The following is a 57,671-nucleotide window of genomic DNA, read 5'->3' as shown; positions in this document are numbered from 1 at the left end:
CGTGGTTTGTGCATCTCGTGATCGAGACACTGCGCGATCCAAGCCTCAACAATACATAACCACCGCTTATGCGATAGATTGACATTCATTCGTAGACGCGCTGTGATGTAGGCCATAGATTGATTGCATGACCAAAAATCTTATGTCACCAAAATTCGTTTCCTCCTCGCACCAGCGTAGAGGACTCGTCCGAGCTGTCACAGCGGGTTTGACCGGAAGCGTTCTCGCGTTGACACTGGCAGCGTGCAATGGTGATTCCAACGCCAACCAGGATGCAGAATCAACTCCAGAAGGCGAACTGCAAGAAGTCACCGTCGGCGCGATCGCAATCGCCGACGTCGCACCACTGCACCTTGCAGTACAAGAAGGATTCTTCGAAGAAGAAGGCCTCGACGTTGAGATCATCGAAACCACCGGTGGCGCGGTGTCCCTACCCGGGGTTGTCGCAGGTGATTACGACTTCGCCTTCCTCAATGTTGCCTCACTGATGATCGCGCGAGATCAGGGGCTTGACGTCGAATTTATTGCCAATGGCACGACCACCACCGGGGAACCTGGTGCCGATAATATTGGCATCGTCGTCGCCGAAGACTCAGAAGTCGAATCCACCGCTGATCTGACCCAATCCACCTCAAACCAATTGAATAACATCGGCGACATCGCCACCCGATTGGCTGTCGATAACGCTGGTGGCGATGGTGCCGATATCGAATTTCTCGAACTAGCATTCGGTGAAGCACAAGCGGCAGTCGAAAACGGCAATGTCGAAGCCGCGCTGCTGGCCGAGCCTTACCTCACCCAAGCTCAGGACGCCGGCTTGAAAGTCGTCTCTTCACCTTATGCAGAAGCCCACCCCGAACTCGATACCGGTGGCTACTTCACACGCTCCGAGACCGTTGAAGAAAGTCCAGAACTTGTCGTAAGCTTCCGCAATGCTATCAACCGCGCGCTGGAGTTTGCTGATGAAAACCCAGACGAGGTCCGCGAGATTGTAGCGACCTACACCGAAATCGACGAAGAAATCCTCCAGCGTATCCAGCTGCCCCGGTTCAAGCCAGAGTTCACCCGCGAAGGTCTTGAGGATCTCGGCCGATCCGCCAAAGAACACGGCTACCTCACCGAGGAACCAGATCTCGATGCACTGCTGCCTGAGCAGTAAATCACCATACACAACAGCACGAAAAGCACATATAAAAAAGGAAGTCATGAAAGTCAGTCAGGCAGTAGGCCAAACCATCGCCCGAATGGGGGCCGCCCACGTCTTCGGCGTCGTCGGCTCCGGAAATTTCCGGGCAACCAATGCGCTCTTAGAAGCCACCGGCCCCGATGGCCAACACCCACAATTCACCGCGACCCGCCACGAAATGGGCGCGGCGTGCATGGCCGACGCCTACGCGCGAGCCACCGGCAAACTCGCGGTGGTCACCGTGCATCAAGGCTGCGGTCTGTCGAATGCCCTCACCGGCATTGGCGAAGCTGTCAAAGCCCACACTCCGCTGCTGGTTATCTCGGGTGATACCCCGGGTGGCGAGTATGGCTCCAACTTCTGGATCGATCAAGACACCGTGATTGAAGGCATGGGTGCGATCGCCGAACGCCTGCACTCACCCACACGAGCCGTCACCGACACCATACGAGCCATCACTCGAGCCAAAATGAACCGAGTGCCCGTTGTGTTGTCGATGCCATTGGATATTCAGGAGTCTGAACTTTCCAAAGATCAGGAAGAACTTCTGACCAACATTGCACCGCCGCAACTACCGGCACCCGCGGTTGCGTCTCCCGATGCAGTCGCCTCAGTCACCCAGATGCTTGCCGATGCGCAGCGTCCCGTGATCCTGGCGGGACGTGGCAGTGCACAAGCGGTAGAACCGCTGCGCCAGGTCGCCGAATTGTCTGGAGCACTGCTGACCACATCGGCGGTCGGGCGCGGCTTATTCAACGAGGATCCGTGGCACATGGACGCCATGGGTGGGTTCGCCACAGACGGTGCCGCAGAGCTAGTACACGATGCCGATCTGCTGGTCGTCTTCGGTGCGGCTCTCAACCGCTGGACCACCCGTGACGGCACACTGCTACAGAACAAAACCGTTATTCAGATCGACGACGATGCCACCGCATTCGGCAAGCACTATCCGGTAAGCATCACGATTCTTGGCGACGCAGCACTGACAGCACACGCGATCCGCGACGAACTGGAACAATGCCTCGGCGGCACCCCACGAACCGGGTACCGCACCACAGAGGTCAAAGAGCGCATTGCCGCATCGCTCCACTGGCGTGACCAGGTATATGAGGATAATTCAGAACCTGCCGGCGAATCTCACCACGGGAAAATCGACCCGCGCACGCTGACGAATATTCTTGACGAGATGCTGCCTATGGAACGCGTGGTAGCCCCTGACGGCGGGAACTTCAACGCCTACCCGGCCATGCACTTCCGGGTGCCCGACAACCTCGGCTACAGCCTGTCACTGGGTTTCCAATCCATCGGGTTGGCACTCTCCACAGTGATCGGCGCAGCATTTGCACTGCCTGATCGTATCGCGATCGCCGGCGTCGGGGACGGCGGCTTCATGATGTCACATGTCGAACTCGATACGGCTGTCCGCCATAAGATCCCGCTGGTCGTGGTGGTATATAACGACGACGCCTATAGTGCCGAAGTCCATCACTTCATCCATGAAACCAGCAACCTGGATACAGTGGTTTTCCCAGAAACCGATATCGCTGCCGTCGCACGAGGCTATGGCTGCGAGGCCATCACAGTGCGTCAAGCTTCCGATTTGGATGCAGTACGGAACTGGGTCGATGGTCCACGAGATCGTCCGTTGGTCATCGATGCCAAAATTACGTCATTCCCGTCGTGGGTTCTGGCCCACAGTTTTACTGAAAATGAATAACCGATCAGCACTTTGGCGGCGACTCACAACCGTGGGTGGCCGCCAAAGTGTTGAATGCTGATGACGAGCCAAGGGGTATTAGACGAAAGCAGAGATCCCGGTGATCGCGCGGCCGACGATCAGGGCGTTGACCTCACGGGTGCCTTCAAAAGTATACAGTGACTCGGCGTCGGCGAAAAACCGCGCCAAGTTGTAGTCCAGGACAATACCGTTGCCGCCGCCAATTTCACGGCCGAGGGCGACGGTTTCCCGCATCCTGTCACAGACCCACATTTTCGCCAGCGCAGCGTCCTCATCCCGGCACTCGCCCCGCTCTTGGAGCTCAGTGATGCGTACCGCAACACTCAGGGAGGCTGCGGCGTTGCCAAGCATGCGAGTCAGTTTTTCTTGGATGAGTTGGAAGCTGGCGATTGGTTTGCCGAACTGCTCTCGCTGCTTCGCATATGCCAACGCGGCCTCGTACACGCCAGCTTGCAGGCCGGCAGCATTCCAGACGACGTCAGGGCGCAGGGTGCGGAAAATACGGTTAATATCGTCAAAGGAATTCACACGCTTCAGACGGTAGGCGTCAGGAACCGGAACGTCAGTCAGTTCGATGTTGGAGTTGTTGACCATCCGAACCGAAGTCTTGCCCGCAATTTTTGTCAGACGTACTCCTGGATCATCGGTTCTTGCCAAGAAGATTTTGGCTTGCCCGTCTGCCACGTCCTTTGCGACCACGGCCATGTACTCGGACAGCGCTGCGTTGCCGATCCAGCGCTTGGCACCGTTGAGCATCCAGGTGCCATTCTCAAAGCGTGCTGTGGTTTCCAAACCACGTGCGACGTCGGACCCGTGATCTGGTTCCGTCAGTGCAAAGCAGCCGGTCATCGAGAAATCCTTGATGGCTTCATCCCACTGCTCGACCTGCTCAGAGCTGCCACCATCGCAGACAACGGTGCGGAACATGCCCGCCTGACCGCCGAATAAAATGCCCAGTGAACTATCGGTTCGAGACAGCTCATAGTTGCGGAACCCTACGAAGAGGCCCCTCGGGGACTCCCCGGCAGCGCGCAATTCTGCAGGGTCGACAAGGTCAAGCCCGGCGAGACCCTCGCGGAGATGTAGCGGCGTTTCCCCACGCTCCCAGTAATCATTGATCACCGGGGCGGCTTCTTCTTCCAAAAACCTGCGCAGGCGTTGCAGAACTGTTCGTTCAGCATCGGTGAGCTGTTGTTCATAGCCCCAAAAATCTGCCGCATACAGTTTGGATTCAAGGTTGGTTTGCATTTTCAGCCTCACACGAGTTTCAGTAATCGGGCCGCATTGGTTTTGAAAATCTTCTGGCTGATCTCATCTGGCAGACCAAGCCCGGCATAATCGCGCATCCAGCGCTCCGGTTTGATAGCCGGATAATCTGATGCGAACAGGACTTTATCTTGCAGATATGTACGGGCGGCTTGGACCAGTTTGGGTTCAAAGTATTTTGGTGACCATCCCGATAAGTCAATCCACACGTTGGCTTTATGGGTGGCAATAGCGATCGCTTCGTCTTGCCACGGGACCGAAGGGTGCGCCATGATGATCGGCATATACGGGTGCCGGGCTGCCAGATCATCCAAAAACATTGGGTTGGACAGTGACAGCCGGATGCCGAAGCCACCCGGCATACCCGCGCCGATGCCCGTCTGGCCGGTATGGAAGACCACCGGCAGCCCGTATGCTTCGAGCTGGGTGAACAGCGGCAGGAATTGTTCGTCATTGGGGGCAAAGCCCTGGGTGCTTGGATGAAATTTGAATCCTCGCACCCCGAATTCCTCCACCAGGGTGCGCGCCTTGTGCACCGCCTTTTCCCCTTGCAGCGGGTCAACACTGGCAAACGGAATGAGCACATCGTTATTGCGTGCGGCACCCCGAGCAATTTCTTCACTACTATTCGGACGCGTCTTCATATTGGTTTCCGAATCGACGGTAAACACCACCGCCACCATGGACAATTCGCGGTAATACTCCGCGATCTGGTCGATGGTTGGTGATGGTCCGGTGCGTTTAAAATATGCGTCGGCGGCGTCGAGCAACGGTTGTGGCAGTGCTGCGTGCCCGCAGTCATCGGCTTCGATATGCACGTGCGTATCAATAGCAGTGACGGCATCAAGATCAATATTGGATTCGTACATACTGCACCGTTTCTACTTCGTCGAGGTGATACCGGATTTGATAGTGCGCATATCAAGTTTGCCCGTCGGGCCCCGATCGAGACTATCCCGTAAGAAAATCTGTCGCGGTTTCTTATACCCGGCCAGTCGTTGACCAACGAACTCCAACAGGACTTCTTCCGTGACGTCGTCGGCATCTTCCACGGCCACCATAGCCACGACGCGTTCTCCCCAGCGCTCGTCGGCAACACCAAAGACGACGGCGTCGGTCACGGCTGGATGGTCCAGAAGCACTTCTTCGACTTCGGCCGGAAAGACCTTTTCACCACCGGTGTTGACCACCGACGATCCACGACCTAGCAATTCGATATAGCGGTCTAATTCGACTTTGACGTGGTCGCCGGGCATAACGTACCTGGTCCCGTTGATGATCGGATAGGTCTCTTGGGTTTTCTTGTCGTCCTTGTAGTAACCGCGTGGCAGCGCACCTCGGTAGCCCAGAATGCCGTAAGCGCCGGGTTGGTCTTGAACCTCGTGCATTGCATCATCCAGCACCACCGCATCGGGGGTGAGTTGGAAACGCGTCGGCAAATCCTGCGCACTGCGGCTGATCCCCAGCGCATAGGGCCCGCCCTCGGTCGAGGCAAGGATATCTATGATGACGACGTTGCCAAGGTTATGAATCCTGGCCTTGGTTTCATCGCTGAAACGCATGCCGGAGCTCATCGCGGAGGTTAAACTCTCTGACTGCGGTGAGCTAGCATATTTGTCCCAGGCGTCCATCAAGGGGATGGCCACCGCATCGCCGGCAACGATGATACGAGTGACGTTTTCTTGCTCGATCGTTGCCACGGCCTGGCGGGTATCCAGACTTGGCGACGGCAACAGCACCACGGTTCCGCCAAGTAGGAAAGTGTTCATCGCAGTGAACAGTGCCGTGGCATGGATAAAGGGCGCGAGCGCAAACATGACCGTGGGTTCCAGGGAAGGGTCTTGGGCTATCGCCACGACTTCTGCTGGGCTTTGCGGGTCTGAGATGCCCAGCGCACCGTAGGTCGAGAACATTTGGATCTCTAGCAGATCTGGTTCATCCCAGACGACTGCTTTCGGAAGGCCCGTGGTCCCGCCAGTATAGACCATCAGCGTTCCACCGGAAGGTGGCGCTTCGACGTCCAGTGGCGCGAATTCTGCCAGTGAGTCGTATGCGATTGCACCGGCAACACCCAGTGGTTCGTCAGTCACTTCGATCAGGACCTTGGGCACCGAGGTGGCGTCGATTTGTTTGACTGTCTCTGCCAGCGACGATGGATAAATCAGCACTGCGGCCTCACAGTTATCCAACAGTGCGGTGACTTCGCCTTCGCGGTATCTGAAGTTGATCGATACCGGCACGGCACCGATTTTCAAGGCCCCATAGAATGCGGTGAGGTACTCGGCACGGTTATACATATAGAAAGCGATCGTATCGCCGGCACCAAGACCGTGATACCGCAGGAGAGCGGCGAAGCGTGCTGCTTGGTCCTCAAATTCTTGATAGCTCAGGCGTTGGTCGCCAGCGACAATTGCGGTACGTTCCGGCACCGCCGCTGCGACAAGTTTCCAAAGCTCTGCGTAACTTCCACGCATGATGACTCCTGGGTCTCCGTGGTTTATCGGGCAGTTTGGGTTTCAGGTGCCGGGCGTGGAATTGGGCCACTTGGCTGAGCCTGTGCTTCCATGCTCTGGGACCATGCTGCATTGATGCCAGAGGCTGACCAGCCGCCGTCCTGAATCTCATTAACGAGTTCGGTTGGGTGAGAGTAGAGCGTCAAGCGGTCCCCACCAATCCCGATGGCCTGGCCAGTCACGTTGGCTGAGGCATCCGAAACCAGCCACTCCAGCAGTGGGGCGACGTCTTCTGGGCTACCCAGTGCGTGTTCCTGGCGAGCCAACGGTGGCAGCTCCTGACCCTGTTCAAATTGCTCTGCCCAGTCCTTATACATCGGAATGGTTGCGGTCATTGCAGTCATCGCGGTTGGGATCACAGCATTTGCAGTGATGTTGTCCCGGGCCAGTTCCATGGACCATGTGCGGGCCATGGCCACCAGGCCTGCTTTGGCTGCCGCATAGTTGCTCTGACCAAAGCTGCCGAGCTGGCCCGCTGGGGAACCGATGACGATGAGTCGACCGCCCGTTCCTTGTTCACGCAGATGTTTGATAACTTCTCGACCGCACAGGAAGGTGCCGCGCAAATGTGTCTTGACGACGAGGTCGAAATCTTCGTCGCTCATTTTCCATGAAACCCGGTCTCGTAGCACCCCGGCGTTAGCGACCAGTGCGTCCAGTCGACCAAACTCGGAGACCGCGGCAGAAACGAGCTGCTCGGCAGCCTCAGTGTCACCCACGGGAGCCACAACTGCAGTTGCCTTACCACCGGACGCCAGAATTTCCTGGGTGGTGTCATGGGCACCTTGCTTGTCGAGATCATTCACCACGATCGAGGCGCTACGCTTGGCAAGCCACAAGGCATACGCCTTACCGAGTCCGCGGCCACTGCCGGTGACGATGACGACTTTTCCACTCAGGTCATAACCGTTTTCAATATTGCTCATTTGTAGTACCTCAAAACTAGTTCTGCCACGCACGCGGGCTTGGGATTATCTTCTACTTCAAAAACGACTTCGACGATGAGCTGATAGCCACCGGCAATTTCTTCTACTTTTTGGAGGGTTCCGCTCAGTCGGATACTGCTATCCACTGGCACCGGTGCGGGAAAACGCAGATGGTTGAGTCCGTAGTTCACCCCGGTTTTGAAACCCGTTACGGTGAAGACTTCTGCCATCAGTGGCACGACGCGACTCAACGTCAGATAGCCGTGGGCGATCGTCTGCCCGAAGGGGCTATCCGCCGCAGCTACCGGATCGACGTGAATGGGGTTGTGGTCACCGGAGACCTCCGCGTAGGCGCTGACATCTGATTGCGTCAGTTGTTGCCACGCCGATGGCCCAAAAGACTGGCCCTCATGGTTGGGCAAATCATCGATGGCGATGGAAAGCTGATTATCTATTGTTGACGAAGACATTTTCATCCTGTCTTTCAATTCATGTCAGGAAGTATCGCGCCTGTGTTTCAGGCTACCTGAAACCATACTGTGCGACAGGGCACACGTTGTCAAGTGATCAATTCAATTCTTGAAAAAGAAGACTGTCTTATTCGAGTCGTTCGACCATAATCCAGTAAAGATGGAGGCTAACGCGGCAGGTCGCGCAGCGCTCGCCTGACATTTCGTAGGTGTTTTGCAAATTCTTCGCGGTCTCGCGGAGTCAAAGCTACGAGTAATTTGGCTTCGAGATCGTCCATCGCGGAACGTGCAGAACTCAACGTGTCGTGGCCAGTGTCGGTGATATACAGGTGAAACCTGCGCATGTTCTCTGGATCTCGCTCACGCTGAATGAAACCAGACTCCAAAAGCACTGAAACATTCTCAGCCATCGTCTGGGCGCGCACAAACGACCTGCGGGCCAGTTCAGATGACGTAATGCCGGGCCAGCGCTCGAGCACGGCAAGGGCGGTGAATTGTGCCGTCGTCAGCCCGGCCTGTTGAGCGACTTCTTCCGTCGGGACACGCAAACCCAGCTCAATTTGCTTGATGGTGTAAATAAACCATCCTGAATCAAGATCCTGAAGTACATCAGCAGAGCTCGAAGATTCTGCTTCGAATGTCATGCGGCATCACTCCCCAGTCTTTCGTTAAGCGGTCCTTCAGCGTCGCCCAACGAGTGTGCAATGACAATACCTTACAGAGTCCCACTCCTAGATATCGACACTGGAGCGCTACCCAGCTGCCAACGATTGCACATTCCACCATACCGACGTCCAGAAGCCGTCAGATTACTGCACCGAGACCATCTCCTGGCGCTCTTCGGCAGCTGTGTCACGACCAGCAGCGCTTTGCGCTCGATAGTAGAGGCCTAAACCTGCGATGCTGAGCAGCATCAGCACGCTTGCGGTGACAACGTATAGGCCGATGGGCCAGGTCTGGCCCGTGGCCGCAAATAAAGTAGTGGCGATCATCGGTGCGAAACCGCCGCCGAGTATGGACCCGAACTGATAGGCCATCGATACGCCCGTGTACCGCATCCTGCTTGGGAATGCTTGGGTCAGAATCGGTGGAATGGCTGCAAAGGCAAAGGTTGTTGAGGCATGCGCAGCAACGGTTGCCATACCCGCCAATAGGAGATTGCCGGTCTCAAATAGCGGAAAGAACATAATTGCGGTAATCGACATCAGCACGGCGCCGACCCCTGCAAGGATCCTCGGGTTAGTCCGGTCAACCACAGTTGCCAAGTAGGGCATCATGATCAGCTGGATCACGCAGCATAAGATACCGATCCACAGCAGATGGTTGCGGTCATAACCCAACGAGGTGGTGCCATAGGATAGCGCCCAAGTCAGCACCAGGTAGGCGAGCACTGGTGGGACGGCGGCGATGATAATCGTAAAGCCCAGCGGGGCTTTGTATCCGCGCAGCACCTCCATCAGCGGCAGGGCTTTTGGCTCATTGGCAACTGAGGCCTCGAAGATAGGACTTTCAGTCAAGCGTCGGCGATACCAGATTGACAGCACAACGAGTAGGACGCTAAACAGAAACGCGATTCTCCAGCCCCATTCAATAAAGGCCGGACCGGTCAGTGCACCGAGCACGATCAGGACCAGACTGCTCAGCAATAATCCGGCAGGCAGTCCCATCATTGGGGCCGCACCGTAGAGCGCCTTGCGATTCGCTGGAGCATGCTCAACAGCCATGGTGACAGCGCCGCCCCATTCAGCACCTACCGCAAGTCCCTGTACGAGTCGCAGCACGACCAGCAAGACCGGAGCAGCGACACCGATTTGCTCATAGGACGGCAGGAGGCCGATGAAAGTCGACACGATCCCCATGACTGTCAGCGATAGGATCAGCATCTTTTTGCGGCCCACCCTGTCACCGAAGTGGCCAGCAAGGATCCCGCCGAGCGGTCGCGCAATAAACCCGAGAGCGAAGCTCGCAAATGCACCCAGTTGGGACGCCGTGGAGCTATCGGACGGGAAGAATTGTGGACCAAAGATCAGTGCGGCGCACGCGGCATAAAGATAAAAGTCGTACCACTCGATTGTGGTGCCCATAAATGTTGCGCGCACTGCGCGCCGGGCTTCGGCGCGTTGTTCGGCTCTACTCAACCCCGCGAGACTTGCGGCATGAGTAGTGGAGTCTTTCCTGGACATATCGTGGTCCTCTCTAAGGGTCCGCAACTACCGGTAGCTCTGCGCACGCAGCAACACCTTGAGATCATCAGGCCACCTGAAATATGTGGCGAGACGTTGCCTTTGAGCGGTCAAATTTTGGGGTGTCGCTACTAATAGAACTGCGCAGTGTGGAATCTTCGATTCCCCGCGGCGCCAAGGCACTGCCGACCTCGGCACCGCGGGGCACAGATCGTATGGTCGCGGTCGCGCATCCCGCAAAAGAGCTACTCTTCGAAGAAGAAGCCTTCTGATATTGGGTTTTCTTCTACGAAGTCGTATTTGACCATCAGGTCAGCCAGCTGTTGAATTGCTTCTGTTGGGATGGCAGCATCGTGGCTTTCCAAATCAGATGCGATCTCAGCGACTTCTGGCGGAACGTCCATGAACTCGACGACAGCTTCCATGGCACCCTCTTCATCAGCAGCAAAGGCGGTGAGCACGTCATCCATGGCTGCTTGATAGCGTCGCACAAGGTCGGGGTCCTCATCAACGAGCCCCCCGGTGACAAAGCTGACCACAGTTGGCATTCCGGACACAATTTGGTTCGGGTGACCTAGCAGTTTATAGTCGTCGCTCTCCAGGGCATTATGCATGAACGGTTCGGGCAACCAGACTGCGTCCACATTGCCACGCTCCAACTGAGATTCCATATCAGGGAAGTTCAGCTCGACGAAATTCACCTGCTCCGGGTCCCCGCCGTCTTGGTCAACAGATTCCATAATGGTCAGATCGCCTTGGCCCCGTAGTGCGTTGACTGCGACTTCAGCACCCTCAAGGTCAGCCCATGTCTCGATGCCCGAGTCGGCTCGCACGACGACGCCATTAACATCTTGTCCCTCTTGCAGTGAGTTCTGATAACCACTCACGACTCGCATATCGAGGCCCTGGTCTACTGCGAGCAAGAGGTTGGAGACGTTGCCGATAACGACATCCATGTCACCGGTTTGGAGCGCCGGAAGCATTTCGGCGCCACCCGAGCTTGCTTGTGCGGTGACATCGAGTCCGTGCTCCTCGAAGATGCCGTGGTCGACACCGTAGGGGATTGCCGCATAAGCGGCAATCGGAATGATACCCACAGTAAGTTCGTCCAGCTCGCCATCAGCCGCAGCATCGGGCTCATTATTGGAACATGCCGACAAGGACAGCGCTAAGAGGGCTGCCGACGTCAACGAAATCGTTTTCTTGAACTTCAATTCAAGCTCCTTAAGAGTTTTCCAAGCGCCACTCCAGCCATTGAAAGGCAGATGGCAGACGCCACGTGGGCTACCGGAACAGATGATCAGGACTCCCAATGGGTCGAGCCGCGAAAATGTAACGCGACTCACATCACAGTGTATATCGTTTCAGGCTACCTGATAATACGTGGGTTGTCGCAGTCGGCTATGCGACATTTGTCGTAGACACGTCCGCGGTCGGAGCTGGGGTTTATTCGAAGATGACGGTGCGGTCGCCGTCGAGGAGGACTCGGTGTTCGGTGTGCCATTGCACGGCCTGGGCCAGGGTGGCGCCTTCGACCGCGCGGCCGCGTTGGACGAAGTCTTGGGCGGTTAGGGCGTGGTTGACGCGTTGGACGCGTTGTTCGATGATCGGGCCCTCGTCCAGGTCAGCGGTGACGTAGTGGGCGGTGGCCCCGATGAGTTTGACCCCGCGGTCATGGGCCTGGTGATACGGCCGGGCGCCTTTGAAGGAAGGCAAAAACGAGTGGTGAATATTGATGGCTTTGCCATCGAGTTTGCGGGTGAGCTCATCGGACAGGATCTGCATGTACCGGGCCAAGACCACGAGTTCGATGTCGTACTGGTCGATGATCTGCATGAGCCGGGCTTCGGCCTCGGCCTTATTATCGGTGCCGTCGGCGTGTTTGATCAGCGGAATGTGCACGAAGGGCACATCGTAGAAATAGGCCATGGGTTGTAGATCCAGGTGATTGGACACAATCACGGGGACTTCCACCGGCAGGGTGCCGGCGTGTTGCTGGAACAACAGTTCATTCATGGTCCGGCCGTCTTTGGACACCATAATCAAGGTGCGGGTTTTCACCGCGGCATCATAGACCTCAGCATCCATATCGTATTGCTCCACGACATCGGCGATCGCTGTTTGAGTGTCTTGAACGGAACAATCCGTGGAAAATTGCACGCGCATGAAAAACGTTCCACTGTGCGGAGAGTCGAACTGTTTTGACTCTGCAATATCGGCATTGACTCTCAGCAATGCGCCGGTGATGGCATGCACAATCCCCGGCTGGTTCGGGCCGGACAGAGTGACGATCAGATTGTTGGAATCAGAAGTCATGTCTATTGGATCCTTTGAAGGGTATACCTCAACGTGGTGCGCGCCGTCGAGGTTTCTACATACCGCTGCCTGCGGCGTAGAAAAAGATTTCGTAATGACAATGCTGCTAGTCAAACACAGTTTCCTAGCAGCATGTATCGCTCTTGCGAAGAGTCAGCAAAGCTGCAGCGCCTGAAATAAGGAAACGGACGCCGCAGCTTGCTCAAGCGTTTAGCTGTGGGCGGCTACTTTCTTGCGCCATCCGCCATCGGTGTATTCACGACGGACAACCTCGGAATATGGGACCGGGCTGACGTCAACGCCAACTTCGTACTGGCGGTGCGGCATAACGGAAAGCTTTCCAGTTGCTTCCGGCTCGCCCCAGACCACCTTCAGCTGGGAACCGATTTCTACGTCTGGGTTGACGATGGCAAGCGACAAGCCGCGCTTTTCGTTCCAACTGTAGCCGGTGAACATCGAAACCCCGACGACGTTGCCGGCTTCGTCCACGATGGAGTCGAAGTTGGAGGCGCCGTAGTTGGCGTTTGGTAGGTCAAAAAACTTATATGGCAGTTCTTCGTTCTGGTACATCGAGGCATGGATGGTGGCCAGATCATCGCCGTCCCATGCCAGCGTGACCTTCTTGCGCTGTGCTGCAGGGTCCATCTGCTCAAGAGCATCGCGACCGATGAAGTCATGGTCGTATTTGATAAATGAACCATAGCCCAGTTCCCACGGGGTCGTGTAGTAGCCTTCGACGCTTTCTGGAACATAGGAACCGGCCACAGCCGAGTTGGCTTCGTAGCTATCGGCGCCCAACCACTTGCGGTAGTCGGCAAGTTTATCGCCTGTATAGATACCTGGCAGTGGGGATGGAATCCAGCCGGACTCTAGGGTATTGGAGGAGTATGCACGGGCACCGGCTGCTTCGAGGCCGAACTCAGCGCCGGCTTCAAGAATGGTTTCGCGGATGCGATCGTAGTCTTCATATGGTCCCCACAGTTCTAGACCTGGGGCTCCTGCCATACCGTGGCGCAGAGTGCGAACTTGGGTGTCACCTACGTTCATGTAGGACATGTTGAAGAATTTCAATTTCTCCAGTGGACCGCCATGCAGTTTTTCGATGACGTCCCAGGCGCGTGGTCCCTGAATCTGGAAGCGCCATTCTTCGCGTTCTACGGCTTTGCCCATTGGGCGGGATGGTGAGCGGCGGTCGATGACGATCTCGACGTTGTAGCCACCAGTTTCTGCATGGAACATCAGCCAGTTGGCGGCAGGTGAGCGGCCGACGTAAACAAATTCTTCTTCAGCTTCGCGGAACAGGATGCCATCACCAATGACGTGGCCGTACGGGGTGACTGGGACATACTGTTTGGCCTTGTTGACCGGGAAGTTTTCAACCGAGTTGATCGCGGTATCGGAGATCAGCTTCAACGCGTCGGGACCCTTGATGTACAGGTTGTCCATGTGGTGGGTCTGGTCGAACAACACTGCGGAATCCCGCCAGGCCTGGACTTCTTTGCGCCAGTTAGAGAATTCCGGTGCGACAACCGGGTAGACATAGATGCCGGCTGGAACGTTGCGTAGATGCTGGAGGGGGTTGGCAGATTTGTCCAGGATATCCTGCAAGTTTGGATTCGACATGGGTACAATCCTTTCGATGGATCGACTGATTATTCTGAAAAACTAGTGGGCGGTGTAGGAGAATTTTCTATCCCACGATCGTGACCCGTCTCACTCCACTGTAGTTTCAGATCCCTTGGCATTCTTGGGCCAAACTGTCGAAAGTAGCTACGTCATTTGACGTAGCTGGCGCCGCGTTCTTATGGAGCGATGAGCCCCGAGTTGACGGCCAGCAGCGCTGCTTGGGTCCGAGAGCTCAGATTGAGTTTGCCCAACATGTTGGATACGTGGGTCCGGGCGGTCCGCTCGCTAATGTGGAGTCGCTTCGCGATCTCCTGGTTGGAGCACCCCTCCCCCACAAGCATCAGCACGGTCCGCTCACGTTCGGTCAACGAGGAAATACCGCTGGCTGGTGAGCTCATCATTTGGGTGAGTTTCTTAGCCATCGACGTGGCAATAAATACTTCATCCTTCACCGCGGCGCGAATGGCTGAAGCGACTTCAAGTGGTCCGGCATCTTTTAACAGATAACCAGCCGCACCCAGGCGCATCACAGTGTTCATGCGCTCGACTTCGTCATAGCTGGTTAGAATGACCACTTGGACTTGCGGATATTTTTCACGCAGAATCTTCAGAGTGCTCACGCCGTCTAACCGTGGCATCAACAAATCCAGCAGCACGACATCCGGTAATTTATTGAATGCTGCGAATTCGGCCATTTGGTCAAGCGCATCTTGTCCGTCAATGGCCTCCCCGATGGTCTCCATATCGTCTAGGACGTCTAGGTATGCGGCGATCCCGCGACGAGCTATTGCGTGGTCGTCGACAACAAAAACCTTGAGCGTATCCTGTTGATCTGTGTCGGACGGCATATCAATTTCTTTCGGCATTATTCGTTCCCTCCAGGACCCAAAAGACTGTCTTCATCTAGGGACTGTCGTATCAGCACGGGCATCGTTGCCCGCACAACGGTACCCCGAGGGACACCAAAGTCTACAGAAAATTCTCCCTGCCACCGTTCCACACGTTCGCGCATGAAACTCAAACCGTTACCGGGTTTTGGAGGGTGATCGGCAGCTACGAGGTGGTGCGGTGAGAGTTGATTATTAGTCGAATTCCCGTTGTCTTGGACAGTCAGCATCAGTTGGTCATCAATGGCGATATCGATGTCGATCTCGCTGGCCGAGCTATGTTTGACCGCGTTATGCACTGCTTCTGCAATCACGTGATACAGGTCTTCGGCCAATTCTCGTTCCAGCATATCGACTACCGGATCCACGCGACTGGAAATCTCCAACCCGGTTTGCCGGTGAGTGGTGGATTGAAAGGTCTCCAACGCGCGCCGAAATTCTCCCTCGTCAATGACCGTGGGCTTCAGCTGTGCAACTAGCATCCGGAGATCTTTGAGCACCGATGATGTGATGTCTTCCAGATCGCGGGAGGTTTCCAAGATCCGTTCTAAAACGTTGACATCATTTTTCTGGGCCAAAATGCTCACGGTCTGCGACAACATACCCATCGAAAAGACCTGTTGAACAACGGAGTCATGCAGATTTCGGGCGAGTTGCTGCCGTTCTTGGCGCTGAGCAATCTGCCGTTCCTCGTCCAACAGTGACGCATAGTCAATGGCAAAAGCGGCCTGTTCGGCCATAGAACTCAAAAATGCGTAACTGCGAGTGTCAACCTTAAATCCGGGAGCTACAAAGGCATTCAGAATCCCCACGGTCTTCCCTCGCACAATGATCGGAAACGACGCGAAGTCTCCCCAGCGCGGTTCACGGTGGTATTCGTGCAGCGGTTCCCAGGACGGATCCGACATGACCTGCTCGTAGCGGTTTTCGATGACCACTGGTTTAGCGATGTGGAATGCTTTGAGCATTAACAGGTCTGCTCCAAGCTGCTCACATTGTTTGAGCTTGGCATAGAATGAGCTGCCCAGTGATGGCGGGAACCCTGCCATGCCCAACATGTGTAGCTTGCCGCTGGCATGCTCATTCGTCAGTACTTGGACACCGACTAGCTCATCGGCCTGCACAATCTCCTCGGCCATTGCCGTCAAGGTTAGGGGCAACGACCGTTCCGAGGCCAGGTTAGCGGTCGTGCGAGTCACCGCCGTCAAATATTGTTCTTGACGGCGAGCGTCGGCAAGCTGTTGCTGAAGATCTTGGATTTGGGCGTCACGAGCAGCTATGTCTGCAGCATTGAAATCTGGTGTGCCCATGGAAAGATTCATCCTTCAAACGGTGGGAAATTCACGGTTATCGCATCAATCCGCCGCCATCGCAGACCACGGTTTGTCCCGTCATCATAGTCCCATCCGGGGACGCGAGGAATGCAACGGTGCCAGCGACGTCATCGCCGCTGACGAACTCACGAATCGCCTGACGGCTCATGGTTGAAGCAAAGGATTCATCGGAGGTGTATCGGCGTGTTCCGGGGCTGGCAATCTGGGATGGCAACACGGCATTCACGGTGACGCCGTACTGTCCAAGCTCATGTGCCATGACCCTTGTCAGGCCCAGTAGCGCGCCTTTCGACGCGACATAGGCCGGCTGCCTGGAGCTGCCTGTGAAGAAGGTGCGCGAGGCGATATTAATGACTCTGCCCCGCCACTTACTAGCGATGAGCGCATCGTAGGCGGCTTGGACCATCAGCATCGGACCAACGGCATTGGTATCGAAGTACTTATGCAATTGTTCGGAAGTGACGTCGCGCAGTGAGCGCGCCTGTTCTAATAATCCAGCGTTATTGACCAGAATGTCCACGCCACCGTGCTCGTCGAGCACTTTGGCTACGACATCTTGTACCTGGTGGGCATCCGTGACATCACAGAAGTGAAATTCTTGACCCTGGACCACCGGTGCTGCCATTTCTTGGATATCCAGGCACACGACAATACTGCCTTCGGCGGCCAGCCTGTCGGCGATGGCCCGGCCAATACCCTGTGCTGCGCCGGTGACGATGGCGCACGTACCGGACAGCCGTTGTGCGATGGCTCGCGGCTGTCCGGTGTCGTGATCGTGTGTTTTTGTCACGAAACTACTGCTCCTGCGGGTGGGTTGCCAAGGTTTCGACCTCAACGTCCATCCATGGGAACTGCGGCAGTGATGCCAGGGCTTCGTGAAGCTCAGTGGCTGAGGTGGCTTGCCACAGCCCAACGGTTGCCCGTCGTCCTGGGACCCGCCACAGCCTTTTCAAAATGCCGGCTTCACGCAGTTCTATGGCACGCTGCCGTTCAGCAGTTTTCAGGGCTTTGACTGCCTCCTGATTCATGGACTCTGGCAAGAAGGTTTCAAAACGAACCAAGAATTCCATGCTCATGCGTTATCCTTTTCAACAATGGTCAGCAAGGTGTCTGCCAGTTCGCCCGGCGCCGTGACCATCGCTTCGTGTCCGGTGTTCAGTGTGTAGGTTTCCCAGCCAGATTCTTCGGCGATCTCGGCATATTTTTGGAAGACACGCATCCAGTCGACACTTTCAATGAACACGCCGGTGACCTTCTCATGGTTACCCCTTAGCGACAATGCATCGGTATAGGTCTTCCACGGATGCGGGGTTAGCCGCGGGGTCAGCCACTCCAGGTCCAGGGACTCGGTGACGCCCAGCTTCTCCAGGGGACGCAGTGGAATGAGCCAGTCGAAGCCCTGTTCTGTTACGGAATGTCGGTAGTGCCCGGCAGGACCATCTGGCAGCAGCTCAATAGCTGGGCGGCCGTCACCGATAAAACCGTCTAAGTGAACCCGACGAGCCAGACGATCTGGAATGCGATCCGCGACACCGGTGATGACCTGGCCACCGTAGCTGTGACCGACCAGGGTTACCTCGCTGAGATCGTATGCCTCGATGTAGCTGACGATGTCTTCGATATGGGTATCCAGACCTACCGCCGGCGACAACAAATGGGCCTTATTCGATAGCCCCGTCAGTGTGGGTGTGTGGACTTCGTGGCCAGCACGCTCCAGCAATGGAGCGGTCCGCTGCCAGCACCATCCACCGTGCCAAGCACCGTGGACCAGTACAAATGTACTCATTTTTCTCCCCTCAATACCTGGTGGATTTTCTCCCACCGCCTCTTCGTTTCGAGTCCTAAACTGCCGCGAGTTCGTTATTCTTGGCGTTGACGGCTTCCGTGGCAAATAAGGCCAGGGCAGCTGCTGTGTTGGACGCCGGGACATGATAGGTGTCGTGGATTCTGGTGATGTCGTCGCCCAACGCCCCGCGCATGATCAGCCACATGATCATCTCAATGCCTTCCGAGCCGGCTTGTTCAATGTATTCACCACGAGAAATTGCGGCCAGAGACTGTGGATCTGTTTCGATTTTTTCCAAGAAGTTCCGGTCGAATTCTTCGTTGATCAGCCCGGCACGTTCACCGGACAGCTGGTGCGACATGCCACCGGTGCCGAAGACGGCAACTTTGATGTCTTTTGGATAGGACCGAATGGCTCGTCCCAGTGCTTCACCCAGCGCGAGGCAGCGAGCTGCCGTTGGCTGTGGGTACTGCAGAACATTGACCAGCATGGGCACCACACGGCATGGCCAGGCATCACCCGGATCTGGAGTATAGACCGACAGCGGCACGGTGCAGCCGTGATCAACATCCAGTTCCTGCAGGGCGGTCATGTCGAAGCCTTCGTCAACCAGGTTGACCAGCAGGTGTTCAGATAGATCCAAGTCGCCTTCGATATTTGGCACGGAGCGTGGGCCGTACCCTTCATCAGCGACGTTGTAGCGTTCGGCAGTACCGATAGAGAATGTCGGGATCATTTCCAGCCCGAGGGCGTTGGCATGATCGTTGTACACAACAATGGCGACGTCGGGCTTATGTTCGGCCATCCATGCGCGAGCTGGGCCGTAGCCGTCAAACAGTGGCTTCCAGTATTCGTCTTCGGTCTTGTTGTGGTCCATCGCAGCACCAATGGATGGTACGTGCGAGGTTGCCAGACCCCAAATGATTTCAGCCAAACTTCCGTCCTCCTGCGCGCAACTCTGCAACGAATTCATCAGTAGTCATCCCGGTGAAAATGCCCCCGAGATCCTGCATGGATTTGCGGTCAATTGCCGCTAATTTGATGATGTAGAAAATCGAAGCGCCACCTTTTTCGATCATGCTGATCCAGTCACGATCCAAGACGGCCTGCTTTTGTTCTTCGGTGAGGTTATACGCGTTGCAGTATGCTACTTCGTCCGCCTGGAATTTCTCGCGGTTCTCGGCATCTTTCAGAGAGAAGCACATTCTGTTGAGATTACGACCTTGGTTGCTCAGCTTGGTGTCGTAAACGTATGCGCCCTCGACGACGGGGGTAAGCGTAGACATCGTTTCCTCCACTCCTTACTATCCTTGTGATTGGTCTCACTAACAGGTTAGGAATGCCGCGCAAAGTTCTGCAGTGGCTAGTGACCTACCTCGACTACGACAAATGTCGCGGACCTACTTAGTCGACCGATGCGCGGTATTTGCCAACTTTCAGCACAGCCATGGCAATAAAGCTGACGGCGGCGAGAATGAACATGTAGGTCGCAATCGGCCACGAGTCATTGAATGCTGCATACAGGCTGGTAGCAATCAGTGGCATGAACCCGCCTCCCAGAATCGACCCGATTTGATAAGCGACCGAGGCACCCGAGTACCGTACTTCGGCAGGGAAAAGTTCAGCCACGAGTGCCGCTTGTGGTCCGGCCATCAGCGACTGGGCCAACAGCATCAGGGCGAAGGCTATGGCGATGTTATACCAAGCACCGGTATCCACGAGCCAGAAGAATGGGAAAGCAAAGACGGCCAGTAAGCCTGCGCCCCACAAGAAGATGCGTTTCTGGGTGAACTTATCGGCTAGCACCGCACCCAGTGCGACGGTTATCAGGTGGCATACTGCACCCCAGATGATCAGTGCGAGCATGAGGTTCTGTGAGATACCGTCGGTGCCCAGGTTTTCGCGATGCGACAGCATCCACACCGAGTACAGATAGCCCAGTGCAGGCGAAGCGATGCAAATGGTGCCGGCCAGCAACACGGTCCCCAGGTGATTTTTCAATAGGTCGACCAGTGGCGCTTTGGCGACTTCGTCCTTGGACTGGACTTTCTTAAACGCCGGGGAGTCTTCAACTCGCAACCGGATCCAAAGCGCGATACCAACAAGCACGGCACTAAAGAGGAATGGGATGCGCCAGCCCCAAGCCTGAAACATTTCTGGAGCCATGATGTTGGTGACGACGATGAAGACCATGTTGGATGCGATGATCCCAATGGGCAGACCCATCTGCGGGAAGGCCCCGTACAGGGCTCGTTTATTGGACGGGGAGTACTCCACGGCCATCAACACCGCACCACCCCATTCGCCGCCCACACCGACGCCTTGCAACAGACGCAGGAGGACCAGCAGGATTGGTGCCCACACGCCGATCGCAGCATAGTTTGGCAGCAGTCCAATCCCTACTGTAGCGATCCCCATGAGCATCATAGAGAACATGAGCATGGATTTTCGACCAATGCGGTCGCCGTAGTGTCCCATAATGACGCCGCCAAGCGGGCGGGCAATGAATCCCACCGCAAATGTAGCAAATGCCGCGAGGGTACCGGCTAGCGGATCCTCAGTTGGGAAGAATTGCGGACCGAAAATTAGCGCAGCAGCTGAGCCATAGATGAAGAAGTCGTACCACTCGACAGCAGTTCCGAGCAATGATGCGCCTAAGACCCTGCGCCGCTCTTTCGCGGTTGGTGCGCTGGCTGTTTGGCTATCCAGATTTGCTTCTGCAACAGCAGAAACACTTGAAGAGAGCCTGGTCGAGTCACTCATGGATCATACCCCTTGTCCCATTGTGCAGTGATACACCGCTCTGACTATAGTGAACTATCTCACTCAGGGTATAGAGAAATGGCCAAACACGGATGCGCAAGGTGTCCTAGACAGAACCGAGACAAATGTCCTGACTCCCCGTGGCATTCTATTGCATCTAAAATGTGCTTGAAGCGACGCACTACAGCGCATCTGATAAAACCGGCGGTATTGGAAACCTGAGACCGGGGACATCCCTCGACAATATGAAGGGAAGGGTGAAGTCGGAACCTCCGGGTTCAAAGGTTTCGTGGGTTGCCCAGTGTGTTGCACTCTTCGCTTCCGCTGAAACCGGTATCGGTCGTACCAGCATATGTCCGTTGGGAGGTTCCGGCAGGCAGGCCTGGACGTGCAGAGGCAGCATCAGGCGCCGATCCGAGTGCTGTCTATGGGCAACCCGAAACATGCTTCGCGTAACGTCCGATCCTAGACCAGGGATGCTCCGGTTCGAATCCGTCGAACGTCTGACAGATATGTCACGCATATCAGTCAGGCAGGTTTGGGGGCCGTTTATCAGCTCGTCCGTTTTGAGGCTGGTTATTTATTCTTCGATCGTGCCTGGGCACGTGACCGTTCTGCGTGAGGGAACACGTCGTGCACCGTCCGTGCTCGGCAACATGCGGACTTCTAGCCTTGGCGAGATCTGCCGACAACGCCCGGCTCAGCTCTTGATAGTGCAGCTGTCTGGTCATCTCTTCGTGCTGGACATGGTCTTGGTGCAAGCCCCGCCACGTCGCCACGCACATCAACAGCAAGAGCACACTAAAGGGCAATGCAGTGGCCAATGCTCCGGCCTGTAATGCTTGAAGTCCTCCGGCGAGTAACAGACCTACCGCGAGAGCGCCTTCCAGCAGTGAAAACAGTACCCGCGACCAGGTCGGTGGGTTGGGATGCCCTCCCGATGCGAGCATGTCGATCACCAGTGAACCGGAATCTGAGGAGGTGATGAAGAACAGCGCTACCAAAATGATAGCTAACACTGACAGCACAGTTCCCCACGGCAGTGAATCGAGAACATCAAATAGCGCCCGTTCTGCTACCACTCCATCATCTGCATCAACCAAGTTTGCATCACCAAAAAACTGACGATGAATCCCGGTACCGCCAAGCACCGCGAACCAGACGATTCCCACGAACGCTGGCACCAACAAGACCCCGGTCACAAACTGTCGAACCGTGCGGCCACGGGAGATCCGCGCGATGAAGATACCAACGAAGGGTGCCCAGGAAATCCACCAGCCCCAATAAAACAGGGTCCACGCCGAAGACCAAGTACGGCCTTGCTCACCCGTGTATGTGCCCACGTCGAATGTCATATTCATCCAGTTGGCCAGGTAGGCGCCAAGCGATTCAACCAAATTCTGAAACAAGAACACTGTGGGCCCCAACAGGAGCACGGAAATCAGCAGCACTGCAGCTAAAGACAGGTTGATATTCGATAACCATTTCATGCCACGTCCGACGCCGGAGACCACCGAAGCCGTGGCGATGAACGTGATCACAACGATCAGCACCACCAACAGCACGTTATCTGTGCCTTCGACGATGCCGATGGCTTGCATCCCAGAGGCGATCTGTTGCACTCCTAGCCCCAAGGACGTGGCTACACCAAAGATCGTGCCGAAGATTGCCAGGATGTCAATAACATCCCCGATCCATCCTTTGACCCTGCTCCCGAGGATCGGTTCGACCACCCAGCGAATAGAGACCGGACGCCCACGTCGATGGATGCTATGCGCTACAGCTAAACCGATCACCGCGTAGATCGCCCACGGATGCAAGCCCCAGTGCACGAACGTCTGTGCCATCGCCAACTTGGCCAGCTGATTCTCTTGGCCTTCCCACCCGGGCTTGGGATCAACGGTGGCATAGGTTAGTGGTTCACCCACGCCATAGAACACCAACCCGATGCCCATTCCAGCGGCAAATAGCATACAAAACCACGTTAGGAGACCGAATTCTGGCTGGTCGCCATCCCGGCCTAGCGTAATCTTGCCGTATTTCGAGAAGCAGATCCCCAAAGAAAACAGGATGAACACGGCCACGACGAGGACGTAATACCAGCCCAGAGTCTCAACAATCCAGTTCTGAATCGTTTGCAGTACCGCCTCGGTGAACGCCGGTGCAGCAATGGCCGTGAGGGTGACAGCTACGATGATCAGCAAGGCCGGCCAAAACACCCGAGGTGCGATCAGCCCTGCACCCAGGTGGATACCCTGCAGCCTCAGTTTGGCAGCGATGCGGGCATCACTATCAGTGTCTTCTAATAACAGATGTTCAGCGGGACCCTGCGGAGGCTGGTCTCCCAGGAAACTACAGTTTCTTTCGTTGGCTGCCTCGGACTCGCGGTTCTCAAGCTCGGTCATCTCATCTCCGTCACGTATTCGGTTGTGGTTTGCTGAGCCACGGCTTACTTCAAGACAACCGTCTTGGCTCCGGCAAGGAATACACGGCTTTCAGCGTGCCAACGCACTGCCTCCGATAGAGCTTTGCATTCCGTTTCCCGACCGACTGCCGCGAGGGCTTCGGGACTATAGGCGTGATCGACCTCGGTGACTCGCTGAGCAATAATTGGGCCTTCATCGAGTTCAGAGTTTACATAGTGCGCGGTGGCACCAATCGTCTTGACGCCGCGCTCAAACGCTTGATGATAGGGCTTTGCCCCTTTGAAACTTGGTAAGAAAGAATGATGAATATTGATCACCCTTCCCTGCCAACGGGTAGACAGTTCATCACTGAGTACCTGCATGTACCGAGCAAGCACGACCAGTTCCACGTCCATCCGCTCCGCTAATTCGATCAGCTGCGCTTCGGCTTCGGGTTTGGTCTCTGGAGTTACCGGGATGTGAAAGAACGGGATGCCATGCCACTCGACGAGACGTTGATGATCTGAGTGATTCGATACCACCGCGGCGATATCTATTGGTAGCTCGCCTTTTGCGGTGCGAAAGAGCAGGTCGTTAAGACAGTGTTCGAATTTCGAAACCATGACCACAGTACGGGTCCGAGTGGTTGCGTCACGCAGTTGCCAGGTCATACCGAACTGTGCAGCGAGGTCCTGGAATCCTCGTGCTATTTCAGACTTTGGCGAGGCCGTCTCGAGTCCTGGTTCGGCATGGATACGCAAATAGAAGCGTTCATCGCGGATGTCGTTGAACTGGTGAAGTTCCATAATGTTGTAGCCGTGTTCCAGCAACACTCCGCTCACCGCATGGACCACTCCGAGCGTGGAGCGACATTCTACGGTGACCACTAACCCGTGATCCGTGGGTAGTAGAGCTGTTGCTGAGGATGAGGAAACTGGCAGAGCAATGGTTGTAGACATGGTGGAGCCTTTCGAAGGGGACAGGAATGACGACGGGAGGCGACCGCCGCAGTGCAGTCGCCTCCCGTCGGATCGAACTCATTGGTCAGTTGTGACGGAGCCACCAGAAGTGGTCATCGGGCTTTCAGTAGCGCCAGCCCGCTGATATCCCATCGTCTCGTTCCACCACTGATGGAACTCTTCAATGTGGTGTTCACTCGGAACCAGAGCCCCACCACGGTTGTAGGCTTTGGACGACATGGAGGGTTGGGTCAACTCGCACGCCTCGAAATCTTGCTGATTGACACGATGGAATAACTCCACCGACTTGGAAATATCCATGCCCTGTTCGACAACTTCGGGCAAAAATAGCCAATCGCAGATCACGGTGGTCCGGGATTCAGACTGTGGAAACATTCGATGAATAATCACATGGTCCGGCACAGTGTTGATAAAGACTTGTGGCTTGACGGTGATCGCGTAGTACTTGCGATCCTGGCTGGGTGCGATGGCGGGCAGTGCTGTTACGCCACTGGAACCGTCTACGGTGAACCCTTCGATATCACTACCAAAACTTGCACCATGAATCTCACCGTTTTTGCGTTGGGAGGCTAGCCCGTCGGCGAATTCTGGAATGACCTCGGTCAGTTCCGGGTGAATCGTTGCGCAGTGATAGCATTCCATGAAGTTCTCGATGATCAGCTTCCAGTTCGCCTCGACCTCATAGGTTTTAGATTCTCCGAGCTTGAGGTTCTCGATACCGTAGTTATCGATGGATTGGACTTCACCAAACCGGGTGCGCACCTCCCCGAGCACGGTGTCTTCAAACGACGGCGGCTCGTCAGCCAAGCACACCCAAATGTAGCCCAACCATTCGCGCACTTGTACTGGTTTGAGACCATATTCTTGCCGGTCTACATCCGGCATGGAGGTCAGATTCGGTGCCGCAACGAGGTCTCCTTCGAGCGCATAGGTCCACGCGTGGTAACCGCACTGCAGGGTTTTATTTTTACCTTCACTAGTGGTGCAAACTCTCATGCCACGGTGACGGCACACGTTGTAATACGCCTGAATTCCGGCTTTCCTCGTGCGGACCACGATAATCTCTTCGCGGCCCACCGTCACGGTCTTCCATTCCCCAGCACTGGCCAAGGAATCGACACGTAGCACGCAGTTCCACATGGTTTCGAAAATATTTTGTTGTTCAAGTCGGAAAATTTCGGGGTCGGTGTAGACATCTCCGGCAGGTGTCGGCAACAAGGAGGAGCCCGGCGCTGGAGCGTCAAGGGAGTCAATGATCATGGAGCAGCCTTTCTCATAAGTTTTTGGGCGTGGCTAATAGGCACCCTGAGGTGCAAAAGAATGACCTGGGAAAAAGTTACGGTTGGATTGGTTATGCAGTGGCCAATGCGCGCGCCGTCCGCATTTTTCGCCAGCGTTTGACTTCACGCATTCGGTTCATGCCAAGGATGCCAATCTCTTCGCCGTCCAACCGGTAACTCACTAAGAGATCGCCGTCTTCGATGGAACCGTCGAGCACGTGCACTTCATTAGATTGCGCGATGCGTCCAGCACCCTGGATCATCACGTCATACTGTTCGGACCAAAAATACGGCTCTTGGAACGGCACCGGTGGTGCACCCATGATCGCTGCGGCAACGATGCCTGCTTGTTCCACGGCCTCTTGCCATTGGCCAATGGGTCGTAGTCCAGCGGCTTGCGAGGTCCATTGCGAGCAGTCGCCGGCTGCCCAGACGCCCGGGATGCCGGTAAACCCGAAATCATCACACAATATGGCACCGGACGGATCTAACGCCAGATCCCCGTCGCGCAGCCAGCGAGTCGCCGGAGTAGCACCGATCGCGCACACAATGATGTCCGCTTGGACGGTGTCTCCATTCGTCAGGTTCAGCACCTGACTGCCATCTTCGATGTCGGTCACGGAATGCGCAAAGACGGACGGTCCAAAGGCCACCCCGCGCTTTTCGTGTAGTCCTCGAATCGCTTGTGCTACGGATGTTCCCAACCGCGCTTCGCCGGGAAACTGTTCATTGGCAATGATCGTAATTTCGGCGGCACCTCGATCAATGAAGGTACTGACGGCTTCCAGTGCTAAGAACCCGCCACCAACCATGGCAATGCGCTGGCCTTCAATCATGCGCTCCCGCAAAGCTAACGCGTCTTCGACGTTCCGCAATACAAATGCACCGCCACTGCGCCCAAAGGACGGGAGCCGCTGAGCCTCTGCACCAGTCACGATGACGACGTTGTCGCCAGCGTGGAAAGTACCATCTGCGGTGAGCACACCGAGGGGCTCGGTCGACAGTTCAACCGCACCAGACCCACTGTGCCAGGTCACCTCGAGTGGATTAGCTGGGTCATCAAGATGCAAGTCTTCGAAGTTCACGGTTCCATTGAGGAATGCCTTACTCAAAGCGGGACGATCGTAAGCGGGTCGAGGCTCGTCGCCGATGATACTGATGGCTCCGGTGTGACCTTGTTGTCGAGCTTGCCGTGCTACGTGATAACCGGCCAACCCTGCCCCAACGATGATCAGCGTGCCCTGTGACGAAAGATTAGCTGCTGGGGCATTCATGGCACAGTCACTCCTGGTGGCAGATTCGGGGCTTCTTTGGATAATTCGACCACTACGTCGTCGCCGTGAATTTCAACGGTATGAACACGGACTGGCTGTTTGGCGGGCGGTTGATCCACTTGGCCCGTGAGTAGGCAAAACGAGCTTTCGTGTAACGGACATTCAACCTTGCAGTCTTCGACCCAGCCTGCAGCTAAGGATGCGTCCTGATGTGTGCAGGTGTCATCAATTGCATGCACCGTTCCCTCATCCGTGAGGAACACGGCAATGGGCGGACTCACCGACTCAATCCGAAGCCCCTCACCTGGGGTCAGTTCACTGAGACGACAAACTTTCAAACTCATGGGTTACCACCACCGCTAGCTCGTATTGTTGCACTATGCGCAACAAGATGTGTGACGATCATCTCATTAAGTTGTGTGTCGGTGTCAAGGGCCATTGGCAATTCGTCGAACAATTCGTCACCGGTGACTGCGGTCCGAATCCAGGAGCGTGCATGAACCAACGGCCGCCTGAAATGTCTTTGGAAAATAACCCGCATCGGGCACCATACCTGCACAGCCGTGTTGCGTTGAGCTGGCATGCGACAAGACAACGCTGACCATCACGCCGTCGATATTAACTGCTCAATGCCACCCGGAGCTCAGCGGCCATCTCTGCTATGGCTTGCGATGCTGCACTGCTCATATGCGGAAACGAGATAAATCCGTGCGGCTGTCCTACATACGTAGTTAGGCGCACGGGCACACCACTTGCTTGCAACGCAGCCGCATAGCGGGTCCCATCATCGCGCAGGGGATCGTATTCGGCGACTTGAATCAAAGCTGGCGGGAGATCACTATGGCTGTTTGCGCGGAGGGGCGAGACATACGGGTCGGATGCGTCAGCACCGTTGAGGTAGTGATCCACCACTGCGATGACATCTGCCTTCGTCAAGATTGGTGCATCGTCATGAGCGTCAATTGACGGTGACTCAAGCATCAGATCGGTAGCGGGGTACATCAACCCCTGAAAGGAAATTTTGGGTCCTTTGCGATGTCGAGCCATCAGAGCTATCACTGCGGCCAGGTTACCGCCGGAGCTATCGCCAACAACAGCAACTCGCGAACTATCTGCCCCAAATGCATCGGCTCGTTGCACCACATCGATCATTCCCGCATAAGCATTCTCGGCAGCGGCGGGCCAGGGATGGTCGGGCGCTAGTCGATAAGCTAGAGATATCACAATACTTTTGGACTGCCGAGCAAGGCTGCTTGCCAGCCAATCATGACTGACAAATTTACCTGATACCCAACCGCCCCCGTGCAGGAAAATGACCAGCGGTAGACGATCACCCGTGGTGCAATCAGCGCGGTAGATTCTCATCTCGATCGGCCCAGCTGCACCTTTAACCCAGCCGTCGCGCGTCGTCACGCCTTCCACGACATTACCAATCAACAAGTCGACAAAAAAGCTGTGGCTTATTCCTCTTTGCTGGTCGCGTAGAAGCTGTTCTCTCGTCTTCCTCGCCAGAGAGAACCTTCGCAGCAGAGGACTAAGAAGACGGAATGAAAAATCAAGCTTTGCCAAGACGAAAACCCTTTCATCGACTGAAATAGATGAAGCGGTAGCCCAGCAGCCCGGACAGATCCCAACTGTCAGAACAACTTCTTTGTCTTCAGCATATAGAAAAGCTCGGAGCAACGATCTACCGACCGTCACTCCGAGCTTTGAGCCTGTCTATCTTGAACTACGCGCCAAAGAAATCATCAGTGGTGGCATTGGGGTGTTTGGCCAACGGTGTGACCTTGACGTTCATGTAGGCAAACATCGGGAAGCCCGACAGAATCTCATGCAGCTCATCGTGGCCGTCGACATCAAAGATTGAGTAGTTGGCATATTCCCCAACAACTCGCCAGATGCCTTTCATGATGCCCTGCTGCTGCAGGTTGCCCGAGTATTCTTTCTCCCGAACCTGGAAATCGGCCTTGGTGGCGGCGTCCATGGATTCCGGGAAGACGACGTCCATGCGTGCAAGAAATAACATGCGGTGTCCTTTCAACGATGAGAGCTAACCAATTACAGGCTAACGCCAAAAACAAATGGCACCAGGGTGTACATGACCAGCATGATCAGACCGATGGAAATCACGTTCAACCAGAAACCTGCACGTACCATCTGCTTGATGGTGATTTCACCAGACCCGAAGGCCACGGCATTCGACGGGGTTGCAACCGGCAGCATATACGCGGAGCAGACAGCCAAGGTAACGGCAATGGTCATGAACAGTGGATCGATCCCCACACCCAGCGCCACAGCGCCAAAGATTGGGAAGAAGGCTGCAGCCGTTGCTGTGTTGGAAGTCAGTTCGGTTAACACCAAGCTCACCACGATGACTGCCACGATGATCATCCAGGACTGCAGCGAGCTCAGCCCCGAGACTTGTCCACCAACCCATTCACTGAACCCAGTTTGAGTGAACATGGCGGACAAGGACAGACCGCCACCGAACAACAGCAACAAGCCCCAAGGAATTTCTTTGGCTGCAGACCAACGAAGCAGCGGCATTCCCATCTTGTCGTCCTTGGCACGGTTTGCGGGCACCACGAAGCATGCAATAGCAGCAGCCATGGCCACCTGAGCGTCGTCAATCCTAGACAAAAATGGCAGGTTCTCTGCAACCCAACCTATGGGTGCAATGAATGGTACGGCGATCCAGAAGAAGATGGCACCAGCGAAGATCCAGGCGACCCGACGTTCTGGAGTCGACATTTTACCGAGCTTTGCGATTTCCTCCTGAATGAGTTCTTTACCACCTGGTAGCGAATCAATTTCTGGACGGAACACGACTTTGGTTAAAACAAGCCACGCAATCAACAGCATGACGATAGCCCACGGCACACCGATAAGCATCCAGGTTCCAAAGGCCATATCGATCCCATGGGAGTCCAACAGATAGCCCTTCATGAGAGCCATCGGTGGCTGGCCAATAAGTGTGGCCGTGGAACCGATGGTGACGCCGTATGCAACGCCCAATAGCATCGAGGCCGCAAATTTCTTACCGGCAGCGTCTGGATCGATGGTGCGCACCAAATTCAGAATTGAAACGGCGATCGGAACCATGATCACGGCGGTGGCAGTATTCGAGACCCATGCGGAAATAAAGGCTGAGGCAATCATCAGCCCAAGCACGATCTGCGACGGCTTTGTACCCACCAATCGGATCGTAAAGAGCGCGACACGCATGTGGAGATTGGATTTTTCAGTCGCGAGGCCAAGGATGACGCCGCCCATGACAAGAAAAACGACGGTGTTGGCGTATGGTGCTGCGACTTCGGACATGGTGCCAATACCGAATATCGGAAATAGCGCAAGGGGCAGTAATGAAGTTACTGGGATTGGCGCGGCTTCAGTCATCCACCAGAGCGCCATCCACAACGCGATCCCGGCCACTGCCTTACCTTCAAAGCTCAGCGAGTCGGGCAGAATCAAGCCGAGAACTAGTGCTGCAAGTGGACCTAGCGCAACCAGCCACCAGTTTCGCTTCGTTGCGCGATCAAGCGCATCCTGGGTGCCATCTTGCGAACCGGTGGTAGGCGCGTCCACCGTTACTTCGTGATGTTTTGTGGCAGTCACGGTTCCTCTTCGATAGATGTAGTGAGTTTTTTCGCGGCCCCTTATTCAAGACCGCAGTGCTTATGCATACAGTCACCTCACGCGATGACCTGACTCACCATAGACCGTTTGATCTAGATATAGAAGTACGAGAATGGCCTGCATTGATATGCTAAGCATATGAATTATATCGAAATAGGTCTTTCACTTGTCATGGGTGGCCGGCGTAGCCTGATGTCATCGCAATCACAGCTAACTTCACCGGCTAACGGATCGTAGAGGAGGGAAACCATGGTCGAATTACGTCACCTGCGGTACTTCCTCGCCGTTGCCGAAGAAAAGCACTTCGGCCGCGCAGCCGATCGCCTGCATATGGCTCAGCCCCCATTGTCCAGCCAGATCAAACAACTCGAAGCCGAGCTCGACACTTTGTTGTTAGAACGCACGACGAGAAAAGTTGAACTCACCGAGGCAGGCGCCTTGTTGATGGAACGCGCTCGACAGATTCTGGCCGAAGTCGAGGCAACCAAACACGACGTCGCCGAGGTAGGCCGCGGCGCGGCAGGTATTCTTCGCGTGGGCTTCGCAGGCACCGCAACTTATCGGCTCATGCCAGAGATCGTGCGTGTTGCCCGCGAGCGCATGCCACTGGTCCGGCTCCAGGTTGCTGGAGAAAAGCTCACACCACAGATGGAAGAGGCATTATTAGAAAACCGGCTAGACGTCGCTATTCTGCGGCCACCGGTGCAATCCTCTGAGATCAGTATTGATGAAATCCAGCAGACCCGCCTGGTCGCCGTCCTGCCGCAACAGCACGAGCTGGCCCAGGAAGCCGGGCCGGTCAGCATTAAAGCATTTGCTAAAGATGACATCGTGGGATACCCCCGCAGTTCCTCGGTATTCTCGGTGATTTCGGAGATGGCCCGCCAGGCCGGGTTCCGGCCGCGCATCGTTCAAGAAGCCACCGAAACCTCCACACTCATTGCGCTGGTCAGTGCTGGGTTGGGCGTGAGTTTTGTCCCCGGTTCCCAATCATTCCCACTGAACTCGTCGATCGCGGTACGACCACTTGAAGAAGAGGTCACCGTGGGGCTGGGCACCGCGTGGAAAACCGGCAACGACAGTCCGCTGCTGTCCTCGTTTATCGAATTGGCCCGTGAGGCCACCAGAAATTTAGAAAACCACAGCATTCAATCTGCATAAGAACTATGGAGCAAACATGAAGATCACTGCCGTCGAAGCAATTCCGTATGCGATTCCCTATACGCATCCACTGAAATTTGCCTCCGGTGAAGTCACTACCGCCGACCACATTCTGGTGCGTATCCACACCGATGCTGGGATCACCGGTATCGCCGATGCCCCGCCACGGCCATACACCTACGGTGAGACACAGACTTCGATCAAAGTGATCATTGAGGATGTTTTCGGACCCGACATCGTCGGGCTGGACCCCTTCGACCGCGAAAAAGTCCACGCCGTGCTGCACCGGACCATCAACAATCAGGTGGCCAAAGGTGCCGTCGATATTGCCCTGTGGGACCTGATGGGCAAAGCCTTGCAGACCCCGGTGCACAAATTACTGGGCGGCTACACCGACTCGATGCGCGTTAGCCACATGCTGGGCTTCAAACCGGCCGAAGAACTACTCGAAGAGGCTCAGCGCTTCGGCGAGCAGTACGGCATCACCACCTTCAAACTCAAGGTCGGACGCCGTCCACTCTCGCTGGACATCGAGGCCTGCCATGTATTGCGAAAAGGACTGGGCGACGACGTCGAAATTTACCTTGACGCCAACCGCGGCTGGACGGCCAATGAAGCGATGGAAGTACTGCGCCGTACGGCTGATTTGGGCCTGACGATGTTGGAGGAACCCTGCGACGCGAAAGAGGCCATGAGCCGTCGTCGTCTGGTGGACCACTCCCCGATTCCGATTGTTGCCGATGAGTCGGTTCCGACCGCCGGGGATGCATCGCGTGAATTGCTCTCCGGTGGGGCCAATGCCATTTGCATCAAGACTGCGCGCTCCGGTTTCACCGAGGCCACCGAGATTCTTGGCCTGTGCACGGGGCTCGGTGTTGATGTGACCATGGGCAACCAGATTGACACCCAGGTGGGATCGCTAGCGACCGTAACCTTTGGTGCAGCCCACCGCGCAACCTCGGCCCGCGCCGGGGAACTGTCGAACTTCTTAGATATGTTGGATGACCTGCTGGCTGAGCCAATTCAGATCGTGGATGGTCGCATCTCGGTTCGCGACCTGCCGGGGGTTGGCGCCGAGATCGATGCAGACAAGCTGGAACACTACCGCACCGATAAACAGCAGGTGCTTGTCACCAGCGGCGCATAACGCTAAGAGCTCATCCTGCGGCCTGAAGCAATCACGGCTACGATATCCACCATGACGAATAATGCGCATTCCGCTTCGAATGATCAGTCCATCAAGCGGGGAAATTTTGGCCCCCATGATCATCCGATACTTGGCACTGATAAAGCAGCCGACTGGTTGGGCATCACGATCTCCGAATACGCCGAGGGATATGCCAAAGGGCACATGACCATTCGGCCCGAAATGCTCAACGGCTTCGACATCGCCCACGGCGGGATGTTATTTGCTTTTGCGGACACGTTATTCGCGTGGGCCTGCAATAACCCCGACGGCGATGGCTCCACCATCTCCGTCACCCAGGGTTCAGATATTCATTTCATCGCTTCCGCGCCCGTCGATACACCGCTGATCGCTGTTGGACGCCGTCACAACACCTCGGGACGTTCGGGGTTGTGCGATGTCACGATCACCGATGATCAAGGAAAGCTCATCGCAGAGTTCCGCGGCCGGTTCCGAACCATCCCACGAGCTCAGCGCTCCTAACGCAGCGCACCAAGTCCATACTGCAGTAGAAATCCTGGCAGGCCTTGTAGCCGCCAGGATTTCTGCTTTCCTCAATACACTTCGACGAAAACACGCGAAGTTTGTGATTGTGCTCACACCTGTGTCATAATGTCTTTCCAGACCGATCGTTCAGTGAGTTAACGGTTGGCGATAGCGCCCCTGGCGGGCCATCACTCACACACCAATGCATCATTTTCCTATTGTCACTGGGGAGAACATGACCACGACCACGCCTCGCGCGCGCACTCGATCTGAACAGCGCCGCGTTCTTGCAGGAACACTCGTCGGCACCACCATCGAATGGTACGACTTCTTCATCTACGCCCAGGCCGCAGCATTCGTCCTGGCACCCCTGTTCTTTGAACCACTTGCCGCCGACAGCCCTGGCCTAGCACAGATTGTTTCGTGGGCCTCCGTCGGCATTTCCTTCCTCTTCCGCCCACTGGGCGCCATCGTTGCCGGGCACCTCGGTGATAAATACGGGCGCAAGCTCATGCTCGTCATCACCTTGATGGGTATGGGTGTCGCCACTGCGGCAATCGGCCTGCTGCCAACCTATGCCACCATCGGGGTCGCTGCTCCAATCCTGCTGATCCTGATGCGCATTTTACAAGGCTTCTCTGCAGGTGGTGAATGGGGCGGAGCGGCATTAATGTCCGTCGAACATGCCCCAACCAATAAGCGCTCCTTCTTCGGCTCCTACCCGCAAATTGGCGTACCGCTCGGCATGATCTTGGCCACGCTGTTCATGTTCGGCCTGACCAGCTTCCTGAGCGAAGAACAATTCCTGGCCTGGGGCTGGCGTGTGCCATTCCTGTCGTCGGTCGTACTGATCCTGGTCGGCTACCTCATTCGCCGCGCCGTGGCCGAATCACCGGTATTTACCGAAATGCAGCAACGCCGCAAAGAATCCTCCGCACCGCTGGGCGAATTGATGCGCAACCACAAACGCCCCGTCGTGTTGGCCGCACTGATCTTCGCCGCTAATAACGCCGCCGGCTACCTGGTCATCGCCTTCTTCGCTTCCTACGGCGCCAACGTGTTGGGCATGCCACGCTCGGCAACCCTGGTGGCCTCGATTATCGGCGGTCTGGGCTGGTTAGCCTTCACCATGTTTGGTGGCTGGATCGGCGACAAGATTGGCAAACGCAAAACCTTCATCATCGGTTACGCCTGGATCATTATTTGGGCCATCCCGATGTGGTTCCTGATCGATACCGCTTCCCTGGCGCTGTTCACCCTGGCAATCTTTATGTTGACCGTTGGGCTGGGGCCCTCTTATGGACCACAGTCTGCACTGTATGCCGAGATGTTCCCAGCAGCTGTTCGCTACTCGGGCGTATCCATCGGCTATGCATTCGGTTCGATCATCGGTGGCGCGTTTGCCCCGATGATCTCCGAAATGATCCTCAATGCCACCGGTCAGTCGTGGATGATCGGTGTCTACATCGCGGTACTGGCTACGACCTCACTCATCGCCGTAATTCTCGTGCCAAAATCCGTCGAAGGCCGTGATCTCAGTGACGACGGCGCCGCGCTGAGCGCCGAGCAGGCAACAGCAGTTGCTGACGTTAAGGCCTAACCTGGTTATAACTACAAAGCACCTCGCTTCGGCGCCGGAAACCGTTTCATCACGGTTTCCGGCGCCGTCGGCCGTTGAACTACACCACACGAAAGGAAACACTCATGTCGACACTATTTGACGATCTGAAAACTCTCACCGCGGATTTCCAGGCACTTGAAGTGCGGCTCGACGAGGAGAAACCAGACCGGGTGGTCGCGGCAATGAACCGCCCCAACGTGCTCAATGCGATTGACCAGACCATGGTCAACGAGTTCCATACCCTGTGCCAGTGGCTGGAAGATCACCCACACATCCTGATCATCACCGGCACCGAAACCCCGCACCCCAAAGACCCAACTCGCACCCGCGGAATCTTTGCTTCGGGCGCTGACATTGCCCAGCTCCGCGAGCGCCGTCGGCACGACGCCTTGCGGGGCGTGAACTCGAAAATCTTCAACCGCATCAACGAACTGCCCATGCCAGTCATCGCAGCGATCGACGGTTTTGCCCTGGGCGGTGGCGCCGAATTGGCCTGGGCGGCAGACTTCCGAGTGGCCACCACCAAGGTGCGTTTCAGTCAGCCCGAAACCGGCCTGGGCATCTCCCCTGCCGCCGGTGCGATGTGGCGCATCAAGGAACTAGCCGGTGAGAGCATCGCCTTGGAAATACTACTCACCGGGCGGATGCTCGACGCCGAAGAAGCCCTGCAGTACCGGCTGATCAACTCAATTCATGAACCCGAAGACCTCATGGACGCCGCTCACGCCCTGGCCGACAAGATTGCCGAACAAGACCCGCTAGCAGTTCAGGTCACCAAACGGGTCTTCAAACTGCCGCGCGAAGCCCACCCGTGGGCCGATGACCTCGGCCAGGCCATCTTGTTTGAGTCAGAGGCCAAGTTCGATCGCATGCAGGCATTCCTCGACCGACGCAAGAAATAACCCAGCACGCACGTGACGTGCGTCGCAATACTCGGTGGCTGCAAAATGTTATCTACGCTATACTGGCCGCAATAACCGAACGAACGTTCAGACTGTAATAAGGAGTCTTCACCCCATGACAATCAACGCACCAGCGCAAACTGTCCTGTCGTCGTATGCACAGGGAAAGTGGCAAGCTCCTGACGCTCCAGAAAATATCGCCCAAGTACTCGATGCGAATACCGGGGAACTGATTACCCAGGTTTCCTCCGACGGCATCGACACAGCCGGCATGGTGGACTATGCCCGCACAGTTGGCCAGCGTTCGCTCGGCGAGTTGACCACCCACGAGCGCGCGCTCAAACTCAAAGAGCTGGCACAGTACCTGAACGGCCGCAAGGAGGAACTCTACAAAGTCTCCTTCCGCACCGGTGCAACCCAGCGCGACCACTACATCGATACCGACGGCGGAATTTCCACACTGTTTGTGTTCTCGTCCAAGGGTCGCCGCGAAATGCCCAACAGCAACGTCATCATCGACGGCAAAACCGAGGTCCTATCGCGCGATGGCTCATTCTTGGGCACCCACATCTACCAGCGCATCCCCGGCGTTGCCGTACAGATCAACGCGTTCAACTTCCCGGTCTGGGGTTTCTTAGAGAAATTCTCCCCATCGTTTATTGCCGGGGTCCCCACCATTGTGAAACCAGCGACGTCGACCGGGTACGTTACCGAGGCCGTGGTGCGTATGATGCTGGAATCGGGCATTCTGCCGGAGGGTTCCCTGCAGCTGCTGTCGGGTTCGGCGCGTGATCTGCTGGATCATCTGGACTACCGCGACCATGTGGCCTTCACCGGTTCCCTGTCCACCGCCAACACCTTGCGCAGTCACGACAGCGTCCTGAACGGCGGAGTGCGTTTCACCGCAGAAGCCGACTCCCTGAACGCCGCAATCCTGGGCCCGGATGCCACCGAAGGCACCGAAGAATTCGACGCATTCGTCAAGGCTGTATTCGTTGAGATGACCACCAAGACCGGGCAGAAATGTACCGCGATCCGCCGCGTCATCGTCCCAGAGTCCATCAAGGAACCCTTCATCACCGCGCTATCCACACGCCTGACCGATAAGGTCTCCGTGGGCGCCTCGGATGCCGAGGGCTCCACCATGGGCCCACTGGCCTCCAAGGAACAGCAGCAAGACGTTGCCAAAGCCACACGTCAATTGATCGACGCCGGCGGCAAACTTCGCCTGGGTGGTCCAGATCAGATCGACCAATACGATGCTTCTGGCGCATTCTTCCCGGCCACGATCTTGGAATTCGACGACGCCGATACCCACGCCGTCCACAATGTTGAGGCCTTCGGCCCGGTCACCTCGGTCATCGGCTACGACGGCACCCCGGCGGAAGCAGTGCGCCTAGCCGCACTGGGTGGCGGTTCCCTGGTGGCAACCGTAGCTTCTGACGACGAGGCCTACGTTGCCGAAACCACCCTGGGCATCTCGGCTCACCACGGCCGACTGCACGTGCTGAACCGTGACACCGCCAAGACCTCAACCGGCCATGGTTCACCCATGCCGCACCTGGTCCACGGTGGTCCGGGCCGCGCAGGTGGTGGCGAAGAGCTCGGTGGCGTGCGCGCCGTCAAACATTACATGCAGCGCTCCTCGCTGCAGGGGTCCCCCGATATGCTCACCGCCATCACCGGTGTGTGGCACCAGGGCGCCAAAGCTAATACTGTGACCCGTCAGATGGTCGACGACGGCGCCGGCGAACACCCATTCCGCAAGTCGCTAGAAACCCTGCGCATCGGCGATCAGTTCGCCTCCGAACTGCGCACCGTGACCCTAGACGACATTCTAGATTTCGCCGAAGAAACCGGCGACAAATTCTATGCGCACACTGACGAAGAAGCCGCCATGGCCAACCCGTTCTTCCCGCGTCGTGTCGCACACGGTTACCTATTGGTCTCCTGGGCCGCCGGACTGTTTGTTGACGCCGCACCAGGGCCGGTCCTGGCGAACTACGGCCTGGAGAACCTGTCGTTCATCACCCCGGTTACCTACGACGACGCCATTCGCGTCACTCTGACCGCAAAACAGATCACTCCTCGCGTAACCGACGAATACGGTGAGGTCCGCTGGGATGCTGTACTGCATAATCAGAACGACGAGATCGTGGCAACCTACGACGTCCTGACCCTGGTCACTAAGACCTGGCCGGAGCAGTACGCGAAGTAACTACGCTTCCATCTCACACCTTCCACTCGGGGCCGGGATGATTCCACACGGAGTCATCCCGGCCCCGGACCTTTAAGCTGCGAAAATATCAGTGCCCAGCTCACGTAGCTGGGCCTCTTCGATGTTACCTGTTCGGACGCACCCGGTTTTGACGCAGTGGACTTAGCGTCCAAGGCTCGTCTCAACTGGTACTTCGAATCGGTAGAACACTGGTGCTCCATGACTCAAACCGATAAAGACGGGTCTACCCCCGGTGTCCATCCTCGGTTCCACACTTCGCTCGTCACTTCTGTTTCCAGCTCGCCGTGTCGTTTACCTCGCTGGTAGAGCGCCAGAATGCGATCCGCTTCGATTTGATTCGTTGCTTCAATTTCTATCGCGATATTTTGCATAGTCCAATACTAGGCAACCGGCATATCGCCGTGTACGTCGCAGCGTGTTCCGTCGTTGCAAAGTGTAGGGAGAGCGCGTGACTGCGCAAAGTACTATCGTGAGAACAAGAGTGACTGAGGAGCTCCGGGACAGTTTGGGCAAGTCAGCTTACCCCGAGTCAGAGACTCCGGCGGATAGGAGAGTTGTGATCAGCAACCCACAGGTGCAATGGAGCACAGCAGTGCACGAAGCCGACTGGATTGCCGCCCGTTTGGCACCGTTTGACCAGGGCACAGTACGTTCCGTCATCCCGGAGGGCTTTGAAGCTTATACTCGACTGCTCCACCCCGTTCAAAAAGGTGAAGATCCCGTCAGATGGTCACAGGTCGCCGCGTGGAGTCAGACGCCCGTTACCAACGACGTACAGTTCCATGACATCGCACTGCCACCCCACCGCCCAGCAGCTCCGGTTCCATGGGATAGTTCTGGGCCGGCCGAAGGCACACTGGATGCCTCGGAAGCTGCGCACTTGGTGTCCGTCCTCCGGAATCACACCACGACTCCCGAACATTGTTGGTTCGCACTGTGGAATGGGTACGGCTGGGACGGCGCCGCCCGCTTCGAACTCATCGGCGAAGGGGAACCAGCACACCAGTTGGAGCCACCCATTGACCCGGTGCCCTCCGAAGTGCGCGATGGACCCCTGGTCGAGCTGCCGGAACGCACCTACCTGCTCTTCACCGGCCCAGTCGAGGCTGCGTTGTCCTTTATTCAGGAGTATCAGCAGACGCCAAATCTGTGGTGGCCGGCAGACCGCAGCTGGTGTGTCGCTTCCGAAATAGACCTTGCCTGGACCTATCTGTCGGGGTCGGCTTCACTCGTGGACCAGGTGCTCGCTGATCCTGCGCTTGAAGCGCTGCCTGCTAAGCCCCAGGATCGGGCGACCCTTCGTTTCACCGGTTGGCTAGATGACGCCGTGAAAGCAGCAGCCACCGAGCTTTTAGAACTCGGCCACACTCAGATTCGCACCGCGCATCGGACGCTGCATGCATCCTTGCAGCGTCCGAGACTATGGCGAAACGGCCAGCTAGGTATCACTTCACACACCGACGGGGGCAGCAGTACAGCTGGTAGCCAGGTCCTTTTCTGGAAGTCGGGCAGGGCAACTCATCAGGAGCTGTGGCGGAATCTCTCGCTAGCTGTCGCTGAGCTTGCGACCCTCTAACCGCGTGCATGCGGTACGAGCGTAGGCACGACGAACTATTCCTCGGCGGTCAGTACCAGCGGCGGGGTGGAGGTAGCAATGAATTGCGTGAAGTATTGTCTGGCCAGCCGAGCAAACTCAGCCGCCCGCGGGTGTGGTGTCTGTTGACTCCAGGCCAGCAAGACTTCTACGGCGGGTGCGTCATCAATGGGCAGGTAGTTGACGTCGCTGCTGCGATGGCTATGAAGCGTGGCTGCAGCGGTAATACCAACGGCCTCCCCCATGGCGATATGGGTCAACCATTCCTCGGTATTGGCCACAGTCACCGTTCGTGGAGCCGGATCGACAAAGGACCACAACTGGGTTGTAACGGTGGGAGCCGTGGCACACATCGCCACGACGTCGTGACTAAAATCTGCCAGTTGCACGGTTGCGTACTGTGCGCGCGGATCATTGGCGGGGATAACTGCAACCAGTTCTTCGGTGAACAGTGTCTGGGTAGTTATACCGTCCAGTAGCGTATCGGTCGGTGGTGACCGTCGGATCAGGGCCACATCAATATCGCCATTGAGCAGTGCTTGCAGCGGATCATCAGGCCGAGACATGTACACACTGTGACCATGGTGATCTTTCCACTGCGTCAACAGTGGCACCGTATGTTTGCCGAAGCCAGCCCAGGCCCATCCGAGCCGCAAGGGCGTATCAGCCGGTGATCCAAGCGCCTGGATTGCCGCATCCAATTGCTGCAGCATTGTCTGTGCGGTTTCGGCAAATTGTGCCCCGGCAGCCGTGAGGCCCATATGCCTGGTAGTGCGTTGCACCAACTGTGCGCCGGTGAGCTCTTCGAGCTGTGCAATCGTGCGCGACAAGGTGGGTTGCGTGGTGCCCAGCATAGCTGCTGCAGTCGTGTAGGTGTCCGCCTGACTCAGCGCTACCAGCGCTCGAAGGTGCCGAATTTCTACAGTCATACGCCCAGTGTATAACAGGATATTCAGTGACGTATTTCACTTAGTGCTTGGAATAAGTTTCACTAAGGAGCATGAAGATATTAAGTATTGGAGCACATGGAACAGCTGGCCGCGCGATTACCGAGCATTTGGCATCGCGAGGCCACGATATGATCACCGTCGGAAGAACACGCGGCGATATCCAAGCCGATGTTTCCGACCTCAACCAGCTGCAAGACATGTGGCAGCAAGCTGGCACCGTAGACGCTGTGGTCTATGCAGCCGGGGAGGTCCGCTACGCCGAATTCCAGGCCTTAAGCTCCGCGGATTTTGAGTCCGCTTGGCAGCAAAAGGCACTGGCACAAATCAACCTGGTGCGCACCGGGCTTGACCACATCGCACCGAGGGGATCATTTACTTTGATGAGTGGCATCCCATCACGCGACCCAGTGGTTTCAGGTGTCGCCGCAGCCACCGTCAATGGCGCCGTCGATGCGTTCGTCAGAGCAGCAGCCATTGAGATGGCACCGATTCGGATCAACGCGGTCAGTCCATCGGTCTTTACCGAAAGCTTGGATACCTTCGGAGATTTCTTCCCAGGGTTTATTCCGGTAGATCTGGCCGATGTGGCTCGCGGTTTCCAAAAAAGTGTCGAAGGCGCCGCCACGGGACAAACCATTCTGCCATGAACCACATCTCGAAGCCTGCGATCGCTGCCTATATCGCGCTAGGAGTGGTGTGGGGTACGGCCTTCATGTTCATGCAGATGGCCGAACCTTACATCACCGCCGGGCAAACGACCTTGGTGCGCCTGGTTTTCGGCATCATTCCGGTGCTGATCTTCGGCCTGGTCACCAAGGCCATCCGCGCCGAACATGTACGCTATCTCCACCATTTCGCGGTTCAAGGTGTTCTTGCTGCTGGGTTCTACTATTACGCGTATGCAGCAGGCACCTACCGTTTGGAAAGTTCAGTCGCCGGGGTATTATCGGGATCGATTCCGATCTTTGCCTCTATCGCTGCTCTACTGGTCTTTCGCACGGAACGCTTCACAGCACGAAAGCTCACCGGTGTAGTAGTGGGTGCCGCCGGTGTGGTCATGTTAGCCCAACCCTGGTCAGCCACCGAGATTGATTTAACTGGTGTGCTGTGGATGCTGCTGGGTTCGGCAAGCCTGGGACTGTCCTTTGGCTATGCTCGCCGGTTTATCACCCCATTGGGTATACCGGCTGCGGCAACGGCCACCTATCAAATGGTCCTGGCTGCAGCAGGACTGGCAATATTCATTGACCTTGAGGGGATTACCGCGATTGCCGAACATCCGGGTGTACTGCTCAGTGTTGGCCTTGGCCTTGGCATGTTGGGGACCGGCTTTGCCTTCGTGTTCTATTATGTAGCTGTCAACGGCCTTGGCTCGCTCACCGCGTCTACGGCAACCTACATTGCACCCGTTGTCGCGCTGGTCATCGGTGTCGGGCTGCTCAGTGAACCCATCACTCCCATCACAATCATTGCCACGGTATTGATCCTGGCCGGTGCCGTGGTATTACAGCTACCCGACAGGAAGCCGGCTGAATTAGCCGCCAGATGAACTGTCACCGGCCGAGAAATCGCCCGATAGTCAGCCACCGTGATATGTGGCTGTCCCGCGAGCATTACTTCACCAAAACGCGCAGGTATCTGCGCGAGACCATCCAAGAGCGTCCCTGGCCGAGCAGCCAGTTGAAGGATCACGCTGCTAGTGCGCATTCATTTGATTGGAGTGGTCTTTTGTCCAGAGCCCGGCTCGGTTACCTATCGCTGTAACCCTGCTCAAATTCCTGCCATCAGTCACTGCCGTTGCCAACCGAACTGCAAAAGTAGTTAGCGGGAGTTAATAGTGACAAGGGGCCTGAATTTTACAGCACTCATCTCTCGACTTAGTCGGCGTGCAGAAAGATACACCGGCTCAGGTGCTTTCTTCCAAGGTGATGGCGAGCTATGCGTATTGTTTCTGTCGGTGTGACTCGCATCTTTCGTCGCGACTTTTCGCAATTTTATGCGGTCGTGTCGTTTGCTGAGCTGGTGAGGTTCTGTGCTGCTCGGTTTGCGTGCTTAAAGCCGACAAGAAGCAGCCACAGGTATGCAACATAGCTGAGGCATACTGTAACGCCCCAGAGTGCAGTGCCTGGGTTGGTTTCGGTAAAGGGTAAAACACCTAAGGAAACCAATGACCCAACGAGTAGCAAAACAGATCCCTGCTTTACTTTCGGACAAGCAGCTCTATGTCCGGCATTCCATGCGGCATCGGATTTCATCGTCGTAGAGGAACGCATACCTACCGCCGCGTTTCTCCCGAGACGCTGCATACGCGTGGGGTTGGCTTGCCACAGCGTATAGATCGAGACGCCTACAGATAAGGCGGTCACCAAGAATGCGATGGCCAGCACCTCCTCCACTAGTTCAGTTTGGGTTCTTCACAGGTGCTGATGCATTTCGGGATTGTTGTCGTCGGGCAAAAATCCATCGGGCAGCCCCGGCTGCTGTGCTGCCCGTCAGTAGCGCAAAGAATGTTCGCCACGAGTCGCTGGGCCAGCCGAAAAAGATCAGTACGACGACGGTCAGCACGCTGGTAACGCAGAATACAGCAGTGGGCACTGATATAGACAGGGCCATGCTTCGCCAATCATCGGCGCGGATTAACTCAGCGAAGAAACCCATAGACCAATTTCCTACACACTTACCTGCTCGGGGCATTAACTACGATACCTGCTTGTGGCTGACGCGGATCACATGTGACTGTTAACTTCGTTTGGCGGTTTTTCGCAGGTTCGATTGGCGGTGTCCGATGCCGATAACCAAAGTGGAGCGGGCGGCTCGTCGACGTCGTCGGTGATGGTGTTCAGTTCGTTGATTTTCATGAGGCGTTCCATTTGGGTGAACAGCCGGTCCACGAGCCGGAAGTTGCCATGGGTGATCCGGGCAATCGCGGTCAGGGCTTGGGCGTCGGTGAAGTCCTCGGGGCCGAGTTTGCGCCATCGGCGTTCTAGGACAAAGCGCAGTTCTCGACTGCAAAACCCCTAAAACGCTGACACGAGTTTGCAGACGACCTCTGAAAATGACAGGGGTCGCGTCCCCCTATGACTCTGCCATCATCGACTCGCTTGTTATGTGATGGCAGCTCTACAGGACTGTGGTTTGTCGAAGACAGCCTCGGGTGGGAGCGAGCAGACAGCATGGAGCTGGACGTGCCGGAGGGTGTGTCTGTGTTCGAGATCGAAGATGCTGCAGACTGGGCAGCACTGTACGCGCGGTTTCTCCTGGATGTCACCGCGCAAAAGCGCCACGATTAGTATCGCACGACCGGACGGACAGGCCGTTGGGTGCAGGTCGCAGAGCATTATGATGCAGTTCATCTTCAGGTGAGCGCATACCTGGCCGCAGCATGTGTCGCGATTTCCGTCAATGACAGGCCCCAGCTTCTGCCAGCGTGATCGTCGGCTGGGACCGATGAGACCTATTGGTTCTCCTCGGATATCGCCTACGACCAGAAGTCCACCCGATGGATGTTGGAAGACGAGGGTACCGACATGATGCGAAAACCAGACTTGACTGACACTCAACAGCTCGGCGCTCACGATCTGTGAAGCACCCTCAGGTTTCGCGCTCACCTTGAGGTGAGACACCCCGGGCTCCTGAAACTCCCGTTACATTCCTATTTTGAACCACACGACACTCATTAATCACGGGTACTGATGCTCTGATCTCTTGTCATACCTGCAATATTCTTTGCTGCGTTATGGATAAAACATAGCGTGAACAAGAGTGCTGCCAACAGCACGTGGAGCAACGTTCCTGTAGCCGGAATCAGACCGACACCGATACTGCCGTCTTCACTGATAAGCACCATGACCTCGCCGAGCACTGTCGCGAGGGACGCAGCGAATACCACCATCAGCGCGATGCGCCTGAGCCACGTCATCGTCACGACTGTAGTCAAGACCCAGACACTCACGAAGAGCGCCGTGATGGAAAGACTGATCACGCAGATGCTCAATACCGGCGGCAGCGTGTTAGCAAATAATCCCAGGAAGTCCCAAGCCAGGACAGACACACTGAAGTTTAACAAACTAGCCAGGCCCAGGTAGAGCACACTTCGACGGCGGATGCTCATAATCTATTTTCCGTTCCATCGTGACGTAGTGTAAGCTACCGCTGCATAATAACCCCCGCTTGCAGCGAAGCACGACGCTTTACTTCCTGCCTGCTTGAGCGTATAGAAACCATTGCGACAATTCTGTTGAAGATTCGCTCTGAACTGCAAGTCACCCTGACGCCGCTGGGTCTTCTTCGTCGAGAGTGAGATCTTTTTCTTGGCGATGTTAGCAATCATCATATCGTGGCGTGCACATGGTCCGCGGAAATCAGCGATTCCTCGTGTCGTCCCCCAGTAGTTCACTGCTGGCGAGGTGCAATAATCGTGTCGAGCCTTGGGTTTACAGGTATTGGGGCAGTAGCGATAATTACTCGGAATAGTCACCTTACGGGGCCGACTAGTCGATGCTGGCACGACAGTAATACTTGCTTTAGGCAGAGTCTGAACAGGGGTGCCCGGGATGATGTAGGCGACTGCACTGACCGCTGGTTGAGCCTCGGGAAGCTGGAGGGCATCTTTATCCTCGGTATAACTCTTGGCTTCGGCTTCTTCGTTGAGCTGGAGTTCTTCTGCATCCAGCTCCTCCTGAGACAGGCCCGGCCCTTGGTCCTCTGAAATCATCCAGGCCAATGTTTCTTCTGCAGTATCCAGCAGTTCGGGTGACTGTGATTCAGCGAGGTAGATTGTAAAGACCAAGGGAAAAGCGAGGTCGCCATTGATCGGGGAGGTGAGAAATATTTCCTCGAGATCAGCGCTGATCTCGACGGGAATAAACTCCCCATTGCTGTCGATCACTGTGGAAGACAAATCAACTGGCCCAGTCGAGCATGCCAAAGACGCTTCCTTTATGGACGGACTACAGTCATTCGGGACGGGGAAGACGGCAGTGGCTTCATCAACAAGGCCGTTCTCGCCCGGCAAGGGCCCCTCAAGTATGCGTGGTTCGTACACCGTCAACATTGGCAGTTCCGGATCAGCATCGAGTACTTCGATGATTTCACCGACCTCTGCAGCTTCGATGTCAGGATCAACTCCGTCATTCTCAAGCAAAATCTCTTCGGTAGCCTCTGGGCGTGACTCTTCTGATGAATCGACTACTGCACCTTGTAGCGTCTGCACCCCCATCGGTTGCAAAGCCGAATATCAAAACCGCAGTGGTGATGGCCAGTAAGCTTGCAGGAAGTGAGCTCATAGTTCTTTACTCTTTTCAATATGAAGGAAGAGGATAAATGATGACTATTGTGCATCTCTGGGAAATAATATGCTTGTATTCGGTTTTTGTATAGTTCGAATCGTTCTGTATTTCGTTCTGCCCGTATTTGAGAGGATGGCAGTCGTTTAAGATCTGACTATTTGGCGGTATTTCGCAGCGTCCTTTACGGTTTCAAATGCCGAGGACCAGTGTTGATCGTGCCGCGTCCACGACGACGTGGCGGTAGATGGTCCGTCGCCACATCGAGGATGAGGAACCGTTCACCCATATCGTCAAAGACACAAGCACCTCCTTGCACGGGGCGGCTCACTTGGTGCTCTTCGGGGTTTACGGGATCACCGTGTTCTAGTAGCACCCCGGTGGATCACTGTGTGACTGTTAACTTCGTTTGGCGGTGTCCCCCGCGATTTTGTACGAATACTGCGCACCATTTGGATGAGAGATGTTCGATGTATACCTGAGAAATCGGTAGGCGGCGGTGTGCTATTCAGGTCTGGTTGCGGTTCAAGGTGTTGTACACCGTTTGGCGAGAGACCTGGAACTGTCGAGCGATCTCGGTTTTACTCGTGCCTTGTTCCAGCAAGATATGAATCTGTTCCAGATCGGTTTCGTTTAGCTTGGGCTGTTGGGTGTATTTGCCCTTGGCTTTGGCGAGGGCGATGCTTTCGACTTGTCGTTCTTTGATTTTGGCGCGTTCCAAGTCCGCGATGACCGCCAGGAATTGCAAGAGCAGTTGCTGGGTGGGTTGGGTGTCGTCGCGCGAAATAGTGAAGCCTTCGGAGAGCAGTTTGACGGTGGCACCTTTGCGCGTCAGCTCGTCCAGAATTCGGTACAGATCTAAGGTGTCGTGGCCTAAGCGATCCATCGACGGCACCATCACCACATCCCCATGGCGCACATATTGTATGACGTTGTGGAGCCCCGCTCGGGCTTCGCGCGACTTCCCGCTACCAGTGTCCTGAAAAATCTTCTGACACGTCCTCAGCTGCTCAAGCTGTGGTGCTGGATCTTGATCCACTGTGTTTATTCGAAGATAGCCGACGATTTGTCCAACCACTTTCACAGCCTTCCTAGAGAAGATGTCAATGTACGATACGCCAGTTGGTGACCGATCCTTTCGTTTGGCGCTGTTCGCAAGTTTCGATGGTGGTGTCAGATGCCGATGACCAGGGTGGAGCGGGCGGCCTCGACGACGTCGTCGGTGATGGTGTGCAGTTCGTTGATTTTCATGATGCGTTCCATCTGGGTGAACAACCGGTCTACAAGCCGGAAGTTACCGTGAGTGATCCGGGCAATAGCGGCCAGGGCTTGGGCGTCGGTGAAATCGTCGGGGTCGAGGCTGTGGCCAAGTTTGCGCCATCGCCGTGTGAGGACAAAGCGCAGTTCGTCCTCGGCTAGCGGGCGGTATTCGTGGGCGAAGCCTACCCGGCTGTAGAGCTGCGGGTAGCGGCTGAATTGTTTTTCGATCCCGGGCATACCGATCAGGATCAGGCCCATGTTGGTGCGATCGTGTTGGTCGCGCAGATATTCCAACGCGTTGGGGCTGAGACGTTCGGATTCATCCACGATGAGCAGTTCAATGTTTTTGAGTCGCATTCCGGGTGGTCCGGTGAGCTTGCCCAGGGTCTCGAAATGCTGATCAATACAAATCGAGACCCGGGCGGTCAGCTCGGCGAGGTCTTGTTGGAATTGTCTGGGAGTTGTGAGCACGCCGGGGGTGAAAAACACGGTGCGTTTTCTAGCCAGTGCGGCATAGACCTGGAAATCTGAGCCCTCGCGTGGGCCCCATTCTTCCAGCAGGGTTTGGGCTTTGTGCCAGTTAGCATAGCGCTTGGCAGATAGGGTCTTGCCAACACCGGCTTGGCCGTAGCAGATGCCAATAGTGTGGTGCCTGCGCACGGCATCGGCGAACTCGACGAATCGACGGTGCTCTTTGGTCGCTACAAATCGTTGCTGGGCCACTAGTCATCCTCAAAGTAGGTGCGCAGTTTTGGTTTCTTGGGCGGTTTGGCAACAGGTTTCGCCAGGGTTGCGGCAGCAAGGCTGCGTTGGTCGGCCACCACGGCAATGCGCTGGTTGATTTGACCGCGCAGTTCGCGTCGGCGTGCAGCCCGGGCTGTTTGAATCTCTTTGAGACTCACCGTGGCGGCCGCATGGCCAGGATCAACGGCTTTGCACAGGAACTGGTCATTGTAAAAGACCCAGATCTCGGAGATATCCCGCGGGTCATAGCGAATCACCACGGGTTCTTTCACATAGGCTGCCAGCAGCGGGGAGACGTAGCGCAATCCCTGGAAGTGAATCCCATCGCGGCGCACAATGCGGTGTTTGGCCACGCGAAGCAAAAGTAAATTCAGCTCGTCGACTGACTCGGGCAGACGCGGAAGCCATCCGTCCCCGAGCCACGCCTGCTGCGGAGTTTCGCCAAGCTCTGGGTGTGGGCGGTCATGGTAGTTATCAGCGATGAAGTCCCCGATGGCGACATCCAGGTCAGCCAGCGTCAGGACCGGGTCTGGTTGACGCTGCCCATCGGTGAGATACCCCGGAAGCTCGGCGAGCAATTCGGTGTTGAGGGTGCCGAAGAAGCGTTCGATTTTGCCTCGGCCTTGTGGTCTGGCGATCGTGGAGTAGATGATTTCGAAATGCAGATCCCGGGCGGTTTGGGCTAGACGCCCACTGGTAAAGTCCGGGCCGTGATCCACATAGAGCACCTCAGGGATCCCACACATCGGCCAGTTAGGGTGGTATTTTGGCCAGATGCCCTGGCGCAGGGCTAGCGCTGTGTTTAGTGCGGACGGCGCGCCAAGAAACACCATGTACCCGCAGACTGCCCGGGAGTGGTCATCCAAGATCACAGTCAACCAGGGCCGGACGGGCTGGAAATTCGTATCCAGGATGACAATGTCGAGTTGGGTGTGGTCGGCCTGCCAGGTGGCGTTGGGACGTTCGGCTCGGTGTCGCCATACCAGCTCAAACTGATCCCGATAAGCCACCGGCCCGTGGTGGGCGAGCATGACCATCCCCGGATCCAGTGCCCGAATAATAGACCGAACCGTGGTGTATGACACTGCTGGCCAGCCCTGCTGGGCGGCTTTCATCTGGGCTGTGCGAGCAATAGCGGCGATGGACCGTCGTGGCTTACTCAAAGCCAGACCCTCGATCAATCGTTGGAGCTCTGGGTGGGTGCGACGGCCACGCTTCATCGGCTCTGCCGGGGCCAGCCCGGCCAAGCCGTTCCGCCGGTAGGCGGCGTGCCACCGTTGCACAGTGCGTAAGGAAACCCCGGCGTCTTTGGCGATCTGAGTTAAGGGTTGGCCATCTTCAACATGGCGACGAATCACATCCCAGCGTGTGGCAGCAGTGTTCGTGCGTGCAGCGGCACCATCCGAATCAAGTGGATGTGTGCCCCCGGCCATGACTACACCGTCTTAGTGGACCCGCGGCGCGACGAGGGGGCAGCCTCCGGGTCACGACGTAACGCCCGATATATCGTGGTCCGGCTCACCCCTAAGACCTCGCCAATTTGGGCGACCGTCATATCTTGTTGGGCATACAGCTTCCGAGCCGTCGATAATTTATCAGCAGTCAACAATGGCGGCCGACCCCCAGTGCGACCCCGTGCCCGCGCCGCCGCCAGTCCGGCATTGGTACGTTCACGGATCAGGTCGCGTTCAAACTCCGCTAGCGAGGCAAAAATATGGAACACCAATCGACCGCCAGGCGAGGAGGTGTCAATATTTTCTTGCAGCGACCGAAACTCAATCCCCCGCTCTTGGAGCTCGGTGAATTGATCAATGAGATGTCGTATCGAACGACCCAGCCGATCCAGTCGCCACACCACTAGAGTGTCGCCGGGGCGTAACTGATCCATGAGCTTGTCGAGTTCGGGACGGCTCTGTAGCGAGCCGGACGCGGTGTCAGTGAAAATCCGATAACACCCGGCAGCGGTTAACGCATCAAGTTGTAAGCGTGCATCTTGGTCTCCAGTGGAGACTCGGGCGTAGCTGTCATTTTCAGAAGTCGACTGCACTTCGATGCCAGTCGTGGCGCGGGTTGTGCAGCTAGCTTCTGAAAGGTAATTGTCAGGAGGCCCCTGCACAGCCTGTCATTAGGTTCAATAGTCGCCTTCACGAAAACATCGGTCAAGCGCGCTGTCATTGTGACAGTCGTCGATTCTCAGCCGGGGGTCTCTCGCTGCAAGATTTTGTGCGTCTGGCTCTCTTCTTACAGGAGGTGGAGCATGTGTTTAAAGCTCGTCTTTCTTATCTGAAACGTGTACCGCAATACACCAGGCTACGAGGCACGTGACCAACGCAAATACGAGATATCCGGGAGTTATGTGTGACAACGTTAGGGAAATCACCAGTGGGAGCCCAGCTAATAGTGCCGTGTCTATGCCGTGGGTTAGGTATCGGATAACCGTGGTAAATAGTCGACCGGCTTGGAGTGTTTGCAGAACTGAGCCCCATTCCACAGGTGGTCGTGTCGAGGTTCGAACTGTGCTGGCCGCAAGGGCGGTTGCGGAGAATACAGCAACAATTACAGTAAGCAACCAGGAGATAGGGTTTTCTGGTCCGTGGACTGCCCATCCGGACACGACTCCTACGATGAGCCCCCAGGGCAGTAGGAAGGCGGTTGGTGCAATAGTGTGGGTTATCCAGGCTCTCTGGTGCCCTAACGGCAGCAGTCTCTGTAACCCGGGTTGGTCAGCAATTTGATCAGTAGCACTGGTTAAGCCACGCATGGCAATGACCGTGCTCAAAGATATCGTGAAAGTCAGAAGTGTGACACTTTGTCCAACTTCGCTGAGGATTACGAATACTACGACAACTATGCTTGTGAGCGTTGCTCGTCGTGCTGTTGGGTCACGCAACAAAACCCAAAAACCTGCCATGGCCCACACGTGTGCCGGATGCCGTGGACCTCCACCGCGACGTTTGGGTGTCAGTCTTTTTGTCGGATGGTCCTTGCGTCCAAGAACCGCTGTATTAACGTGGCGAGATTCCAGCAGCGTCAGCACCCCGCTCAGATGAGCACTAGATTCACCGGCGCGTATGAGGTCGGCATGCGGTATCCTCTCAATGCGAGTTAAAGTTCGCCAGGTGACGAGTCCGGCGATAACGGTGAGCACCGCTGGGATCGTAACCGATACGACCCCGCCCTGTTGAACCAATGAAAATATTCCAACCGGGGATACAAACCATAACGGTAGTAAGCCCGGGGGCAACGTGGCGCTAGCCGAAATGATGGCTTCAACAGCTAGCACAGCCAGTACCACACCAGGAATCAGCGACCACAGCTTCCGCAGTTTCAGATGCCAGCCCCACGTCTGGGCTAGAGCACTTATCGCGAACACCAATAAGACGAGCAGACCGCTGCTCAGTGCCGCAGATAGCACACCACCGAAGCCTCCGGCAAGCTGTTGCTGGGAGGCCTCAAGAGCACCCCAGGCGATGAATAGCCAACCGACAAACCCCAAGAATGTTGCAGTGACAAGCTGCCAGATCAGCCGTCGACGCAGATATGGTCCGGTGCTCACGGGAAGAGTCAACCACCAGGTGGCCTGAGCTTTATCTACGGCTACGGGGCCTAGGACCGTTGCGAACCGACCAAGCCACGAAGCCCCGACCAGACTGAAACCGGCTAACAAGCTTTCAGTCTGGATGATCGCCAAGCTGCTACGGATAGCTGGCGCTTCCACCTCAACAACGCTGCTTCCTAAGAAGTTCACGATCCCCGTGACAAAAGCCCCCAGTATAGCCATGTAGAGCAACGCGATGTAGAGATCATTGATCCGTTCCCAGCGTCTTCCAACCATCTTGTTTCGGCCAGCTTGGGCCACGTGTTGATCTGGGCGATACGGCTCTGGCACCGAGGAAGGCGTCCATCCGTTCATACGTTGGTGATCTTCTTGTAAGACTGATTTCAGTCGTTCGCGCGAGCTGGGTTTCCTGTCATACTGTGTTCGCTCCGGTCGACTGGCTGAGCCTAGTGGTTTTTGGTGATCCACTGGGCTCCTTCCTGCGGGGTAACCTCCCGGACTAATCCGTCGGCAATCACAAGGCACCGGCTTGCACTAGCCAGTAGTACATCCGCATCGTGTGTAGCAATCAGGGCGGCAGCGCCTGGTCCTCCACGTAGCTTGCCCAAACGCGTACCAAGGATCTGACGCATCCCAGTGTCGAGCCGTTGCTCGGGCTCATCTAAGACCAGCAGTTGAAAGGGTCGAATAAACGCAGCTGCCAGCAGGAGCCTTCTGCGTTGACCAGAAGACAAGTGGCGTGGTAAAGAATCAGCAGCATCGAACAGGTCAAAAAATGAGAGTTCAGCATCCACACTGGAACCGACGTTTTTCACACCATGACCAGCAGCCACCATGGTCAGATGTTCCTGAACCGTCAGGCTAGAAAAGAACGCGTCTGCATCAGTCACAGTGCTCAGCAGCCGCCGGAACGCTACAGCCTCAGGATTCGGGACCAAGGTGTTGATGCGAATCTCTCCGCTAACCGAACGTTGGTCACCTACGATTGTACGCAATAGGGTAGATTTCCCTGCGGCGTTATTGCCCACGACCGCTACAACCTCACAAGAACCCATCGCGAAATCAAACGGTCCACAGACAACAGAATCGTTGTATCCACAGGCTAAACCGTGGGCATTCAACGTAACGGTACCGACGGCACATCCCCTTCTTCTACATATCGGTTAGGCACAATAACCCTACCTTTCTATTGACCAAAACTGAGTCACGCCACCTTGGTAGCCGTACGATAGAAAAATTGTCACACTACGCCCCCTAGTTCCCGAGTTTTTGGCAGGGTGTGCTGTCGGCTTCTGAAGTGTGGTTGTTCAGTCGTCTTGTGCGCTAGCGTCGCTTTAATGCAAGGGTCTTGTTTTCAAAGCAAGGAGGCAGGGATGAACGATAAACCAGGCCGCGTTGTTTCGACGGGGCATCTGACGATGTCTGAGACAGAGTGGGAACAAGCGTTTTTGCGAGCAGAGGTGATTGGCAAGCTTGCGGAGCGCAGCCCAGTGGGAGTGATTGCTGCCGATAGAGCTGCAGTGGAGCTGGGAATTTCTCGTCGACAGGTGTACGTGTTGTTGGAGCGTTACCGACAGGGAACAGGCTTGGTCACTGATCTTGTCAGACGACGATCTGACGGGGGCAAGGATGGCAGCCGGTTGTCGGAGTCGGTGGAACAGGTGATTGGCGAGCTGGTGCGCAAGTGGTATTTAACCCACCAGAAGCGAACGGTGGCCAGTTTGCATCGCGAAATCGTACGGGACTGTACAGCGCGGGGGTTGTCAGCGCCAGCACGCAATACGGTAGCGGCCCGGATCGCCCAGATGGACCCGGTGGAGGTCGGGCGACGACGCGAAGGTGCTGACAGTGTGCGACCGTTGCAGTCTGCCGGTGGTGACGTCCCGGTGGTCGGATCAATCTTGGAACAAGTCCAGATCGATCATACGGTGATTGATCTTGTCATAGTCGACGAGCATGAACGCCAGCCGATTGGCCGACCATATCTGACGGTGGCCATTGATGTGTGTAGCCGGTGCATTCTCGGCATGGTCGTCACACTGGAGGCCCCGTCTGCGGTGTCGGTGGGACTGTGTCTGGCGCATGCGGCCATTGATAAGCGGCCATGGTTGGAACAACTGGGGGTAGAAGCCGATTGGCCTATGAGCGGCAAACCTAAAACACTGTTTGTCGACAATGCTGCCGAGTTCAAAAGTGAAGCACTCACCCGTGGCTGTCAACAGCACGGCATTGAACTGTACTACCGACCGCTGGGCCGACCACATTATGGTGGGATCGTCGAACGTATCATCGGCACAGCGATGCAACAAATCCACGAACTGCCCGGCACAACGTTTTCGAATCCGGCCGAACGGGGACAATACGACTCGGAGCAGATGGCCGCGCTGACATTGGGCGAACTGGAACAGTGGCTGACCCTGGCAGTGGCCACCTATCATGGCACGGTCCACAGCACCCTGGAACAAACCCCTGCCGGTCGATGGGCCGAAGACGTTGCTGCCACTGGTGCTCCGATGATCACCACGAACCCGACAGCGTTTTTGGTGGACTTTCTGCCCGTGCTCCGGCGGAAACTGAACCGGACCGGGTTCGTGATCGATCATGTGTGGTATTTCGCTAATGTGCTGAAACCCTGGATTGCCCGTCGTCAGCATTTGGACCGGTTTATCATCCGGCGGGACCCGCGTGACATTAGCAGGATCTGGGTCCTGGACCCTGAGGGTGTGGAATACGTGGAGGTCCCGTACCGGACGCTGTCCAATCCTGCGGTCAGTGTGTGGGAGCACCGCCAAGCACTGGCCCGACTGCGAGAACGCGGGGCTGAACAAGTCGATGAAGCCGAATTGTTTCGCATGATTAACCAGATGCAGCATATCGCGGAGACCGCGGAGAAAACGACCAAGCGTACCCGTCGTGAGGCCGAACGCCGTAGACACGCCAAGGCTGCACCGACGAAGGGAACGGACCCACCAATGCTGCAACCACCTGTTACCCCGGAGAGTACGGAGGCGGCGAGACAACCAGCAATTCGGTTTGAGGAGATTGAACAATGGTGAATGCCGGTGACTACGAGACGTTGGACTTGTCGCATCTTCATCCCAGTGCCCACCCCGTAGCACGATTATCGGTAGATGAGCGGGTTCAGCAGATTCGGGCGGATCGTTGGATCGGTTACCCCAAGGCGGTCGAGGCCGTGGCCCGGTTGGAGACCTTGTTGGGGTGGCCGAAAAAACAACGAATGCCGAACCTGTTGTTGGTTGGGCCGACAAATAATGGGAAATCGATGATCATCGAACGCTTCTGTCGCGATCACCAGCCGATTACCGAACCGGACCGAGAGCACATCCCGGTGGTGTCGGTACAGATGCCCTCGGAACCTTCTCCTTTGCGGTTTTATACCGCGATCCTAGCCGCACTGGGGGCGCCAATGCGTCCCCGGCCTCGGGTGATCGAGCTAGAACAACTGGCCTTGTCGTTGTTGCGAGAGGTCGGTGCCCGGATGTTGATCATTGATGAGTTGCACAATGTGCTGGCCGGACGCAACGATGTACGTCGAGAATTTCTGAACCTGCTGCGGTTTTTAGGCAATGAGCTGCGCATCCCGCTGGTCGGGGTCGGCACCCGAGAAGCCTACCTGGCGGTTCGATCTGATGACCAGTTAGAGAACCGGTTCGAGCCCTTTGTGTTGCCATTATGGGAAGTAAACGATGCCACACGGTCACTGCTGGCCAGTTTCGCCGCAGCGTTTCCACTACATCAACCATCGGTGATCGATACTGACGATATGGCCCGCTACCTGCTGGCGCGCAGTGAAGGCACCATCGGTGAGCTAGCACGACTACTGACCGCAGCTGCGGTGGCTGCTGTGGAAAGCGGTATCGAGGCCATCGACCACCGGACGCTGACCATGGCTGACTACACCGGCCCGACCGAACGCCGACGGTTGTTCGAACGCGAGCTACTGTGACCCATCGGTGGCCACTGCATCCTGCAGCCACACCGGGTGAAGCGCTGTCTTCGTGGCTGATTCGGATCGCTGCCCGGTACGGGATCAGCATCGAGGTACTGGCCCTCGATATCGGCTACAGTCTTGATCGCGAAATGGACTTGGACCTGGCTCCACCGGCGGGGTTTGTCGAGCGGCTGGCCACACGGACCGGGGTCCACGTCGACACGATTCGAGCCATGAGCCTCGATGGTTTCGTCCCCTGGCTGTTAGATGGCCTTGAGCCTGACCCGGAAGCGTTCACCACTTATACCCGGCAGTTGTCCATCTTGCTGCCCGGCGGTCAACGCGCTAACCGAGAGGTGGGTCCATGGCGGCCATGGATACCGGCGAAGCCGCACCCGCAACAGCGAACCTGTCCGACTTGCATGGTGGAGTCTTCACCGCCGTATTTGTATCAATTGATGTGGTCGCTACCGCTAATGCTCACCTGTCCTGTTCACCGGTGCCTGTTGGAAACCCACGAAGGAACGCGCTGGTACCACTTTAAGTGGCAGAACCAATCCCTTGCGCCACGCCCCGCAAACCCGGCGATCAGAGCCATGGATGCGCGCACGTGGCAGGCGCTCACCGCCGGGCACGTAGATTTACCCCGCCGCCGCGTCCATGCCGGTATGTGGTTTCGGCTGTTACGAACCCTGCTCGACGAGCTCGGTGCGACTTTGACCGAGTCTGGTGCCGCTCATCGACTCACCCGCCAAGTGTGGGACCGAATCGGCCAGCCGGTCAGAGGCGGACAAGTCAGCTGGTATCCCTACGAGAAGCTCTCCTTAGCAGTCCAGCAGCGCATGCTTGAAGCGGCAGCGACAGCCATCCAGATGCTTGAGCATGAGATGCTGACCGGTCGAGGAAATCAGGCACCATTGTTTCTGCCCGAGCCAGACCGCTCGGTTGACCCCGGTTGCCCAGCACAAAAAGCTGCTGCGCCGAACCCCTGGAAAAAACTTGATGACATGCTCAAGGAGTCCATCGACGAAGCCAAACACGACGCAGACGCCGCGCAACAGCTGTTCAACATCCTGACAATGTATCGCCGCGACGATGAGACCGTGGTGCACCGCGTTCGCACCGATCTGGAAAAACTTGGCATCCCAGCAGAATTTTTGTCACATTAGCTGCCGACGACCCTGTTTGCATGACGTAGAATACGTAACGGGTTAAGTGACAGTTTTCGCTGAGCATGCACTGTGCTGTCGGATTGTCACATAAACGATCGAATACATGACAGGAGAAACCCAAGGTGCTGATCGGGTACGCGCGAGTCTCCAAGGCCGACGGGTCCCAAACCACGGACCTACAACGGGACGCACTGCTTGCTGCCGGTGTTGATCCGGAGCAGATTTACGAAGATCAGGCGTCGGGCAAGCAAGATGATCGGCCACAGCTGGCAGCCTGTCTGAAAGCTGTGAGGACTGGGGACACACTGATCGTGTGGAAGCTGGACCGGCTCGGGCGGGATTTGCGGCATCTGGTCAATGTTGTCCATGACTTGACCGACCGTGGAGTGGGCCTGAAGGTGCTCACCGGCCAAGGGGCGGCCATTGACACCACAACCGCTTCCGGCAAACTGGTGTTCGGGATCTTCGCTGCGTTGGCTGAGTTTGAACGCGAACTGATTTCTGAACGCACCAAGGCCGGACTCGCGTCAGCGCGAGCACGCGGTCGCAAAGGCGGGCGACCCTACAAAATGACCCCAGCCAAACTCCGGCTCGCCATGGCCTCCATGGGCCAGCCTGGCACCAAGGTCGGTGAGTTATGCAAAGAACTTGGCATCACTCGCCAAACCCTCTACCGTCACGTATCCCCGACAGGAGAACTCCGCGAAGCCGGGCGCAAGCTCCTGGCCGCCAAGTAGTGTGACTGTTAACTTCATTTGGCGGTTTTTTGCAGGTTCGTTTGGCGGTCTTCGTCGTGTCGCTTGCCGGTCCGAGAGAATGGGAATGACTGGCCTGAAGCATGTTAGCCACTCAGGATATTCCGTGGTGTGGCCGTTGCTTACAGTCCGAAGGCTCCGCCGCTGACGAGGATGACGATACCTAGGCCGATGAGGACGGCCGGAAAGAGAATATGTTCCCACCGTTCCAGGGCTTCTGCAATGGGTTTTCTGGA

Annotated in this window: 55 protein-coding genes and 1 pseudogene (1 of these 56 running past the window's edge); 17 read left to right on the top strand and 39 right to left on the bottom strand. The window is 56.3% G+C overall.

Going from position 1 to position 57,671, the window contains the following annotated elements:
- The 3 genes from A6F49_RS02350 to A6F49_RS02340 form a co-directional block, all read left to right on the top strand.
- Nucleotides 1-59, top strand: partial view of a LysR family transcriptional regulator gene (locus tag A6F49_RS02350; protein ID WP_052500044.1) — the 3' end only. 829 nt of this gene lie to the left of the window's left edge; the window shows 59 of its 888 coding nt (coding positions 830-888); the start codon falls outside the window, past its left edge; the stop codon is at nucleotides 57-59.
- Between the two features lie 68 nt (nucleotides 60-127).
- Nucleotides 128-1,159, top strand: a complete 1,032-nt coding sequence (locus A6F49_RS02345; RefSeq protein WP_235604824.1) for an ABC transporter substrate-binding protein — start codon at nucleotides 128-130, stop codon at nucleotides 1,157-1,159.
- Between the two features lie 46 nt (nucleotides 1,160-1,205).
- Nucleotides 1,206-2,903 (top strand): thiamine pyrophosphate-binding protein, encoded by a 1,698-nt coding sequence (locus A6F49_RS02340; RefSeq protein ID WP_043056143.1) that lies wholly within the window; start codon nucleotides 1,206-1,208, stop codon nucleotides 2,901-2,903.
- A gap of 78 nt (nucleotides 2,904-2,981) precedes the next feature.
- Here the strand turns inward: A6F49_RS02340 and A6F49_RS02335 are convergent, their stop codons facing one another.
- The 26 genes from A6F49_RS02335 to A6F49_RS02210 all read right to left on the bottom strand — a co-directional run bounded on the left by A6F49_RS02335 (nucleotide 2,982) and on the right by A6F49_RS02210 (nucleotide 30,548).
- Nucleotides 2,982-4,172, bottom strand: a complete 1,191-nt coding sequence (locus tag A6F49_RS02335) for an acyl-CoA dehydrogenase family protein (RefSeq protein ID WP_043056176.1) — start codon at nucleotides 4,170-4,172, stop codon at nucleotides 2,982-2,984.
- 8 nt (nucleotides 4,173-4,180) lie between these two features.
- On the bottom strand, nucleotides 4,181-5,059 hold the full coding sequence (locus A6F49_RS02330) for an amidohydrolase family protein (protein ID WP_043056142.1): 879 nt from the start codon (nucleotides 5,057-5,059) through the stop codon (nucleotides 4,181-4,183).
- Between the two features lie 12 nt (nucleotides 5,060-5,071).
- Nucleotides 5,072-6,664: an AMP-binding protein gene (locus A6F49_RS02325; protein ID WP_043056141.1), complete on the bottom strand. Its 1,593-nt coding sequence runs from the start codon at nucleotides 6,662-6,664 to the stop codon at nucleotides 5,072-5,074.
- A 23-nt stretch (nucleotides 6,665-6,687) separates the two neighbouring features.
- Complete coding sequence (locus A6F49_RS02320; RefSeq protein ID WP_043056140.1) at nucleotides 6,688-7,629, bottom strand: SDR family NAD(P)-dependent oxidoreductase; 942 nt, start codon at nucleotides 7,627-7,629, stop codon at nucleotides 6,688-6,690.
- Nucleotides 7,626-8,099, bottom strand: coding sequence for a MaoC family dehydratase (locus A6F49_RS02315; RefSeq protein WP_052500053.1), 474 nt, complete (start codon nucleotides 8,097-8,099; stop codon nucleotides 7,626-7,628). The genes A6F49_RS02320 and A6F49_RS02315 overlap by 4 nt, the downstream gene beginning before the upstream one ends.
- 167 nt (nucleotides 8,100-8,266) lie before the next feature.
- Nucleotides 8,267-8,743, bottom strand: a complete 477-nt coding sequence (locus A6F49_RS02310) for a MarR family winged helix-turn-helix transcriptional regulator (RefSeq protein WP_052500043.1) — start codon at nucleotides 8,741-8,743, stop codon at nucleotides 8,267-8,269.
- Between the two features lie 165 nt (nucleotides 8,744-8,908).
- On the bottom strand, nucleotides 8,909-10,282 hold the full coding sequence (locus A6F49_RS02305; protein WP_067605491.1) for an MFS transporter: 1,374 nt from the start codon (nucleotides 10,280-10,282) through the stop codon (nucleotides 8,909-8,911).
- A 245-nt stretch (nucleotides 10,283-10,527) separates the two neighbouring features.
- Nucleotides 10,528-11,496 (bottom strand): ABC transporter substrate-binding protein, encoded by a 969-nt coding sequence (locus A6F49_RS02300; RefSeq protein WP_052500042.1) that lies wholly within the window; start codon nucleotides 11,494-11,496, stop codon nucleotides 10,528-10,530.
- 232 nt (nucleotides 11,497-11,728) lie between these two features.
- Complete coding sequence (gene purU, locus A6F49_RS02295) at nucleotides 11,729-12,598, bottom strand: formyltetrahydrofolate deformylase (protein WP_043056137.1); 870 nt, start codon at nucleotides 12,596-12,598, stop codon at nucleotides 11,729-11,731.
- A 210-nt stretch (nucleotides 12,599-12,808) separates the two neighbouring features.
- Nucleotides 12,809-14,221: a vanillate/3-O-methylgallate O-demethylase gene (ligM, locus tag A6F49_RS02290; RefSeq protein WP_043056136.1), complete on the bottom strand. Its 1,413-nt coding sequence runs from the start codon at nucleotides 14,219-14,221 to the stop codon at nucleotides 12,809-12,811.
- Between the two features lie 179 nt (nucleotides 14,222-14,400).
- The gene (locus A6F49_RS02285; protein WP_235604820.1) at nucleotides 14,401-15,090 is read right to left on the bottom strand and encodes a response regulator; all 690 of its coding nucleotides are present in this window, start codon (nucleotides 15,088-15,090) and stop codon (nucleotides 14,401-14,403) included.
- Nucleotides 15,090-16,421 (bottom strand): GAF domain-containing sensor histidine kinase, encoded by a 1,332-nt coding sequence (locus A6F49_RS02280; RefSeq protein ID WP_052500041.1) that lies wholly within the window; start codon nucleotides 16,419-16,421, stop codon nucleotides 15,090-15,092. Before A6F49_RS02280 ends, A6F49_RS02285 begins: the two co-directional genes overlap by 1 nt.
- A gap of 37 nt (nucleotides 16,422-16,458) precedes the next feature.
- Nucleotides 16,459-17,235: an SDR family NAD(P)-dependent oxidoreductase gene (locus tag A6F49_RS02275; protein WP_235604819.1), complete on the bottom strand. Its 777-nt coding sequence runs from the start codon at nucleotides 17,233-17,235 to the stop codon at nucleotides 16,459-16,461.
- 4 nt (nucleotides 17,236-17,239) lie between these two features.
- Entirely contained in the window at nucleotides 17,240-17,521 is a 282-nt protein-coding gene (locus A6F49_RS02270) for a muconolactone Delta-isomerase (protein ID WP_235604818.1), read from the bottom strand.
- Complete coding sequence (locus A6F49_RS02265; RefSeq protein WP_043056134.1) at nucleotides 17,518-18,231, bottom strand: alpha/beta hydrolase; 714 nt, start codon at nucleotides 18,229-18,231, stop codon at nucleotides 17,518-17,520. Before A6F49_RS02265 ends, A6F49_RS02270 begins: the two co-directional genes overlap by 4 nt.
- 55 nt (nucleotides 18,232-18,286) lie before the next feature.
- Nucleotides 18,287-19,165: a class III extradiol dioxygenase subunit beta gene (locus A6F49_RS02260; RefSeq protein WP_043056133.1), complete on the bottom strand. Its 879-nt coding sequence runs from the start codon at nucleotides 19,163-19,165 to the stop codon at nucleotides 18,287-18,289.
- A complete protein-coding gene (locus tag A6F49_RS02255) occupies nucleotides 19,158-19,517 on the bottom strand; it encodes a protocatechuate 3,4-dioxygenase (protein ID WP_043056132.1) in 360 nt (119 codons plus the stop codon). The genes A6F49_RS02260 and A6F49_RS02255 overlap by 8 nt, the downstream gene beginning before the upstream one ends.
- Before the next feature lie 118 nt (nucleotides 19,518-19,635).
- Nucleotides 19,636-20,994, bottom strand: a complete 1,359-nt coding sequence (locus tag A6F49_RS02250) for an MFS transporter (RefSeq protein WP_082911536.1) — start codon at nucleotides 20,992-20,994, stop codon at nucleotides 19,636-19,638.
- Nucleotides 20,995-21,518: 524 nt separating this feature from the next.
- Nucleotides 21,519-23,399, bottom strand: coding sequence for a BCCT family transporter (locus A6F49_RS02245; protein WP_082911534.1), 1,881 nt, complete (start codon nucleotides 23,397-23,399; stop codon nucleotides 21,519-21,521).
- A gap of 44 nt (nucleotides 23,400-23,443) precedes the next feature.
- A complete protein-coding gene (gene purU / locus A6F49_RS02240) occupies nucleotides 23,444-24,358 on the bottom strand; it encodes a formyltetrahydrofolate deformylase (protein ID WP_082911533.1) in 915 nt (304 codons plus the stop codon).
- A 78-nt stretch (nucleotides 24,359-24,436) separates the two neighbouring features.
- Nucleotides 24,437-25,639 (bottom strand): aromatic ring-hydroxylating oxygenase subunit alpha, encoded by a 1,203-nt coding sequence (locus A6F49_RS02235; RefSeq protein ID WP_043056131.1) that lies wholly within the window; start codon nucleotides 25,637-25,639, stop codon nucleotides 24,437-24,439.
- 91 nt (nucleotides 25,640-25,730) lie between these two features.
- Complete coding sequence (locus tag A6F49_RS02230; RefSeq protein ID WP_043056130.1) at nucleotides 25,731-26,933, bottom strand: NAD(P)/FAD-dependent oxidoreductase; 1,203 nt, start codon at nucleotides 26,931-26,933, stop codon at nucleotides 25,731-25,733.
- Nucleotides 26,930-27,277, bottom strand: a complete 348-nt coding sequence (locus tag A6F49_RS02225) for a bifunctional 3-phenylpropionate/cinnamic acid dioxygenase ferredoxin subunit (protein ID WP_043056129.1) — start codon at nucleotides 27,275-27,277, stop codon at nucleotides 26,930-26,932. The genes A6F49_RS02230 and A6F49_RS02225 overlap by 4 nt, the downstream gene beginning before the upstream one ends.
- Before the next feature lie 274 nt (nucleotides 27,278-27,551).
- Nucleotides 27,552-28,502 carry an alpha/beta hydrolase gene (locus tag A6F49_RS02220; RefSeq protein ID WP_043056127.1) on the bottom strand — a complete coding sequence of 317 codons (951 nt, stop codon included), beginning with the start codon at nucleotides 28,500-28,502 and terminating at the stop codon, nucleotides 27,552-27,554.
- A gap of 160 nt (nucleotides 28,503-28,662) precedes the next feature.
- On the bottom strand, nucleotides 28,663-28,959 hold the full coding sequence (catC, locus tag A6F49_RS02215; protein ID WP_043056126.1) for a muconolactone Delta-isomerase: 297 nt from the start codon (nucleotides 28,957-28,959) through the stop codon (nucleotides 28,663-28,665).
- A 32-nt stretch (nucleotides 28,960-28,991) separates the two neighbouring features.
- Nucleotides 28,992-30,548: an SLC13 family permease gene (locus tag A6F49_RS02210; protein WP_235604817.1), complete on the bottom strand. Its 1,557-nt coding sequence runs from the start codon at nucleotides 30,546-30,548 to the stop codon at nucleotides 28,992-28,994.
- Between the two features lie 270 nt (nucleotides 30,549-30,818).
- On the opposite strand from A6F49_RS02210, the gene A6F49_RS02205 reads away from it, so the two are divergent.
- From A6F49_RS02205 to paaZ, 6 genes are all read left to right on the top strand, one after another.
- Nucleotides 30,819-31,730: a LysR substrate-binding domain-containing protein gene (locus tag A6F49_RS02205; RefSeq protein ID WP_043056125.1), complete on the top strand. Its 912-nt coding sequence runs from the start codon at nucleotides 30,819-30,821 to the stop codon at nucleotides 31,728-31,730.
- Between the two features lie 16 nt (nucleotides 31,731-31,746).
- On the top strand, nucleotides 31,747-32,877 hold the full coding sequence (locus tag A6F49_RS02200; protein ID WP_043056124.1) for a mandelate racemase/muconate lactonizing enzyme family protein: 1,131 nt from the start codon (nucleotides 31,747-31,749) through the stop codon (nucleotides 32,875-32,877).
- Nucleotides 32,878-32,928: 51 nt separating this feature from the next.
- Nucleotides 32,929-33,399 (top strand): PaaI family thioesterase, encoded by a 471-nt coding sequence (locus A6F49_RS02195; protein ID WP_043056123.1) that lies wholly within the window; start codon nucleotides 32,929-32,931, stop codon nucleotides 33,397-33,399.
- 238 nt (nucleotides 33,400-33,637) lie between these two features.
- A complete protein-coding gene (locus A6F49_RS02190; protein WP_043056122.1) occupies nucleotides 33,638-35,002 on the top strand; it encodes an MFS transporter in 1,365 nt (454 codons plus the stop codon).
- Nucleotides 35,003-35,106: 104 nt separating this feature from the next.
- Nucleotides 35,107-35,925, top strand: a complete 819-nt coding sequence (locus A6F49_RS02185) for an enoyl-CoA hydratase/isomerase family protein (protein ID WP_043056121.1) — start codon at nucleotides 35,107-35,109, stop codon at nucleotides 35,923-35,925.
- Nucleotides 35,926-36,040: 115 nt separating this feature from the next.
- On the top strand, nucleotides 36,041-38,143 hold the full coding sequence (gene paaZ, locus A6F49_RS02180) for a phenylacetic acid degradation bifunctional protein PaaZ (RefSeq protein ID WP_043056120.1): 2,103 nt from the start codon (nucleotides 36,041-36,043) through the stop codon (nucleotides 38,141-38,143).
- Between the two features lie 224 nt (nucleotides 38,144-38,367).
- Here paaZ and A6F49_RS17965 read toward each other — a convergent pair whose 3' ends face one another.
- Nucleotides 38,368-38,535: a hypothetical protein gene (locus A6F49_RS17965; RefSeq protein WP_161485759.1), complete on the bottom strand. Its 168-nt coding sequence runs from the start codon at nucleotides 38,533-38,535 to the stop codon at nucleotides 38,368-38,370.
- A 185-nt stretch (nucleotides 38,536-38,720) separates the two neighbouring features.
- Between A6F49_RS17965 and A6F49_RS02175 the strand changes: the two genes are divergently transcribed.
- Complete coding sequence (locus A6F49_RS02175; RefSeq protein ID WP_052500039.1) at nucleotides 38,721-39,740, top strand: hypothetical protein; 1,020 nt, start codon at nucleotides 38,721-38,723, stop codon at nucleotides 39,738-39,740.
- A gap of 35 nt (nucleotides 39,741-39,775) precedes the next feature.
- Here A6F49_RS02175 and A6F49_RS02170 read toward each other — a convergent pair whose 3' ends face one another.
- The gene (locus tag A6F49_RS02170; protein ID WP_043056119.1) at nucleotides 39,776-40,687 is read right to left on the bottom strand and encodes a LysR family transcriptional regulator; all 912 of its coding nucleotides are present in this window, start codon (nucleotides 40,685-40,687) and stop codon (nucleotides 39,776-39,778) included.
- Nucleotides 40,688-40,758: 71 nt separating this feature from the next.
- On the opposite strand from A6F49_RS02170, the gene A6F49_RS02165 reads away from it, so the two are divergent.
- Both A6F49_RS02165 and A6F49_RS02160 read left to right on the top strand, forming a co-directional pair.
- Nucleotides 40,759-41,355, top strand: a complete 597-nt coding sequence (locus tag A6F49_RS02165) for a short chain dehydrogenase (RefSeq protein WP_043056118.1) — start codon at nucleotides 40,759-40,761, stop codon at nucleotides 41,353-41,355.
- Nucleotides 41,352-42,257, top strand: a complete 906-nt coding sequence (locus A6F49_RS02160) for a DMT family transporter (RefSeq protein WP_043056117.1) — start codon at nucleotides 41,352-41,354, stop codon at nucleotides 42,255-42,257. The genes A6F49_RS02165 and A6F49_RS02160 overlap by 4 nt, the downstream gene beginning before the upstream one ends.
- Nucleotides 42,258-42,702: 445 nt before the next feature.
- On the opposite strand, the gene A6F49_RS17195 is transcribed toward A6F49_RS02160, so the two are convergent.
- Together A6F49_RS17195 and A6F49_RS18950 are read right to left on the bottom strand one after the other, a co-directional pair.
- On the bottom strand, nucleotides 42,703-43,104 hold the full coding sequence (locus A6F49_RS17195; RefSeq protein ID WP_043056116.1) for an SdpI family protein: 402 nt from the start codon (nucleotides 43,102-43,104) through the stop codon (nucleotides 42,703-42,705).
- Nucleotides 43,105-43,434: 330 nt separating this feature from the next.
- On the bottom strand, nucleotides 43,435-43,566 hold the full coding sequence (locus A6F49_RS18950; RefSeq protein ID WP_268751161.1) for a hypothetical protein: 132 nt from the start codon (nucleotides 43,564-43,566) through the stop codon (nucleotides 43,435-43,437).
- 219 nt (nucleotides 43,567-43,785) lie between these two features.
- On the opposite strand from A6F49_RS18950, the gene A6F49_RS17620 reads away from it, so the two are divergent.
- Complete coding sequence (locus tag A6F49_RS17620; protein ID WP_052500038.1) at nucleotides 43,786-43,998, top strand: hypothetical protein; 213 nt, start codon at nucleotides 43,786-43,788, stop codon at nucleotides 43,996-43,998.
- A 386-nt stretch (nucleotides 43,999-44,384) separates the two neighbouring features.
- Here A6F49_RS17620 and A6F49_RS02150 read toward each other — a convergent pair whose 3' ends face one another.
- The 8 genes from A6F49_RS02150 to A6F49_RS02115 all read right to left on the bottom strand — a co-directional run bounded on the left by A6F49_RS02150 (nucleotide 44,385) and on the right by A6F49_RS02115 (nucleotide 52,677).
- A complete protein-coding gene (locus A6F49_RS02150; RefSeq protein ID WP_043056114.1) occupies nucleotides 44,385-44,819 on the bottom strand; it encodes a hypothetical protein in 435 nt (144 codons plus the stop codon).
- 3 nt (nucleotides 44,820-44,822) lie between these two features.
- Nucleotides 44,823-45,926, bottom strand: a complete 1,104-nt coding sequence (locus A6F49_RS02145; RefSeq protein WP_043056113.1) for a hypothetical protein — start codon at nucleotides 45,924-45,926, stop codon at nucleotides 44,823-44,825.
- Between the two features lie 575 nt (nucleotides 45,927-46,501).
- Nucleotides 46,502-47,071, bottom strand: a complete 570-nt coding sequence (locus A6F49_RS02140; protein ID WP_043056165.1) for a recombinase family protein — start codon at nucleotides 47,069-47,071, stop codon at nucleotides 46,502-46,504.
- Between the two features lie 95 nt (nucleotides 47,072-47,166).
- Nucleotides 47,167-47,976, bottom strand: coding sequence for an AAA family ATPase (locus A6F49_RS02135; RefSeq protein WP_043056112.1), 810 nt, complete (start codon nucleotides 47,974-47,976; stop codon nucleotides 47,167-47,169).
- Nucleotides 47,976-49,430, bottom strand: a complete 1,455-nt coding sequence (locus A6F49_RS02130; protein WP_082911531.1) for a Mu transposase C-terminal domain-containing protein — start codon at nucleotides 49,428-49,430, stop codon at nucleotides 47,976-47,978. Before A6F49_RS02130 ends, A6F49_RS02135 begins: the two co-directional genes overlap by 1 nt.
- 2 nt (nucleotides 49,431-49,432) lie before the next feature.
- Nucleotides 49,433-50,044 (bottom strand): recombinase family protein, encoded by a 612-nt coding sequence (locus A6F49_RS02125; protein WP_043056163.1) that lies wholly within the window; start codon nucleotides 50,042-50,044, stop codon nucleotides 49,433-49,435.
- A 216-nt stretch (nucleotides 50,045-50,260) separates the two neighbouring features.
- Nucleotides 50,261-52,024 (bottom strand): DUF6297 family protein, encoded by a 1,764-nt coding sequence (locus tag A6F49_RS02120; protein WP_043056111.1) that lies wholly within the window; start codon nucleotides 52,022-52,024, stop codon nucleotides 50,261-50,263.
- Nucleotides 52,003-52,677 carry an ABC transporter ATP-binding protein gene (locus A6F49_RS02115; protein WP_407643824.1) on the bottom strand — a complete coding sequence of 225 codons (675 nt, stop codon included), beginning with the start codon at nucleotides 52,675-52,677 and terminating at the stop codon, nucleotides 52,003-52,005. Before A6F49_RS02115 ends, A6F49_RS02120 begins: the two co-directional genes overlap by 22 nt.
- 252 nt (nucleotides 52,678-52,929) lie before the next feature.
- Here A6F49_RS02115 and A6F49_RS02110 point away from each other — a divergent pair, with 252 nt between their 5' ends.
- From A6F49_RS02110 to A6F49_RS02095, 4 genes are all read left to right on the top strand, one after another.
- Complete coding sequence (locus tag A6F49_RS02110; protein WP_043056109.1) at nucleotides 52,930-54,612, top strand: Mu transposase C-terminal domain-containing protein; 1,683 nt, start codon at nucleotides 52,930-52,932, stop codon at nucleotides 54,610-54,612.
- Nucleotides 54,606-55,523 (top strand): TniB family NTP-binding protein, encoded by a 918-nt coding sequence (locus A6F49_RS02105; protein WP_043056108.1) that lies wholly within the window; start codon nucleotides 54,606-54,608, stop codon nucleotides 55,521-55,523. Before A6F49_RS02110 ends, A6F49_RS02105 begins: the two co-directional genes overlap by 7 nt.
- On the top strand, nucleotides 55,520-56,677 hold the full coding sequence (locus A6F49_RS02100) for a TniQ family protein (protein ID WP_043056107.1): 1,158 nt from the start codon (nucleotides 55,520-55,522) through the stop codon (nucleotides 56,675-56,677). The genes A6F49_RS02105 and A6F49_RS02100 overlap by 4 nt, the downstream gene beginning before the upstream one ends.
- A gap of 125 nt (nucleotides 56,678-56,802) precedes the next feature.
- Nucleotides 56,803-57,417, top strand: coding sequence for a recombinase family protein (locus tag A6F49_RS02095; protein WP_043056106.1), 615 nt, complete (start codon nucleotides 56,803-56,805; stop codon nucleotides 57,415-57,417).
- A gap of 140 nt (nucleotides 57,418-57,557) precedes the next feature.
- Here A6F49_RS02095 and A6F49_RS02090 read toward each other — a convergent pair.
- A pseudogene (locus A6F49_RS02090) lies at nucleotides 57,558-57,671 on the bottom strand (cadmium resistance transporter); the annotation flags it as partial.

Source organism: Enteractinococcus helveticum (assembly GCF_001657475.1).
Taxonomy (GTDB): domain Bacteria; phylum Actinomycetota; class Actinomycetes; order Actinomycetales; family Micrococcaceae; genus Yaniella; species Yaniella helvetica.
This window is presented reverse-complemented; position numbering and strand designations above follow the sequence as displayed.

Coding starts and splice junctions, on each gene's coding strand:
- A6F49_RS02345 (WP_235604824.1), top strand. CDS start 128: ATGACCAAAAATCTTATGTCACCAAAATTCGTTTCCTCCTCGCACCAG.
- A6F49_RS02340 (WP_043056143.1), top strand. CDS start 1,206: ATGAAAGTCAGTCAGGCAGTAGGCCAAACCATCGCCCGAATGGGGGCC.
- A6F49_RS02335 (WP_043056176.1), bottom strand. CDS start 4,172: ATGCAAACCAACCTTGAATCCAAACTGTATGCGGCAGATTTTTGGGGC.
- A6F49_RS02330 (WP_043056142.1), bottom strand. CDS start 5,059: ATGTACGAATCCAATATTGATCTTGATGCCGTCACTGCTATTGATACG.
- A6F49_RS02325 (WP_043056141.1), bottom strand. CDS start 6,664: ATGCGTGGAAGTTACGCAGAGCTTTGGAAACTTGTCGCAGCGGCGGTG.
- A6F49_RS02320 (WP_043056140.1), bottom strand. CDS start 7,629: ATGAGCAATATTGAAAACGGTTATGACCTGAGTGGAAAAGTCGTCATC.
- A6F49_RS02315 (WP_052500053.1), bottom strand. CDS start 8,099: ATGTCTTCGTCAACAATAGATAATCAGCTTTCCATCGCCATCGATGAT.
- A6F49_RS02310 (WP_052500043.1), bottom strand. CDS start 8,743: ATGACATTCGAAGCAGAATCTTCGAGCTCTGCTGATGTACTTCAGGAT.
- A6F49_RS02305 (WP_067605491.1), bottom strand. CDS start 10,282: ATGTCCAGGAAAGACTCCACTACTCATGCCGCAAGTCTCGCGGGGTTG.
- purU (WP_043056137.1), bottom strand. CDS start 12,598: ATGACTTCTGATTCCAACAATCTGATCGTCACTCTGTCCGGCCCGAAC.
- ligM (WP_043056136.1), bottom strand. CDS start 14,221: ATGTCGAATCCAAACTTGCAGGATATCCTGGACAAATCTGCCAACCCC.
- A6F49_RS02285 (WP_235604820.1), bottom strand. CDS start 15,090: ATGCCGAAAGAAATTGATATGCCGTCCGACACAGATCAACAGGATACG.
- A6F49_RS02280 (WP_052500041.1), bottom strand. CDS start 16,421: ATGGGCACACCAGATTTCAATGCTGCAGACATAGCTGCTCGTGACGCC.
- A6F49_RS02270 (WP_235604818.1), bottom strand. CDS start 17,521: ATGAGCATGGAATTCTTGGTTCGTTTTGAAACCTTCTTGCCAGAGTCC.
- A6F49_RS02265 (WP_043056134.1), bottom strand. CDS start 18,231: ATGAGTACATTTGTACTGGTCCACGGTGCTTGGCACGGTGGATGGTGC.
- A6F49_RS02255 (WP_043056132.1), bottom strand. CDS start 19,517: ATGTCTACGCTTACCCCCGTCGTCGAGGGCGCATACGTTTACGACACC.
- A6F49_RS02250 (WP_082911536.1), bottom strand. CDS start 20,994: ATGAGTGACTCGACCAGGCTCTCTTCAAGTGTTTCTGCTGTTGCAGAA.
- A6F49_RS02245 (WP_082911534.1), bottom strand. CDS start 23,399: ATGACCGAGCTTGAGAACCGCGAGTCCGAGGCAGCCAACGAAAGAAAC.
- purU (WP_082911533.1), bottom strand. CDS start 24,358: ATGTCTACAACCATTGCTCTGCCAGTTTCCTCATCCTCAGCAACAGCT.
- A6F49_RS02235 (WP_043056131.1), bottom strand. CDS start 25,639: ATGATCATTGACTCCCTTGACGCTCCAGCGCCGGGCTCCTCCTTGTTG.
- A6F49_RS02230 (WP_043056130.1), bottom strand. CDS start 26,933: ATGAATGCCCCAGCAGCTAATCTTTCGTCACAGGGCACGCTGATCATC.
- A6F49_RS02225 (WP_043056129.1), bottom strand. CDS start 27,277: ATGAGTTTGAAAGTTTGTCGTCTCAGTGAACTGACCCCAGGTGAGGGG.
- catC (WP_043056126.1), bottom strand. CDS start 28,959: ATGTTATTTCTTGCACGCATGGACGTCGTCTTCCCGGAATCCATGGAC.
- A6F49_RS02205 (WP_043056125.1), top strand. CDS start 30,819: ATGGTCGAATTACGTCACCTGCGGTACTTCCTCGCCGTTGCCGAAGAA.
- A6F49_RS02200 (WP_043056124.1), top strand. CDS start 31,747: ATGAAGATCACTGCCGTCGAAGCAATTCCGTATGCGATTCCCTATACG.
- A6F49_RS02195 (WP_043056123.1), top strand. CDS start 32,929: ATGACGAATAATGCGCATTCCGCTTCGAATGATCAGTCCATCAAGCGG.
- A6F49_RS02190 (WP_043056122.1), top strand. CDS start 33,638: ATGACCACGACCACGCCTCGCGCGCGCACTCGATCTGAACAGCGCCGC.
- A6F49_RS02185 (WP_043056121.1), top strand. CDS start 35,107: ATGTCGACACTATTTGACGATCTGAAAACTCTCACCGCGGATTTCCAG.
- paaZ (WP_043056120.1), top strand. CDS start 36,041: ATGACAATCAACGCACCAGCGCAAACTGTCCTGTCGTCGTATGCACAG.
- A6F49_RS17965 (WP_161485759.1), bottom strand. CDS start 38,535: ATGCAAAATATCGCGATAGAAATTGAAGCAACGAATCAAATCGAAGCG.
- A6F49_RS02170 (WP_043056119.1), bottom strand. CDS start 40,687: ATGACTGTAGAAATTCGGCACCTTCGAGCGCTGGTAGCGCTGAGTCAG.
- A6F49_RS02165 (WP_043056118.1), top strand. CDS start 40,759: ATGAAGATATTAAGTATTGGAGCACATGGAACAGCTGGCCGCGCGATT.
- A6F49_RS02160 (WP_043056117.1), top strand. CDS start 41,352: ATGAACCACATCTCGAAGCCTGCGATCGCTGCCTATATCGCGCTAGGA.
- A6F49_RS18950 (WP_268751161.1), bottom strand. CDS start 43,566: ATGAAAATCAACGAACTGAACACCATCACCGACGACGTCGACGAGCCG.
- A6F49_RS17620 (WP_052500038.1), top strand. CDS start 43,786: ATGACTCTGCCATCATCGACTCGCTTGTTATGTGATGGCAGCTCTACA.
- A6F49_RS02150 (WP_043056114.1), bottom strand. CDS start 44,819: ATGAGCATCCGCCGTCGAAGTGTGCTCTACCTGGGCCTGGCTAGTTTG.
- A6F49_RS02145 (WP_043056113.1), bottom strand. CDS start 45,926: ATGGGGGTGCAGACGCTACAAGGTGCAGTAGTCGATTCATCAGAAGAG.
- A6F49_RS02130 (WP_082911531.1), bottom strand. CDS start 49,430: ATGGCCGGGGGCACACATCCACTTGATTCGGATGGTGCCGCTGCACGC.
- A6F49_RS02110 (WP_043056109.1), top strand. CDS start 52,930: ATGAACGATAAACCAGGCCGCGTTGTTTCGACGGGGCATCTGACGATG.
- A6F49_RS02105 (WP_043056108.1), top strand. CDS start 54,606: ATGGTGAATGCCGGTGACTACGAGACGTTGGACTTGTCGCATCTTCAT.